The 57671-nt window shown below is 69.1% G+C and carries 45 protein-coding genes, 1 tRNA gene and 6 pseudogenes (2 of these 52 cut by a window edge); 28 read left to right on the top strand and 24 right to left on the bottom strand.

Annotated elements, in window-relative coordinates; genetic code table 11:
• A protein-coding gene (gene coaBC / locus E4A48_RS18950; RefSeq protein WP_142742969.1) for a bifunctional phosphopantothenoylcysteine decarboxylase/phosphopantothenate--cysteine ligase CoaBC crosses the window boundary here: on the bottom strand, positions 1-1221 show its 5' portion. The gene continues 45 nt to the left of window position 1, outside the view; 1221 of the gene's 1266 nt are visible here — the first part of the coding sequence; it begins with the start codon at positions 1219-1221; the stop codon falls past the left edge of the window.
• A gap of 97 nt (positions 1222-1318) precedes the next feature.
• Here coaBC and radC point away from each other — a divergent pair, with 97 nt between their 5' ends.
• The 3 genes from radC (at position 1319) to E4A48_RS18935 (ending at position 4697) form a co-directional block, all read left to right on the top strand.
• On the top strand, positions 1319-1993 hold the full coding sequence (gene radC / locus E4A48_RS18945; RefSeq protein WP_039006270.1) for a RadC family protein: 675 nt from the start codon (positions 1319-1321) through the stop codon (positions 1991-1993).
• Between the two features lie 175 nt (positions 1994-2168).
• Positions 2169-3857: an arginine--tRNA ligase gene (argS, locus tag E4A48_RS18940; protein ID WP_039006271.1), complete on the top strand. Its 1689-nt coding sequence runs from the start codon at positions 2169-2171 to the stop codon at positions 3855-3857.
• A gap of 15 nt (positions 3858-3872) precedes the next feature.
• Entirely contained in the window at positions 3873-4697 is an 825-nt protein-coding gene (locus tag E4A48_RS18935; RefSeq protein ID WP_039006272.1) for an SPOR domain-containing protein, read from the top strand.
• A gap of 192 nt (positions 4698-4889) precedes the next feature.
• Here E4A48_RS18935 and E4A48_RS18930 read toward each other — a convergent pair whose 3' ends face one another.
• The 3 genes and pseudogenes from E4A48_RS18930 to E4A48_RS21745 all read right to left on the bottom strand — a co-directional run bounded on the left by E4A48_RS18930 (position 4890) and on the right by E4A48_RS21745 (position 6443).
• A complete protein-coding gene (locus E4A48_RS18930; protein ID WP_058196979.1) occupies positions 4890-5645 on the bottom strand; it encodes an SDR family NAD(P)-dependent oxidoreductase in 756 nt (251 codons plus the stop codon).
• Between the two features lie 75 nt (positions 5646-5720).
• Positions 5721-6020: pseudogene (locus tag E4A48_RS20750) on the bottom strand (carboxymuconolactone decarboxylase family protein); the annotation flags it as partial.
• Between the two features lie 69 nt (positions 6021-6089).
• Positions 6090-6443 (bottom strand): hypothetical protein, encoded by a 354-nt coding sequence (locus E4A48_RS21745; RefSeq protein WP_458296314.1) that lies wholly within the window; start codon positions 6441-6443, stop codon positions 6090-6092.
• Here E4A48_RS21745 and E4A48_RS21350 point away from each other — a divergent pair, their 5' ends adjacent.
• Positions 6444-6851, top strand: a complete 408-nt coding sequence (locus E4A48_RS21350) for a LysR substrate-binding domain-containing protein (protein WP_237655475.1) — start codon at positions 6444-6446, stop codon at positions 6849-6851.
• A 12-nt stretch (positions 6852-6863) separates the two neighbouring features.
• The gene (locus tag E4A48_RS21345) at positions 6864-7019 is read left to right on the top strand and encodes a hypothetical protein (RefSeq protein WP_230812862.1); all 156 of its coding nucleotides are present in this window, start codon (positions 6864-6866) and stop codon (positions 7017-7019) included.
• 66 nt (positions 7020-7085) lie between these two features.
• Here E4A48_RS21345 and E4A48_RS18920 read toward each other — a convergent pair whose 3' ends face one another.
• From E4A48_RS18920 to speA, 4 genes are all read right to left on the bottom strand, one after another.
• Complete coding sequence (locus E4A48_RS18920) at positions 7086-8204, bottom strand: acyltransferase family protein (protein WP_142742967.1); 1119 nt, start codon at positions 8202-8204, stop codon at positions 7086-7088.
• A 137-nt stretch (positions 8205-8341) separates the two neighbouring features.
• On the bottom strand, positions 8342-9700 hold the full coding sequence (locus E4A48_RS18915; RefSeq protein ID WP_039006274.1) for a glycosyltransferase: 1359 nt from the start codon (positions 9698-9700) through the stop codon (positions 8342-8344).
• Positions 9693-13706: a non-ribosomal peptide synthetase gene (locus E4A48_RS18910; RefSeq protein WP_142742966.1), complete on the bottom strand. Its 4014-nt coding sequence runs from the start codon at positions 13704-13706 to the stop codon at positions 9693-9695. Before E4A48_RS18910 ends, E4A48_RS18915 begins: the two co-directional genes overlap by 8 nt.
• A gap of 738 nt (positions 13707-14444) precedes the next feature.
• The gene (speA, locus tag E4A48_RS18905; RefSeq protein WP_142742965.1) at positions 14445-16334 is read right to left on the bottom strand and encodes an arginine decarboxylase; all 1890 of its coding nucleotides are present in this window, start codon (positions 16332-16334) and stop codon (positions 14445-14447) included.
• Positions 16335-16645: 311 nt separating this feature from the next.
• Between speA and speE the strand changes: the two genes are divergently transcribed.
• Entirely contained in the window at positions 16646-17497 is an 852-nt protein-coding gene (gene speE, locus E4A48_RS18900) for a polyamine aminopropyltransferase (RefSeq protein ID WP_058196319.1), read from the top strand.
• Between the two features lie 23 nt (positions 17498-17520).
• A complete protein-coding gene (locus E4A48_RS18895) occupies positions 17521-17775 on the top strand; it encodes a hypothetical protein (RefSeq protein ID WP_142742964.1) in 255 nt (84 codons plus the stop codon).
• A 123-nt stretch (positions 17776-17898) separates the two neighbouring features.
• Here the strand turns inward: E4A48_RS18895 and E4A48_RS18890 are convergent.
• Both E4A48_RS18890 and E4A48_RS18885 read right to left on the bottom strand, forming a co-directional pair.
• A pseudogene (locus E4A48_RS18890) lies at positions 17899-19901 on the bottom strand (beta-N-acetylhexosaminidase family protein).
• A gap of 372 nt (positions 19902-20273) precedes the next feature.
• Entirely contained in the window at positions 20274-20612 is a 339-nt protein-coding gene (locus E4A48_RS18885; RefSeq protein ID WP_003480503.1) for a P-II family nitrogen regulator, read from the bottom strand.
• Positions 20613-20788: 176 nt separating this feature from the next.
• Here E4A48_RS18885 and ubiK point away from each other — a divergent pair, with 176 nt between their 5' ends.
• Complete coding sequence (ubiK, locus tag E4A48_RS18880; RefSeq protein WP_142742963.1) at positions 20789-21058, top strand: ubiquinone biosynthesis accessory factor UbiK; 270 nt, start codon at positions 20789-20791, stop codon at positions 21056-21058.
• 13 nt (positions 21059-21071) lie between these two features.
• Complete coding sequence (locus tag E4A48_RS18875) at positions 21072-22592, top strand: YifB family Mg chelatase-like AAA ATPase (RefSeq protein ID WP_142742962.1); 1521 nt, start codon at positions 21072-21074, stop codon at positions 22590-22592.
• 148 nt (positions 22593-22740) lie between these two features.
• Here the strand turns inward: E4A48_RS18875 and E4A48_RS18870 are convergent, their stop codons facing one another.
• The 4 genes from E4A48_RS18870 to E4A48_RS18855 form a co-directional block, all read right to left on the bottom strand.
• The gene (locus tag E4A48_RS18870; RefSeq protein WP_039006280.1) at positions 22741-23838 is read right to left on the bottom strand and encodes a lipocalin-like domain-containing protein; all 1098 of its coding nucleotides are present in this window, start codon (positions 23836-23838) and stop codon (positions 22741-22743) included.
• Positions 23839-23896: 58 nt separating this feature from the next.
• Entirely contained in the window at positions 23897-24985 is a 1089-nt protein-coding gene (locus E4A48_RS18865) for a lipocalin family protein (protein WP_230812591.1), read from the bottom strand.
• A 402-nt stretch (positions 24986-25387) separates the two neighbouring features.
• Complete coding sequence (locus E4A48_RS18860; protein ID WP_142742961.1) at positions 25388-26221, bottom strand: alpha/beta fold hydrolase; 834 nt, start codon at positions 26219-26221, stop codon at positions 25388-25390.
• Positions 26222-26735: 514 nt separating this feature from the next.
• Positions 26736-26812: transfer RNA gene (locus E4A48_RS18855), tRNA-Arg, on the bottom strand.
• A 289-nt stretch (positions 26813-27101) separates the two neighbouring features.
• Between E4A48_RS18855 and ubiA the strand changes: the two genes are divergently transcribed.
• On the top strand, positions 27102-28004 hold the full coding sequence (ubiA, locus tag E4A48_RS18850) for a 4-hydroxybenzoate octaprenyltransferase (protein ID WP_058196323.1): 903 nt from the start codon (positions 27102-27104) through the stop codon (positions 28002-28004).
• A gap of 248 nt (positions 28005-28252) precedes the next feature.
• Here ubiA and E4A48_RS18845 read toward each other — a convergent pair whose 3' ends face one another.
• Positions 28253-28750 (bottom strand): SecDF P1 head subdomain-containing protein, encoded by a 498-nt coding sequence (locus E4A48_RS18845; protein ID WP_230812592.1) that lies wholly within the window; start codon positions 28748-28750, stop codon positions 28253-28255.
• Positions 28751-29024: 274 nt separating this feature from the next.
• Positions 29025-29750 carry a ComF family protein gene (locus E4A48_RS18840; RefSeq protein WP_141696320.1) on the bottom strand — a complete coding sequence of 242 codons (726 nt, stop codon included), beginning with the start codon at positions 29748-29750 and terminating at the stop codon, positions 29025-29027.
• 49 nt (positions 29751-29799) lie between these two features.
• On the opposite strand from E4A48_RS18840, the gene bioB reads away from it, so the two are divergent.
• The 5 genes from bioB to bioC all read left to right on the top strand — a co-directional run bounded on the left by bioB (position 29800) and on the right by bioC (position 34974).
• Positions 29800-30855, top strand: coding sequence for a biotin synthase BioB (gene bioB, locus E4A48_RS18835; RefSeq protein ID WP_039006285.1), 1056 nt, complete (start codon positions 29800-29802; stop codon positions 30853-30855).
• 118 nt (positions 30856-30973) lie between these two features.
• The gene (gene bioF / locus E4A48_RS18830; protein ID WP_039006286.1) at positions 30974-32179 is read left to right on the top strand and encodes an 8-amino-7-oxononanoate synthase; all 1206 of its coding nucleotides are present in this window, start codon (positions 30974-30976) and stop codon (positions 32177-32179) included.
• 66 nt (positions 32180-32245) lie between these two features.
• Positions 32246-33007, top strand: coding sequence for a pimeloyl-ACP methyl ester esterase BioH (gene bioH, locus E4A48_RS18825; RefSeq protein ID WP_142742960.1), 762 nt, complete (start codon positions 32246-32248; stop codon positions 33005-33007).
• A gap of 135 nt (positions 33008-33142) precedes the next feature.
• Positions 33143-33925 carry an SDR family oxidoreductase gene (locus E4A48_RS18820; RefSeq protein WP_039006288.1) on the top strand — a complete coding sequence of 261 codons (783 nt, stop codon included), beginning with the start codon at positions 33143-33145 and terminating at the stop codon, positions 33923-33925.
• Between the two features lie 158 nt (positions 33926-34083).
• Complete coding sequence (gene bioC / locus E4A48_RS18815) at positions 34084-34974, top strand: malonyl-ACP O-methyltransferase BioC (protein ID WP_039009040.1); 891 nt, start codon at positions 34084-34086, stop codon at positions 34972-34974.
• A 235-nt stretch (positions 34975-35209) separates the two neighbouring features.
• On the opposite strand, the pseudogene E4A48_RS18810 reads toward bioC, so the two are convergent.
• From E4A48_RS18810 to E4A48_RS18800, 3 genes and pseudogenes are all read right to left on the bottom strand, one after another.
• Positions 35210-35568 (bottom strand): annotated as a pseudogene (locus tag E4A48_RS18810) (ketosteroid isomerase-related protein).
• A gap of 83 nt (positions 35569-35651) precedes the next feature.
• A complete protein-coding gene (locus tag E4A48_RS18805; RefSeq protein WP_409976353.1) occupies positions 35652-36269 on the bottom strand; it encodes a YdcF family protein in 618 nt (205 codons plus the stop codon).
• A gap of 62 nt (positions 36270-36331) precedes the next feature.
• Positions 36332-36625, bottom strand: a pseudogene (locus tag E4A48_RS18800) (threonine/serine dehydratase); the annotation flags it as partial.
• Positions 36626-36790: 165 nt separating this feature from the next.
• Here E4A48_RS18800 and E4A48_RS18795 point away from each other — a divergent pair.
• The 3 genes from E4A48_RS18795 to E4A48_RS21740 all read left to right on the top strand — a co-directional run bounded on the left by E4A48_RS18795 (position 36791) and on the right by E4A48_RS21740 (position 40761).
• Positions 36791-37342 carry a hypothetical protein gene (locus E4A48_RS18795; protein ID WP_142742959.1) on the top strand — a complete coding sequence of 184 codons (552 nt, stop codon included), beginning with the start codon at positions 36791-36793 and terminating at the stop codon, positions 37340-37342.
• 501 nt (positions 37343-37843) lie between these two features.
• Positions 37844-39733 carry a tRNA uridine-5-carboxymethylaminomethyl(34) synthesis enzyme MnmG gene (gene mnmG / locus E4A48_RS18790; RefSeq protein ID WP_142742958.1) on the top strand — a complete coding sequence of 630 codons (1890 nt, stop codon included), beginning with the start codon at positions 37844-37846 and terminating at the stop codon, positions 39731-39733.
• 275 nt (positions 39734-40008) lie between these two features.
• Positions 40009-40761 (top strand): EAL domain-containing protein, encoded by a 753-nt coding sequence (locus E4A48_RS21740; protein WP_425512426.1) that lies wholly within the window; start codon positions 40009-40011, stop codon positions 40759-40761.
• A 158-nt stretch (positions 40762-40919) separates the two neighbouring features.
• Here E4A48_RS21740 and E4A48_RS18780 read toward each other — a convergent pair whose 3' ends face one another.
• The 4 genes from E4A48_RS18780 to E4A48_RS18765 form a co-directional block, all read right to left on the bottom strand.
• A complete protein-coding gene (locus E4A48_RS18780; protein WP_142742957.1) occupies positions 40920-42362 on the bottom strand; it encodes an efflux transporter outer membrane subunit in 1443 nt (480 codons plus the stop codon).
• Complete coding sequence (locus tag E4A48_RS18775; protein ID WP_142742956.1) at positions 42359-45484, bottom strand: efflux RND transporter permease subunit; 3126 nt, start codon at positions 45482-45484, stop codon at positions 42359-42361. The genes E4A48_RS18780 and E4A48_RS18775 overlap by 4 nt, the downstream gene beginning before the upstream one ends.
• A gap of 9 nt (positions 45485-45493) precedes the next feature.
• On the bottom strand, positions 45494-46615 hold the full coding sequence (locus E4A48_RS18770; RefSeq protein WP_142743214.1) for an efflux RND transporter periplasmic adaptor subunit: 1122 nt from the start codon (positions 46613-46615) through the stop codon (positions 45494-45496).
• Positions 46616-47064: 449 nt separating this feature from the next.
• Positions 47065-47922: a PA4780 family RIO1-like protein kinase gene (locus tag E4A48_RS18765; protein ID WP_039006295.1), complete on the bottom strand. Its 858-nt coding sequence runs from the start codon at positions 47920-47922 to the stop codon at positions 47065-47067.
• A 54-nt stretch (positions 47923-47976) separates the two neighbouring features.
• Here E4A48_RS18765 and E4A48_RS20685 point away from each other — a divergent pair, with 54 nt between their 5' ends.
• The 3 genes and pseudogenes from E4A48_RS20685 to E4A48_RS21735 form a co-directional block, all read left to right on the top strand.
• Positions 47977-48186, top strand: coding sequence for a hypothetical protein (locus E4A48_RS20685; RefSeq protein WP_185910793.1), 210 nt, complete (start codon positions 47977-47979; stop codon positions 48184-48186).
• Positions 48187-48476: 290 nt separating this feature from the next.
• Positions 48477-49028: a gamma carbonic anhydrase family protein gene (locus E4A48_RS18755; protein WP_003480461.1), complete on the top strand. Its 552-nt coding sequence runs from the start codon at positions 48477-48479 to the stop codon at positions 49026-49028.
• Between the two features lie 163 nt (positions 49029-49191).
• A pseudogene (locus tag E4A48_RS21735) lies at positions 49192-49299 on the top strand (hypothetical protein); the annotation flags it as partial.
• Between the two features lie 39 nt (positions 49300-49338).
• On the opposite strand, the gene E4A48_RS18745 reads toward E4A48_RS21735, so the two are convergent.
• Positions 49339-50637, bottom strand: a complete 1299-nt coding sequence (locus E4A48_RS18745) for an MFS transporter (RefSeq protein ID WP_039006297.1) — start codon at positions 50635-50637, stop codon at positions 49339-49341.
• 260 nt (positions 50638-50897) lie between these two features.
• Between E4A48_RS18745 and E4A48_RS18740 the strand changes: the two are divergent.
• The 7 genes and pseudogenes from E4A48_RS18740 to E4A48_RS18710 form a co-directional block, all read left to right on the top strand.
• A pseudogene (locus E4A48_RS18740) lies at positions 50898-51168 on the top strand (gamma carbonic anhydrase family protein); the annotation flags it as partial.
• Positions 51138-51998 (top strand): DUF2167 domain-containing protein, encoded by an 861-nt coding sequence (locus E4A48_RS18735; RefSeq protein ID WP_409976352.1) that lies wholly within the window; start codon positions 51138-51140, stop codon positions 51996-51998. The pseudogene E4A48_RS18740 and the gene E4A48_RS18735, both read left to right, overlap by 31 nt.
• A gap of 225 nt (positions 51999-52223) precedes the next feature.
• Positions 52224-52910 (top strand): RDD family protein, encoded by a 687-nt coding sequence (locus E4A48_RS18730; protein WP_142742954.1) that lies wholly within the window; start codon positions 52224-52226, stop codon positions 52908-52910.
• Positions 52907-53935, top strand: a complete 1029-nt coding sequence (locus E4A48_RS18725; RefSeq protein WP_142742953.1) for a stage II sporulation protein M — start codon at positions 52907-52909, stop codon at positions 53933-53935. Before E4A48_RS18730 ends, E4A48_RS18725 begins: the two co-directional genes overlap by 4 nt.
• Entirely contained in the window at positions 53925-55598 is a 1674-nt protein-coding gene (locus E4A48_RS18720; RefSeq protein WP_142742952.1) for a DUF4129 domain-containing protein, read from the top strand. Before E4A48_RS18725 ends, E4A48_RS18720 begins: the two co-directional genes overlap by 11 nt.
• Positions 55595-56782, top strand: a complete 1188-nt coding sequence (locus E4A48_RS18715; protein WP_142742951.1) for a DUF4350 domain-containing protein — start codon at positions 55595-55597, stop codon at positions 56780-56782. The genes E4A48_RS18720 and E4A48_RS18715 overlap by 4 nt, the downstream gene beginning before the upstream one ends.
• A protein-coding gene (locus tag E4A48_RS18710; RefSeq protein WP_142742950.1) for an AAA family ATPase crosses the window boundary here: on the top strand, positions 56779-57671 show its 5' portion. It continues 100 nt past the right edge of the window; 893 of the gene's 993 nt are visible here — the first part of the coding sequence; its start codon is at positions 56779-56781; its stop codon lies off the right edge, out of view. Before E4A48_RS18715 ends, E4A48_RS18710 begins: the two co-directional genes overlap by 4 nt.

Below are 57671 nucleotides of genomic sequence, written 5' to 3'. Positions count from 1 at the left end.
CAGTTGCGCCTTGGACACGGCCGGGAAGCTCCGTGCGCCCTCCGGCCAATAAGCGGTGGCGGCATTTTGGTCGCTCTCGAAGCCGTTGCCGGCCACCCCCACCTGGTTGGCGATGATCAGGTCCAGGTGCTTGTCGGTGAGTTTGCCACGCGCGTAGCGCTCGATGTCGTGGGTCTCGGCGGCGAAGCCGACCACCAACTTCAGCGCCTGGGTCTGGGCGGCGACCTCGGACAGGATGTCCGGAGTGCGCACCAGCTCCAGGGTCAGCAGCGCGCCGCTCTTCTTGATCTTCTGCGCGGCGACCTGCCTTGGCGTGTAGTCAGCGACCGCAGCGGTGCCGATGTAGATGTCGGCCGGCAACGCGCTCAGCACCGCTTCGCGCATCTGCGCCGCCGAGCGCACGTCGATGCGCTGCACGCCGTCGGGCGTGGGCAGGTGCACCGGGCCACTGACCAGCACCACCGCCGCGCCTTGCCGCGCGGCCGCGGCGGCCAGCGCGTAGCCCATCTTGCCGCTGCTACGGTTGCCGAGATAACGCACCGGATCCAGGTCCTCGTAGGTCGGGCCGGCGCTGATCAGCAGGCGCAGGCCGCTGAGCGCGCCGGCCGCGGTGGCGGCGGCGAGCGGTGCCGGCGCCGCGGCCGCCGCGGACGTGGCCGCGGCGCGGCCGCCGGCCAGCGCGGCGACGATCTGCTCCGGCTCGGCCAGGCGCCCGGGACCGGACTCGCCTTCGGCCAGCGGGCCGTCGTTCGGCCCGACCACGCTGGCGCCGCGCTGGCGCAGCGTGGCGACATTGGCCTGGGTGGCGGGGTGCAGCCACATGCGGTGGTTCATCGCCGGGCACACGGTCAGCGGCGCGGTGGTGGCCAGGCACAGCGTGCTGACCAGGTCGTCGGCCAGGCCATGGGCGAGGCGCGCCAGCAGGTCGGCGGTGGCCGGCGCGACCACCACGCGGTCGGCCCAGCGCGCCAGCTCCAGATGCCCCATCGCCTGCTCGGCGGCGCTGTCCCACAGGCTGGTGCGGGTCGGGTGCGCGGACAGCGCCTGGAAGCTCAGCGGCGTGACGAACTGCTGCGCGCCGGCGGTCATCGCCACCTGCACCTCGGCGCCGGCCTCGCGTAGCCGCCGCACCAGCTCCAGCGCTTTGTAGGCGGCGATGCCGCCGCCCACGCACAACAGCACACGCCGCCCCTGCAGGGGCCCCTCGAAAGTACCGGTCACGTCGGGAATGTCCTACCCATGCAAGAACGATTAGCTTACCCGATGGCCCTTTGCGGCCCTGATACCGTTGCGCCATATCGCCCGCCAATCTGGCGATATGCACATATCCAAATGGCCCCGCGACGAACGCCCCCGGGAAAAGCTGCTGGCACGCGGCGCCCAGGCCCTCTCCGACGCCGAACTGCTGGCGATCTTCCTGGGTTCCGGTTTGCCCGGCAGCGACGCGGTACGCACCTCGCGCGACCTGCTGCAGCGGCACGGCCCGCTGCGCACGCTGCTCGACCGCCCACCCCGCGACCTGGTCCGCCTGCCCGGACTCGGCCTGGCACGGGCCTGCAGACTATCGGCCGCGCTGGAGCTGGGCCAGCGCCATCTGGCCGCCGAACTGGAACGCGGCACGACCCTGAACGACCCGAGCGCGGCCGGCCGCTACTTCGCGCAGCGATTGCGGGCGCGGCCGCACGAGGTGTTCGCGGTGCTGTTCCTGGACACGAAGCACCGCTCGCTGGCGTTCGAGGAGCTGTTCCAGGGCACCCTGGACGGCGCCGAGGTCTATCCGCGCGAAGTGCTGCGGCGCGCTCTGGCGCACAACGCGGCGGCGGTGATCATCGGCCACAACCACCCGTCCGGGAACCCGGAGCCCTCCTCCGCCGACCGCGCCGTCACCCATCGCCTGAAACAGGCATTGGGGCTGGTGGATATCCGCTTGCTCGACCATTTCATCGTCGGCGACGGCGTGCCGGTGTCGATGGCCGCACGCGGCTGGGCCTGAACCGCGGGTCGCGGGCCAGGCACCATGCAAGCGCCTGGCGTGTGCGCGGATCGCGAATGCCCGCTCCCGGATCCCGCCACCGTCGGACGGCCTGAGGTCGGGCTGAACCCGGCACGGGCCGGGAGGCGGCGGGTCGGGTAAAATCGCTGGTTCCGCGCTTCAAGCAGATGATCACGTGAAATCCCAACTCCGCGCCCTGATCGGTCAAGGCATCGAAGCCTTGCGCGCCAACGGCACCCTGCCGGCCGACACGTTGCCGCAGGACTTCGTGGTCGAGCGGCCCAAGACCCGCGAGCACGGCGACTTCGCCACCAACGCGGCGATGCTGCTGGCCAAGGCCACGCGCGGCAATCCGCGCGCGCTGGCGCAGCAACTGGTGGCCGCGCTGCCGGCCAGCGACGAGGTGACCCGGGTCGAGATCGCCGGCCCCGGCTTCATCAACTTCCACCTCAGCCCCAGCGCCTACCAGCGCGAAGTGCTGGCGGTGCTCAAGCAGGGCGAGGATTACGGCCGCAGCCTGGTCGGCAATGGCCGCACCGTGGGCGTGGAATACGTCTCGGCCAACCCGACCGGCCCGCTGCACGTGGGCCACGGACGCGCCGCGGCGATCGGCGACTGCCTGGCGCGGTTGCTCGAGGCCAATGGCTGGAACGCCAAGCGCGAGTTCTACTACAACGACGGCGGCGGCCAGATCGACAACCTGGCGCGCTCGGTGCAGGCGCGCGCGCTGGGCAAGACCCCCGACAGCCCCGACTGGCCGGAAGAAGGCTACCGCGGCGACTACATCCAGGATGTGGCCACCGCCTACCTGGCCGGCGACTCGGTGGACCTGGAAGGCAATCTGGTCACCGGCTGCAAGGATCCGAACGATTTGGAGGCGATCCGCCGCTTCGCCGTGGCCTACCTGCGCAACGAGCAGAACCACGACCTGGCCGCGTTCGGCGTGGACTTCGACATCTACTTCCTGGAAAGCTCGCTGTACCGCGACGGCAAGGTCGAGGAAGCGGTGCAGAAGCTGGTCGCGTCCGGCCACACCTACGAGGAAGGCGGCGCGCTGTGGTTGAAATCGACCGATTTCGGCGACGACAAGGACCGCGTGATGCGCAAGTCCGACGGCAGCTACACCTATTTCGTGCCGGACGTGGCCTATCACCTGAGCAAGTGGCAACGTGGCTACCTGCGCGCGATCACCGAACTGGGCGCCGACCACCACGGCTCGCTGGCGCGGGTGCGCGCCGGCCTGCAGGCGATGGACCTGGGCATCCCCAAGGGCTGGCCCGAGTACGTGCTGCATCAGATGGTCACGGTGATGCGCGGCGGCGAGGAAGTGAAGCTGTCCAAGCGCGCCGGCAGCTACCTGACCCTGCGCGATCTGATCGAGGAAGCCGGCCGCGACGCCACGCGCTGGTTCCTGATCGCGCGCAAGCCCGATTCGCAGCTGACCTTCGACATCGACCTGGCGCGCCAGCAGAGCAACGACAATCCGGTGTTCTACGTGCAATACGCGCATGCCCGCGTGTGCAGCCTGCTGCGCCAGGCGCAGGAGAAGAAGCGGGACTACGACCAGGCCGACGGGCTGAGCCAGCTGAACCGGCTGAACGATGCGACCTCGCTGGAACTGATGCTGGAACTCTCGCGCTACCCGGAAGTGGTGGAGAATGCGGGACACCTGCTGGAACCGCACCTGATCGCGCAATACCTGCGCGAACTGGCGACCGCGTTCCACACCTGGTACCACGGCACCCCGGTGCTGGTGGACGATGCGAGCGAGCGCAACGCCAAGTTGACCCTGGCCGTGGCGGCGCAGCAAGTGCTGGCGAACGGCTTGAACCTCCTGGGCGTTTCCGCCCCGGAAAAAATGTGAGTGGAGAAGCAGTAGATGGCAGCAAGACGCGGTAAGACCCAAGCGCGACGCAACAGCGGCAACGGCACACCCGGATGGGTGTGGCTGATCGCCGGCGTGGCGATCGCAGCGGTGGTGTTCCTGGCAGTACCCGGCCTGTTCAAGAAGGACGGCGACGGCTTCCTGCGCGTGGGCGGCCCGCGCGCCAACCCCGACGCGCAGCCGGCGCCGGTGGCCGATGCCGATGTGGACGCGGCGCCGGAACTGCCCAAGCCGGCGACGGCGGCGGCCGGCAGCACCAAGCCCGACGCCAAGGGTGCCAAGAAGGATGCACAGACCCAGTACGACTTCTACACCTTGCTGCCCGGCAAGGAAGTGCAGATGTCCGACGCCGAACTGGCCGCCAGCGCGCGCGCCGAGACCGCCCGCCAGGCGCGCGCGCCGCAGCCGACGGCAGCTACCCCGGCGGCCGCCACCGCTCCGGCAACGACGGCGGCGCTGTCCAATCCGACGCCCATAGCGGAAACGGCCGCAACCAGCGCGCCCGCCAACACAGCCGCCATCGCGACCAGGCCGGCGGCGGCGGCCACGCCTGCCGCAGCCACGGCCGCAGCGGTAGCGGCGGACAACGCCCGCTACATCCTGCAGGCCGGTTCGTTCGGCGCCTCCGGCGATGCCGAATCGACCAAGGCCAAGCTGGCGATGCTGGGCCTGTCGGCGCGCGTGGAATCGGCGCAGATCAGCGGCAAGACCGTGTACCGCGTGCGCATGGGCCCGTATGGCACCGCCAGCGAACTGGCCGCGGCCAAGCAGAAACTGACCGGCAGCGGCCTGCCGGCGATCGCGATCAAGGCGCAGTGAGGCTGGGAATCGGGAATGGGGAAAAGCGGCGTCTCCTGCATTCCCTGCGACCGGCCTCCTGCATAGGACAGTCGTTGAATTGCCTCGCCAGTCGCGCGAGTACGCTGATGGGAACCTAGCTGCAGTGACCTGTAGCAGGGGGAGCACGTCGACGCCTGCTTTCGCTGTTCCTAATTGCCGATTCCCCACTCCCTATTCCCGGCTTCTAGCCACCTGGAAGCCGGCGAAGGACTGCGTCACCGGCATGATTTCCAGCCGATTGATGTTCAGATGCGGCGGCAGCGTGGCGACCCAGAAAATCTGCTCGGCGATGTCCTCGGCGGTCATCGGCTGCGCGCCGTGGTATAGCGTGTCCGACGCGCCCTGGTCGCCGTGGGTGCGGACCAGGGTGAACTCGGTTTCGGCCATGCCCGGCTCGATCGCGGTCACGCGCACGCCGGTGCCGTGCAGGTCCGCGCGCAGGCCCAGCGAGAACTGGCTGACGAAGGCCTTGGTGCCGCCGTAGGCATTGCCGCCCGGATACGGGTACAGCGCGGCCACCGAACTGATGTTGACGATCGCGCCGCGGCGCTGGATCAGCGTAGGCAGCAGGCGATGGGTCAGGGTCACCAGCGCGGTGATGTTGGTGTCGATCATCGTGCGCCAGTCGTCCAGCGACGCAGCCTGCGCCGGGGCGGTGCCCTGCGCCAGGCCGGCGTTGTTGACCAGCAGGTCGATGCCGCGGAACGCGTCCGGCAGCGCGGCCAGCAGCGCATCGAGCGCGGCTTCGTCGCGGATGTCGAACGCCGCCACGTACACGCGCTCGGCGCCGAACTCGGCCAGCAGCGGCTGCAGCCGCTCGGCGCGGCGGCCGGTGGCGATCACGCGCCAGCCGGCATTGACGAAGCGGCGCACGGCGGCGGCACCGAAACCGGAGGTAGCGCCGGTGATCAGGGCGGTCTGGGTCATTGAGAGGCCGGGAATGGGGAGTGGGGAATCGGGAATGGTAAAAGCAAACAGGCGAAGCCTGGGTGCTGGTGCCTCAACCGCCGCTTGTCGGCATGGATACGTGGCCGACGAGCCGGCGTAGAACGCCAGATGGGTGATTGCTTCGGCTAGTTCATCGCGGCTCAGGCCGTTGTCCAGCGCGCAGCTCAGGTGGAACGGCAGCTGCTGCGGCCGGTACAGCGCCACCAGCGCCGCGACCGTGACCAGGCTGCGCTCACGCGGCGACAGCGCAGGACGCTGCCACAGGTCGGCGAACAGCACCTCGTCGGTCAGCTGCGCGAATTTTGGCGCGATATCGCCGAACAAGGCCGCATCAGACTGGGATAGGTCGGACATTCGCGTCTCGCGATGGAGATTGACTGCGCCCAGCCTAGCCACCGAAGATGTTCCTGAAAATCAGGAAATTCAGCACCCAATTTTCGATAAAACAGGATCGATAGCGTGCGTCGCGTCACCTTCGACCTCGATGCGCTGCGCAGCTTCGTCGCCGGCATCGAGCTGGGCAGCTTCGCCAAGGCGGCAGATCGGCAGGGGCGTTCCACGTCCGCGATCAGCGCGCAGCGGAAGAAGCTGGAAGACCAGGCCGGCCAGGCACTGCTGCGCCGCAGTGGCCGTTAGCTGGCGCTGACCGAGGCGGGCGAGGTACTGCTGGCCTACGCACGCGGCCTGCTCGACCTCAACGCCGCCGCCGCCGCGCTGCACGAACCCGCCCTGCAGGGCTGGGTACGGCTCGGGCTGCAGGAGGATTTCGGCGAGCACATGTTGCCTGACGTGCTCGGGCGCTTCGCCCGCGCGCATCCCAAGGTGCGCATCGAAGCGCGCATCGCGCGCCATCAGGCATTGTTGGCGCGGATCGAAACCGACCAGCTGGACCTGGCGCTGGTCTGGGAAGCGGGAACCGCGACGGCGCATCGCCAGCCCCAGGCCGCCTGGCCGATGCGCTGGATCGCCGCGGCCGATGCGCCGCCGCCGGAGCCGGCCGGCTGGAACGGTGAGACGCCCTTGCCGCTGGTGATGCTGGACGCGCCGTGCCTGCTGCGCACGGCGGCGACCACGGCGCTGGACCGGGCCGGTATTCCGTGGCGCATCGCCTTCACCAGCGCGGGTCTGGGCCGCGGTCCGCGCCGGCCTGGGGCTGACTTTGCGCACGCCGGCCGGCGTTCCTGAGCGCTTGCACTATTGCCGCCAGGAGCCGGCGGCCTGCCGACGCTGCCGGCGCTGGGCTTGAACCTGCATCGTGCCGACGCAGAGCCGGCACCGGCAGTGGCGCGGCTGGCGGAGATCCTGCAGCAGCGCCTGCACGAAGCGCGCGTGGCCTACACCGATCCGGAGTAAAGCCGTGGCGTGGAGAACCGCGCACATCCGGCAATCGCCGCGCCGATGCGCTCCGGCAGTGGCGGCCTAGGCAGTCACCGGCACATCGGCGGACGTGCGCCGCAAGCGCTCGCGCAGCTGCAGGAACGGCCGTTCCACCGCGTAGTGCAGCAGCGCGGCGGCCAGCAGCGCCATCGCCGCATAGACCGAGAAGGCGAGCAGCCCACGTCCTTCGAGCGCGGCGCCGAACCAGCTCTGGGTGAGATGGAACACGGCCTTGTGGGTGAGGTACAAGCTGTGCGAGATCGCCGCCAACCACCCAGCTCCAGGCAGCGCACGCCGGCCGATCCAGCTGCGCGTGGAGGCACCGGCAATCACCAGCAACGCCAGCCCCAGCGACAACAGCGGCCAGCCGACCGCGTTGCCGAGCAGGCCGGTGCGCTCACGGAACAGCCACAGCGCCAGCGCGCACACCGCCAACCCGGCCAGCAGCAGCGCATTCGCATGCGCCTGCAGCCACTGCCAGCGCTGCGGCCGGTACACTTTGAGCACAGCCAGCACCACGCCGGCGAGCAGGCCGTCGAGCCGGTTCCAGGTCGGGTAGTAGATATCCTCGATGAACCAGTTGCGTTGCAGCCCGTCGCCGATGCGCTCGAGCGCGCTGTCGTGCAGCCAGGTCGCCGTGCGCAACGCGATCCCGGCCAGTACCACCGTGCTGCACAGCGCGACGAAGCGCGGCGCCGACGGCCGCCGCAGCGACAGCGCCGCCAGCAGCGGGAACACCAGGTAGAAATGCTCCTCCACGCACAGCGACCAGGCATGCGAGAACGCCGGCTGGCTGGCGTAGTCGATGCCCAGGTTCAAGCTGAAGCTGGCGAACATCCACCACGGCGCGATGCCCGGCGCTTCGCGGAAACCGGGCCAGGCCAGGTACAGCGCCAACACCACGACGAAGGCCGGCAGAATGCGCAACGCACGGCGCAGGTAGAAATCGCCAAAACGCAGCGGCTCGCCACGCGCCAGCGGCGCCAGCACCTGGCTGCCGATCAGCAAACCGCTGAGCACGAAGAACAGATCCACGCCCATCCAGCCGTAGCGCGACAGCCAGGCCCAGTCCTGCCCCAGGCCGCCGACCACGAACGAATGGAACAGCATGACCAAGACAATCGCCAATGCACGCAACAGGTCCAGTCCAGGGTAGCGCATGCAGCCGGCATCCTTTCACGGCGAGGAACGTGGCCGCCATTCTAGGCAGCGCAGCTCGGCCGCTCAATGCGCGCTGGATCCGTTCACCTCTGCGTGCCGCATCGCGCGACGACCACGCTGCAAGGCGGCGATGCGGGCTAGCGTCCTCCCGCTCCCAGGGCCTGCGGCGACACCGAGGGATCGGGTTCACCACGCCCGAGCCGCGGCAACACGCCCCAGCGTTCCAGCCACGCCACGGCCGTCGCCACGCCCTCCTCGGCACGGATGCGCGCGCCCAGGTGCGCCGCGGCCTGCACCATCGCCGGTTGCGCCGCCTGGTCGAGCGCGGCGGCCAGGGTCTGCGCCTGCAGGCCGGCGCGGACCAGCGCCGGCGGCGCCACGCCCTGCCGCTCCAGGCAGTGCGCCCAGAACGGCTGGTCGCCGTAGAACGGCACCACCACCGATGGCACGCCCGCCGCGGCCGCAGCGCCGGTGGTGCCGGCGCCGCCGTGATGCACGATCGCGGCCATGCGCGGGAACAGCCAGGCGTGCGGCGCCTGGCGCAGATGGAAGATCTGCGCGTCGGCGTGCGCATGCGCGGCGTCAAGCGCGCCCCAGCCGCTGGCCAGCACCGCGCGCCGGCCGCTGCGCCGCACCGCCTCGACCAGCGTCGCGGCGAATGCCTGGGGGTCGGGGCTGACCATGCTGCCGAAGCCGATGTAGACCGGCGCCGGACCGGCGTCGAGAAACGCCTGCAACGCCGCGGGCGGCTGCCACTGCGGTTCCTTCAGCATCCAATAGCCGCAGATCTGCACCGACTCGGGCCAGTCGGACGGACGCGGCAGCACGTGGGGGCTGAACCCATACAGCACCCGCACCCGCGCCGAATCGCGATGAAAATAAGGCCCGTACCAAGGATAAGGACGCAACCCGAGCTGTGCGCGCACGCACTGATTGATCGCCGGCTGCATCACCCACCACGCCCCCAGGCGCAGCAGCTGATAGGCGGCCATGCTCAGCGGCCCCGGCACGCTGCGCCCGGCCAGCGGCATCGGCGGCAAGTGCCGCGATGCGGTCAAGGGCTGCAACTGCGCGAACACCACCGGAATCGCGCAGGCCTCGCCCAGTGCCGCTGCGAGCAGGCTGGCATTGCCAACGCCGATCAACAGGTCCGCCCCCGTGCACGCCAATTGCCCTTGCGCCACCCAGTCCCTGGCCCAGAACGCCATGTGCTCGCGAAAAATCCTTGCCATCGCCCGCAACTGCAATCCCAGTTCGGCGATACCGCGATCGTTTTCGAGCAACGCCTGGAAGTCGCCGCTGAGCGCGAAGAAGCTCAGCCCGGCAGCGCGGATCTGCTCGGCGAAGTTGGCGCTGGTGACGATGCGGACCGCATGGCCTCGCTGCTGCAGTTCGCATCCCAGCGCCAGCATCGGCTGGATGTCGCCACGCGTGCCAATCGTGAAGATCGCCACTGTCGCGCCGCGCGCCGACGCTGCATGCTGTTGCTCAGACATCGGCCAGCACCTCCGTGGCCGGCAGCGGCTGCGCCAATCGCGATGCGGCCGCGGACGCGCGCGGTGCGCACTGGTGCGGACGCAGACGCGCATCCACGATCCGCGCGATCTGCGCCGCTGGCGCCGACTGCAGCATCGACTGGTGGTCGCTGTCGATCGGGTGCACGTCCAGTCCGGCCACGAAATCGCGCCAGGCATCGGGGCGATGATCCAGCAGCGGCGACAGGTCCAGAGCCGGCTTGATCGCCGCATCGAAGAACAGCAAGTCAACGTCCACACGCTGCGGCTGGTAGTCGCTGGCCAGTGCCAGCTGGTGCTCGACCAAAGCGGCAATGCGCTCCAGCAACTGCGGATCGTCCTGCAGCAACTGTTGCACCAGCGGCAGCGACAGCAAGCCGTAGTGTTCGCACAGCAACATCGACAGATCGGCCATGCACGCGGGAGCCGGCTGGCCGGGCTGCAGCCGCAGGCCGAGGAACGCCAAGGCGGCGCGCACCCTGGCCGCATCGTCGCCCAGCGCGGCGATGCGCGCGGCATACGGATAGGCGTCGAGGATGGACAGCAATTCCACCTCGTGGCCACCGGCCCGCAGTTCGGCGGCCATCGCATGCACGATCAAACCGCCCAGCGACCAGCCCAGCAACCGGTATGGCCCCTGCGGCTGCACGCAGCGGATCCGCCGCAGGTAATCGGCCGCGATCGTCTCGATGCTGTCCGGCAACGCCGCGCCGCTGCGCAAGGCCGGCGACTGCAGGGCGTACACCGGGCAGTCTGGGTCGAGCTGGCCGAGCAGGCCGAGATACGACCAGCCCAGCCCAACCACCGGATGGATACAGAACAGCGGCCGGTTGCCGTGATCGCCCCGGCGAAGCCGCAGCAACGGCGCGAGCGGATCGTTCTGCGACTCCTCGGCGTTTTCCATCAACGTGGCCAGGCCGGCCACGGTCGATGCATCGAACAAGCTACCCAGCGGCAGTTCGATCCCGAAATGACTGGGAAACCGCGCCAGCAGTTCGGCAGCGGTCAACGAGTCGCCGCCCAGTTCGAAGAAGTTGTCGTGCACGCCGATCCGCTCCACCCCCAGCAAGCGCTGCCACAGCGCGACCAGGCGCTCCTCCAGCGCAGTGCGCGGAGCCACGTAGCGCGGAACCTCCGCTCTGCCCGGGACCGGCAGCGCCTTGCGGTCGAGCTTGCCGTTGGGGGTCAGCGGCAGCGCCGGCAACGCCATGCACACGGTCGGCAGCATGTACTCGGGCAAACGCGCCCGCAGTTGCTGGCGCAGCGTATCAAGCGTCGGCAGCGTCGCGTCGCCGGCCGCCACCAGATAGGCCACCAGTTGCATCGCGCCATCGCCGTCGCCAGCGCGGTGGCCGACCACCGCCGCCGCAGCGATTGCCGGATGCCGCAGCAGCGCGGCTTCCACTTCGCCCGGTTCGACCCGGTGCCCGCGGATCTTCAACTGTGCGTCGGCGCGGCCGAGGAATTCCAGCACGCCGTCCTCGCGCCAGCGCGCCAGATCGCCGGTGCGGTACATGCGCCCGCCATCAGCGACGAACGGATCTGGCAGGAAGGACGCATCGTTGAGCTGCTGCCGCTTCCTGTAGCCCTTGGCCACGCCGGCACCGCCGATGTAGAGCTCGCCGCTGGCGCCGGTAGGGACCGGCTGCTGCTGGCCGTCGAGCACATAGACGCGCGTATTGCGCAGCGGTCGGCCGATCGGAACCGATGCCGTCTCTGCCGGGGTCAGGCGCATCAGCGTGGACCACACCGTGGTTTCGGTAGGGCCGTACAGGTGGGTCAGCCGCGCGCTACGCTGCAGCAGCCGGGTCGCCAGCGCGCCGCTGAGCGTTTCGCCGCCGACCAGGGCGTGCACCTGCTGCAACGGCAGATCCTCGTTGGCCAGCAGGATGCGCCACAGCGAAGGCGTGGCCTGCATCAGGCTGATGCGCTCGCGCGCGATCAACCGCGACAGGCCGTGCGGATCGTGCAGCAAACCATCGCCGGCCACGACCACGCTGGCGCCGCAGATCAGCGGCAGATACAGCTCCAGCGCGGCGATATCGAAACTGATCGTGGTCAGCGCCAGCACCCGGTCGCTGGCCTGCAACTGCAGTTCCTCCTGCATGGCGAACAGGAAGCTGGCCAGATTGCGGTGGCTGACCTCCACCCCCTTGGGCGTTCCGGTGGAACCGGAGGTGTAGAGCAGATAGGCGATGCCATCGGCCGTGGCGCGCGGCGCGGACAACGGGTCCAGGTCGGTCCCTGCCTGCGGATCGAGCCACACGATGCCGCCCAACGCATGCTGCTCCCACTGCGCCGGTTCGCACACCAGCGCGATCGCGCCGGAGTCGTTCAGCATCGTCGCATTGCGCTCCGCCGGACCCCGCGGATCCAGCGGCAAATACGTGGCGCCGCTCCACATCACCGCCAGCAGCACCACCAGCAACTGCGCGCTGCGCGGCAACGCCACCGCGATCACGTCGCCCGGCGACACCCCCTCCCCGACCCACTGCGCCGCCAGCTGCGCACTGCGCTGCTGCAGGCTGCGGTAGTCCAGCACCTGGCTAGCGCAACGCACCGCGATCGCATCGGGCGTGGCGGCTGCCTGCTGCGCGAACCAGTGCGGCAGGCTGCTCGGCTCGGGCAGCGCGGCGTCGGTGCGGTTCCAGTCGTAGAGCAGGCGTGCGCGCTCCTGCGCACCCAGCATGTCCACCTGCCCCAACGCCTGGGTTGGATCGTCCAGAACGGAATCGACCAGTTGCAACAGGCGCCGGCGGTGTTCGTCCAGTTCCTCGCGGGTGTACAGCCCAGGATTGGCATCGAAATCGAAGCGCACGTCGGCACCGTCGCCGCGTTCGTAGAAGAAGATGGTCAGATCCTCGAACGAGCCGTTGGACAGATTGTGCGGAATCGCCTTGACTCCGCCGAAATCCAGCGCGTAGTCGAACGCCTCGATGTTCACCGCCAGCCATGCCAGCTGCTGGTCGTTGCGGACCAGGCCCAGGTCGCGACGCAGATCTTCGTAGCGATATTGCTGATGCCGCAGCGCCGACCTGACCACTGACGCCACCTGCGCGAACAGGCTGTGGAACGGCGCCTGCGGCGCCATTGCCAGGCGGATCGGCACCGCATTGGCGAGCATGCACGGCGTGCTGCGGTACTGGCGGTTGACCCGCCCGGTCACCGGCATGCCGAAGATCATATCCTCCGCGCCGGTATTGCGATGGTAGAACGCGGCGACCAACGCGATCAGCAACTGCGGCAGCGTGACGCCGTACAGTGCGCCGAGTTCGCGCAGACGCGCGATCTTCGCACTGGACAGGTGGCCCGTACTGCGCAGAAAGCCGCAGTGCGACGCGCCGGGACGGCGCGTCAGTCTCACCGCCGGCGGAGGGTTGGCCAACTGCTGCGCCCAGTAGTCGCGATCGCGAAGGAAACGTTCGGACTTGCGGTACGACGCTTCCAGCTCGACCAGCGCGGCCAGGGTACCCACCGTGCTCGCCGGAGGCTCGACGCCCGCGGCATAGGCGCTGTAGAGCTCGGCCAGTCGCTGCACGACCATCCCGCCGCTGTAGCCGTCCATCACCAGATGGTGCCCGTATTGCACCCATAGATAGTGGTCTTCGCCCAGCCGGAACAGCACGCACCTCCACAGCGGATCGCGCGCGATGTCCCACTGCCGCTCAATCACCTGCGCGATCCAGCACTCGGCCGCCTGCCGTGGCGCCGGGCCGCCACTCAAATCGAGATACGGAAAATCGCCGAGGTATTCGGCCTCCACCCGCTGTCGCGGTAAGCCGTTCTCTTCGACGATGCGCATCCGGATAGTCTCGAATTCGCACACCAGCTGCCTCGATGCGCGCAGGATCAGTTGCGGCTGGATCGGACCGAACAGTTCCAGCGCCTCGGACAAATTCAGCGAAGCCTTCGGATTGATTTTATGTATAACCCATAGTCCGCGCTGGGCGACGGTCAAAGGCAGGGAACCGCAGGAGAGCTGATTCATGGCATGCTCCTTATTGGACTCGCTCGCAAGGCGTTGCCATCGACGCCGGAATCGACGTCGAGAAAGCACCACATACAAGGAGCCGGATTGAGATCGAGTTAATATGATCCCCGGTCCGGAAACCGGAAAAATCCGGGGAAACGCCCAAATACCACCCCCACTTCAACCAGCGGCAGGATGACAACGGATCATTGCCCTGATCGAGAAAGTACAAGCACGCAACACCGACAGCCAAATAAAAAGGCAGTCAATATTTAGATTCCATGTAGAGAGTTTCCATTTACGCTTGCGCACTGTCCACCGACATCCTTTGGAGCAAATCACAGTCCCATGTCCGCTACCGTAGACACACCGATAAAACAGTGATTCGAACCACTCTCGCCTTCGATCTGTATCAGCCGTGGCGTCTATGCGCACGCAGACCGCGCAGATGTGGAATGCCATAAGCCGCTATGCGCGGCCAAGGCAGCACCGTCACCACGCTTCAACCTGCATGGTCATCGCGACGCATGGCCGGGCAAACACGCAGCGACATCCTTGTCAGGCGATGCCCCCAGCACAGAGGCATGCACGCAGCGCTGCTTGTTTAGAATGGCGACGCCGCCGGATAGCACCGACATGCAGCGTCGACGAGCGCAGGTGCGCTGCCGCAATCGCCAGCCGTAGCAGCCGCGGTGTACCGGCCGCCCACGGTGCGGGCCGGCGGCGCGCGCTGGCGGCTAGCGCATGTCGGGTCGATCAGCCCAGCGGCTCGTCCGACAGATAGGTGTAGCCGGTCAGCCCCGCTTCCAGCGCCGCCGACAAGGCCTGCGCCTGCGCCGCCGGCAACTGCGCGGCGGCCACGCGCTCGGCATAGGCCGCGCGCAGGTCGGCCAGTGCATAGCCCACGTAGTCCAGCATCACGTCGGTGGTGTCGCCGCGGCGCTGCTGGGCGATGCGGTAGCCGTCGCCATCGGTGCTGACCTCGATCGCATCGGTGTCGCCGAACAGGTTGTGGATGTCGCCGAGGATCTCCTGGTAGGCGCCGACCAGGAAAAAGCCGAGCCGGTAGCTCTCGCCCGGGTGCAGTTCGTGCAGCGGCAGCGAGCTGTCCAGGCTCTCGTTCTCGACGTAAGTCTTGACCATGCCGTCGGAGTCGCAGGTCATGTCGCAGATCACACCGCGCCGCGCCGGCGCCTCGTTCAGGCGCTCGATCGGCACGATCGGGAACACCTGGTCGATCGCCCATACGTCGGGAATCGATTCGAACACGCTGAAGTTGACGAAATACTTGTCCACCAACCGCTCGTTGAGTTCGTCCAGCACCGGGCGGTGGCTCTTTTCCTCGTGGCTCAGGCGCGCGCGCACGCCGTGCGCAATGGCGTAGAACAGGTCGTCGATGCGTGCGCGCTGCGGCAGGTCGATCTGGCCCAGTGCGTAGCTGGACAGGCCTTCGGCATGGAAATGCTGCGCTTCCTGGAACAGCTCCACCGCCGGGCGCACGTCCAGCTCGTCGTGGATCTCGCGCAGGTGGCGGATCGCCGTCGGCTCGTCGGCATGCGCGTCGGGGACGCGCCCTTCCGGTGCCTGCTCCACTTCCGAGACGTTAGCGATCAGCACCGCATGGTGCGCGGTCATCGCGCGGCCGCACTCGGTGAGGATCCGCGGCGGCGGCAGGCCGTGTTCCTCGCAGGCGTTGGCCAGCGGCTGCACGATGTTGCTGGCGTAGGAATGCAGGCCGTAGTTGATGGAGCAATAGCTGCGCGAACGGGTGCCTTCGTAATCGATGCCCAGGCCGCCGCCGACGTCGACGTGGCTAATCCTGGAGCCCAGCTTGGACAGCTCCACGAAATAGCGCGTGGCCTCGCGCATGCCGTTGGCGATGTCGCGCACGTTGGAGATCTGCGAGCCCATGTGGAAGTGCAGCAGGTTCAGCGCGTCGGCGTACTCGGTGTCGCGCAGCGCCTTCCACAGGTCCAGTACCTGCCGCGGCGACAGCCCGAACTTGGCCTTGTCGCCGCCGCTGTTCTGCCACTTGCCCGCGCCCAGCGAGGCCAGGCGCATGCGCACGCCCAGGCCCGGCTTGACGTCCAGCGCGCGCGCTTCCTCCAGCACCAGCTTCAGCTCCGACGGCTTCTCGATGACGATGAAGGTCTGCAAGCCCAGTTTGCGCCCGATCAGCGCCAGGCGGATGTATTCGCGGTCCTTGTAGCCGTTGCAGACGATCAGCCCGCCCGGCCGCGACAGCGCCAGCACCGCCATCAATTCCGGCTTGCTGCCCGCTTCCAGGCCGAAACCCTCGCCGTGGTGGCTGGCCAGGGTGCCGGCCACGCCGCGGTGCTGGTTGACCTTGATCGGGTACACCGCGGTGTAGCCGCCGGCGTAGTCCCAGTCGGCCTGGGCCTGGGCGAAGGCCGACTGCAGCTTGCCCAGGCGCTCGCCCAGGATGTCCGGAAAGCGCACCAGCATCGGCAGCTTGGCGCCGGCCGCGCGCGCGGCATCCACCACCTCGGGCAACGCGATCGCCACGCCGTCGGCGCCTTGCGGGCGCACCACCATCCGGCCGGCCGCATCCACGTCGAAATACCCATCGGCCCAATGCGGGATCGAATAGGTCTTGCGGGCCTGGTCGAGGGACCAATCGCTCATCGTGGCGGCTCGGCGGAGAAAAGGGGCGTGGATTGTAACGCCTGCTACGCGTGGGCTCCGTTACAATTCGCGCCGACCTGACGCGCCTGCCTTAGTGGGAGCTGGGTGGGTCTGGGTTCGGGTGCCGTGTCGTGTGGTCTGACTGCACGAGGCGGCGCTACACACTCATCCGGCGATGGATTCGGGTCGGGCGTCGCGTGATCTGGCTGCGCGAGGCTGCGCCCGACCCTCATCCGGCGCTGCGCGCCACCTTCTCCCGGTGGGAGAAGGATGAGTCCATCTTCTTTCTTGCTTTCCTAGGAATCCCCTGCATGAGCGCCAACGACAACTGGTACATCGAACACTTCCAGCCCACCGGCTCGGCCATCGGCTATCGCATCACCGGCAAGCTGGACGAGGTGCAGTCGCCGTTCCAGAAGATCGAGATCTACGACACCACCGATTGGGGCAAGCTGATGGTGATCGACGGCGCGGTGATGCTGACCACGCGCGACAACTTTTTCTACCACGAGATGATCAGCCACCCGGCACTGTTCACCCACGCCGCGCCCAAGCGCGTGGTGATCATCGGCGGCGGCGACTGCGGCACCCTGCGCGAAGTGCTCAAGCACCCATGCGTCGAAAGCGCCACCCAGTGCGACATCGACGAGCAGGTCACGCGCATGGCCGAGAAGTACTTCCCTGAGCTGTGCGAGTCCAACGCCGATCCGCGCGCCGAGTTGCTGTTCGACGACGGCATCGCCTATATGGCCAACTGCCCGGCAAACAGCGTGGACATCGTCATCGTCGATTCCACCGACCCGGTCGGCCCGGCCGAAGGCCTGTTCAACAAGGCGTTCTACGCCAGCTGCTTCAAGGCGCTGAAGGACGACGGCATCCTGGTGCAGCAATCCGAATCGCCGCTGGCGCTGCTGGACCTGATCAAGGAAATGCGTGCTGAAATGGGCAAGGCCGGCTTCGCCAGCTTCCACACCGTGCCGTTCCCGCAGCCGTGCTACCCGACCGGCTGGTGGAGCGTGACCCTGGCGCGCAAGTCCGGCGGCTTCGACTTCCGCGAAGCCGATGCGGCGGCCAAGCCGTTCGTCACCCGCTACTACAGTGCGCACCTGCACACCGGCACCCAGGTGCTGCCGCCGTTCGTGGCCGAGGCGCTGGGCGGTTAAGCGCTGGGCCGGCGCCGACGAGGTTGGCACCGGCCACGCCGCGCGGACTCGCGGCGTTGTGGCCGCTCTGCAACGGCAGCGCAGGCGAGGCGTTGCCCATTCTCGAGGAAGCGGCGCAGGAAAGCCTGCTCGCGCCGTTAGGCCTGCTCTTGGTCGCGCTCTCCCGGCACCCGTCCCGGGTCCGGCCACCGCCATCCAGCCTGACCGTCGTGCTCGCCGGCGCGATCGTCGTACTCACCTTCTGGCTGACCCTTGGACGCGGCTATACCGCGGCTTGAGAACGCCTGGTCGAGGTCGCGCATGCCGACGACAATGCGTGGCCTGACTGGCATGGCCGGCGTGATTGCGTCGGCACCTGCAGGGCGCCGATCCTGCAGCCGAAGGTCTGTTCGACAAGACGTTTACGCCACGCTGAAAGCGGCCGCATCGCCCGCGCAGGGCTGCGCGCGCCATGCAGGCGCGCGCCGAGCCGTCGGAGCGGAGTTGGCGGGTACGTCCAGCGCGATCAGCGTCGGGGCGTCCGCCACGAAACGATCGAGCACGCCATCGGCAATCTTGACTGGCCCGCCGAAGCGCGTCGCGCCAAGGATCGACTGGCTCGCCGCGGCCTCGGCGGCGAGCCGGGTGGCATCGGCGAACACGCCCGACGCCGCGGTGTCGCCTCGGTTGGCGGCCTGCAGACCGGCTGCCGTCGCCTGCAGCGCGCGCCCCCAGACCTGCATCGCATCCAGCCAGGGGCGCGACTGTTCTGCGAAGCCGGGATCGGCCACCCCTGCGCGGATGACGGCGGGCACGATCGCGTCCGCGCTGCGCGCAAGCTCGGCAAGCGCCTGGCCGCGCGCGTCGGCGTCGTCACCGGCCAGCGCTTCGGGGACCCGGTCGAGCACGGCCTTCAGCCGCGGCGCCTGTTCCTGTCACGGCTGGCTGCCGAAGGTCGGCGCCAGCTGCTGGGTATCGAAGAAGGTGAGCAGTGCCGCGGTCGCTCGCGCGCCGCCGCATGCCAGGTGCGCTCGGCGTCGTCGCCCTGGTCGTTCCATGCGAACGCGGTCAGCCCCATCACCGCCACACGGCTCGGCACTTTCTGGTTCATCGGGTTCGCGACGATGCCGGCCAACTCGGCGGACAGGCCGGCCTCGCGCCGCGCGTAGGGCGCCAGCGGCAAGCGACCGGCCGAGGTTTCGTCATCGTTGACCGGGTAGTTGTCCCACAGCAGGGTCTTGCGTCCGAATGCCTTGGTCGCCGCACGCGCATCGGGGATGGAAATGGCTGGCGGCACGACATCGGTGCCGGTCCATTGCACCACGATCTTCGGATCCAGATGCTGGCGCAACGCGGCCTTGTACGGGCTTTCCTTGGCGTCGTCATACTCGGTCGGCACCATGATCAGGTGCGACGCCGCATCGTGCCGGGCGACCAGGTCCGCCTGCGCCAGGTTGAGCAGGTGCGCCTGCGCGACACCGGCCGCTTCCGCACGCGACGCGCCGAAAGCGGTCTTGTCGCGCGCGCAATTCCACTTGTTGTATTCAATATCGTCGAGCGCGACATAGAAGCTGCGCACGCCCAGCGCACGGAACGCGTCGAACTTGCGCAGCAGCGCCTTGGCATCGGCCGGATCGGAGAAGCAGACCGACGGCCCAGGCGAGATCGCGTAGACGAAATCGACATGGTTGCGCTGGGCGGTCGCCACCAACTTGCCTAGCGCCTTCAGCGTGGCCGCGGGATAGGCCTCGCGCCAGCGGTCGCACGCATGCGGATCGTCCTTCGGACTGTAGATGGAGGTGTTCGCCTTGGTGCGGGCGAGAAACTCGATGTGCTTGGCGCGATCGGCAATCGACCATGACGCCCCGTAGAACCCCTCGATCGTGCCGCGGATGGCCATCGCCGGATAGTCCTGGATGACCAGGGTCGGAATGGCCGAGCGTTCGGCAAGCTGGCGCAAGGTCTGCGCGGCATGGAACAGGCCGTCGGCGTCGTGGCCGGCGAGCGTGATCAGGCTGCCCTTGCCGGCCGCGACGCTGGCAAGGGTATAGCCCTCCTTGCGCGTCTCCTGCACGGCCTTGCTGCCCGCCAGCGCGCCGCGGACGACCGCCGACTAGCCGGTGCCGACGACGATGTACGTTTGCTTGAGCGTGGCCGGCAGGCGCGATGCGCTCGCGATGCGCTCGACGCCTGCCGACAGCAGGATGCGGCGGACCAGCGCGACCGAGGTGGGGTCCGCGCCCGGCGCGGCGACCAGCACCACCTTCCCACCGAGCGCGACGGTGCCGGCCTCCAGCCGGATCGATACCGGGCTGGGAAACAGCGCGGGCCGCGTGACCGGCTGCGCCATGGCCGGGACTGCCAGGGCCAGGCCCAGTGCCAGCATCATCGAACGCAAGCCCGCCGCCGCGGCGTGTCGCGTCATTTCCGCCCTCCGGTATTGGAATGGTATTACGACAAAGAGTAGGCTAGCGACTACCTCGATGCGGTAGCCATTTTGCTCGCGCAGATGCGCTTTGAAGCGGGTCCAGGGCTTGGGTCGCGCCAGGCCACCGATCCCATCTCCGGTATTTAAATGGTATGAGCAGCGGAGGGGGCGCGCATCGCCCCGGCGACGCGTTATGCCAGTAAAGCCTTCGTCCGGTCGCTGTCTCTGCACCTGTCGCAGGCGCAACACCGACGAGGCATGCGCGCGCTGCGTCGCCGCAGCAGCGCCTGGGCATTGCAATCGCCTGCAACGCGCCAGGCGATGCCGAAATCGAAATGGCCGCGGCGCAGGCCGCCGCGCGCGCAGACCTTACAGCGCGTCGGCATCCAGTTCGCCGGTGCGGATCCGCACCACCGTGCCCAGGTCGTACACGAACACCTTGCCGTCGCCGATCTTGCCGGTGCCGGCCGCTTTGACGATCGCCTCAAGCACGCGCTCGACCTGGTCTTCGGTGACCGCCACTTCCAACTTCACCTTGGGCAGGAAATCGACCACGTACTCGGCGCCGCGGTACAGCTCGGTGTGACCCTTCTGCCGGCCGAAACCCTTGACCTCGGTGACGGTGATGCCGGCCACGCCTTGCGCCGCGAGCGCTTCGCGCACGTCGTCGAGCTTGAACGGCTTGATCACGGCCATGATCATCTTCATGCGGCTTTCTCCAATCACAATGGCATCAGGATAGCGCGGTTGCGCGATGCCCGGCCGCCGGGTTCAAATGGCAGCGCGCGCCATCGCCGGAATTTTCCGACAGCGCACCGCGCCCGATACCGATGGCCCCGAACCGCAGGGTGCCGCAGTCTGAAGCCACCTGCCGGAGCATCGCCATGATCGACCTCAATCACCTCGACGACCTCGCCCGCCGCCTCAGCGACCTGGTGCCGCCAGGCCTGCGCGAATCCCGCGACGAACTGCAGAGCACCTTCAAGAGCGCGCTGCAGGCCGGGCTGGGCAAGCTCGACCTGGTCACCCGAGAGGAATTCGACGTGCAGCGCGCGGTGCTGCTGCGCACCCGCGAGAAGCTGGAAGCGCTGGAACGCAGCGTCGCCGCGCTGGAAGCCGTGCGCAGCGGCAACGCGCCGTCCGCGCAAGCCTGATCCACCCGCCATCATGAGCCTGGCGCTGGTGCACAGCCGTGCCCGCGCGGGGGTGCTTGCGCCTCCGGTTCGGGTCGAAGTCCATCTGTCCGGCGGACTGCCGGCCACGCAGATCGTCGGCCTGCCCGAGGCCGCGGTACGCGAATCGCGCGACCGGGTGCGCGCCGCCATCCTGTGCGCGCAATACGAATTCCCGGCGCGGCGCATCACCGTCAACCTGGCCCCGGCCGACCTGCCCAAGGACGGCGGCCGCTTCGACCTGCCGATCGCGCTGGGCATCCTCGCCGCCGCCGGGCAACTCGCCCCACAGGCGCTGGGCAACTACGAATTCCTCGGCGAACTGGCCTTGACCGGCGAGCTGCGCGCCGTGGACGGGGTGCTGCCGGCGGCACTGGCCGCCGCGCAAGCCGGACGCACGCTGATCGTGCCCGCCGGCAACGGCCCCGAAGCGGCGCTGGCGCAACACGTGCAGGCATTCACCGCGCGCACCCTGCTCGAAGTCTGCGCACTGTTGAACGGCACCAAGACTCTGCCGGCCGCCGAAGCCCTGCCGGCCGCGGTCACGCCGTTTCCCGACCTGAGCGACGTGCGCGGACAAGCGCAGGCGCGACGCGCCTTGGAAATCGCCGCTGCCGGCCACCACCACCTGCTGCTGATCGGCAGCCCGGGCTGCGGCAAGACCCTGCTGGCTTCGCGCCTGCCCGGCATCCTGCCCGAAGCCAGCGAGGCCGAGGCGCTGGAAGCGGCGGCGATCGCCTCGGTCAGCGGTCGCGGCCTGGACCCGGCGCGCTGGCGGCAACGCCCCTACCGATCCCCGCACCACACCGCCAGCGCGGTGTCGCTGGTCGGCGGCGGCACCCATCCGCGCCCCGGCGAAATCTCGCTGGCGCATCGCGGCGTGTTGTTCCTCGACGAGTTGCCCGAGTGGAACCGGCACGCGCTGGAAGTGCTGCGTGAGCCACTGGAATCGGGCACGGTCACCGTCTCGCGGGCCGCACGCAGCGCCGAGTTCCCGGCGCGCTTCCAGCTGGTCGCGGCGATGAACCCCTGCCCCTGCGGCTGGGCCGGCGATGCCAGCGGCCGCTGCCGCTGCAGCGACGACAGCATCCGCCGCTACCGCGCACGCATCTCCGGCCCCTTGCTGGACCGCATCGACCTGCATGTGGACGTGCCCCGGCTGCCGCCGCAGGCGTTGCGGGCCAATGCCGCTCCCGGCGAAAGCAGCGCCAACGTGCGCGCCCGGGTGGAACAGGCGCGGCAACGCCAGCTGGCGCGCGCCGGCTGCCCCAACGGCCAGCTCGGCCACAGCGAGACCCTGCGCGACTGCCGCCTGCAGCCGCGCGACGAAGCGCTGCTGGAACACGCCATCGACCGCCTACGCCTGTCGGCACGCTCCCTGCACCGCATCCTGCGCGTGGCCCGCACCATCGCCGACCTGGCCAGCAGCGACGCGATCGCGACAGCGCACCTGACCGAAGCGATCGGTTACCGGCACCTGGACCGCGGTGAGGCGCCATTGGCGCGCAGCGCCTGACCACGCAACCGCCAGGAGCCGGAAGGCGAGCATCCCGCCAACGCCGGCCAGACGGGTCCGGCACCGCACCGCATATTGCCAGTGCTACAAACGCGACTGGTCCAGGCGAACGTCTCCGCCTGAACCAGAGGCCGCAATGCTGCGTTGTTCAGGGCAGCGAGGTGTACGGCTGCCTCCACGGGTTGACTTCGACGTAGCTGCGACCGGTCACGTCATTGCCGTTGAGCGTGCCGACCACCTGCGACGATCCTTCCCAGTAGGTGCGGTGTCCGCTCCACAGCATCTCCTGATCCTCGACCAACGGGGTGATGGTCAGCGATCCTTCCGGCAGGATCACGTTCCACTTCGACGCGTAGGTGTAGCCGGAATTCGGGCTGGTCCAGGTCGAAAGCGCCTTCAGATCCATCTGGCTGCCGGCCACTGCCGTCGCCACGCCCTTGGACACGCGCGTGCCGAACTTGTTGGTGACGGCACCGGTGTTCGGATCCTGCAGGTAGTACAGCATGTACTGCGTATCGTCATCGAGCTGGATGGCGAACCAGTTCCAGCCGCCGCCGAAGAAGGAGCCGTTTTCATCGAATGCGGCGCCCTTCACGAACCACTGGCGGTCCTGCCAGGAGGTGCCGACGATCTTGACCGGCACGCCGTTGTCGTAGACCGTCCCTTCCGTATCCAGCGCCGTGGAAGAGTAATAGGCCGACGTTTGGGCGATGGGCCGATAATCCACCACGCCGTTGCCGTTGTGCAGGACGAAGGGCATATCGCTGCTGGTCTTGAGGTCGATTGCGAAGCGTCCATCGCTGAGCGCGGCCTTGATCGCGTAATTCTGCTGCGACCCGCTGATCGACCAGTCCTTGTTGGTGAAGCTGAAACTGCCCTTCTGATCCGGAATCTGGTCAGAGACGACGCGCTCCTCCACCTTGTGCAGCGTGTTGTTCACGTCCGTGACCGCGAAATGCCAGGAGTAGATGGCAGGCCCGGATCCGACCGGCCACAACTGGAACACGGTGACCTCGTACCCGTATTCGCGCTTGACGCCACTGGGATCGACGCCATACAGATGGCCGACGAAATACCACCATTCCAACTGACTGTGGTGCGGACCTTCGTCGCGCGGCAATTGTACCGATGCGGGCTGTTCGAAAACTTGCGCAGCCGCGGGTACGGACGAAAACCCGCACGCGATGACCATGGCAGCGGCGAGCCAGCCGCGGAAGCGCCCAAACGTTCTTGTTGAGATACTCATTGTGATCCCCTGCAAGGTGATGATGGATGTCGTGCTGGCTGGATGCGATTCGGTGACTTCAAGGCAGGACGCGCGCACCCCATTCGACGCCCCACGGATTCATTTCTGCGAACGCCTTGCCGGTAATGGATTTTCCCGCCAATGTGCCCACCACCTTGGCGGGACCCTCGAAATAGAACTTTTGCGTGGCCGGTGCATACAGTTCGGCGTTCTGCAGCATCGGGGTGATAGTGATTGCGCCGTCCGGCAAGGTGACCTTCCATTGCGCCGGATAGGTGTAGTCGGTATTGGGACTCTTCCAGCTGCCGATACGTTCGAGCTTGATGGCGTCGGGATCGATCGGCGTGTAGTGACCGTCGGCGGTCTTGACGGCGAGTGCTTGATCTACCGTGCCGTCGCCCTTCATGAAGAAACTGATGTTGTATTGGCTGTTGTCGTCCAGCGACACGCCGAACCAAGTCCATCCGCTGTTGGCGTCCCCGGGAATGCCGTTGGCCCATTCGTGGTCGTACCAGGAGGTTCCGGCAACCTTGACCGGCACGCCGTGGTCCCACACCGTCCCGCTGGTTGCGTTGACGTTGAAGGAATAATACGGCGAGATGAATCCGCCATAGGTTTCCACACCGTTGGTCCCGTTCAACGTCGGCTTTTGCAATGCCTGCGTGGCGAGGTCGATGGCATAGTCCAGATCTGGTGGCGAGGCTTTGGCGTAGTACGTGCCCATCGACCCGCCCATCTGGAAACCGGCGACATCCAGATCGAAACGGTCGGTCGAATTGGTCAACGGCCCGATGATCACCTGCTTTTTGAAGCGGAAGTCGCCGCGATCCAGGTCCGAGATCGCGAAGTGCGCATCGTAGACCGGCTGCGTATTGGCAATGCCGACGATCTGGAAGACGACCATTTCGTAGGCGTAGGAGTGCTTTCCACCTGACGGATCGGTCCCGTCCAGAAAGCCGGTCATGTACCACCATTCGGCGGGTTGACGATGCGCTGCTTCATCGTGCGGAAGCGTAATACTGGTTTCGATTGGCGCAAACGTCCCTACTGCCTGCGCCATCGCATCGGATGCAAGCATCACGACAGAAAGCGTAAGGGCAGAGACCGCTAGCGCATGCACGAGCTTGTGCATCCGGATGATTTTCACGGAAGAATCCCCTGACTGTTTTTTGACGGAGTGAAACTGCGGCTGCGGTTGCGTGGAACGCGGTGACGGCCGGTACAACAGAGGCGATATCGCGTTCGATTCAAACCTCATCCAACCGGCTACGGCTGTCAATGCTTCAATTTCAAATAATTCACATCTGTAACGGCCGTCTCATAAGGACAGTGCGTGATGCTGCACTCGGAGAGGTGCGAGGCGCGATATATAACCGTTATCTGACAGCCACCACAGAACTCTGCGCAAAACGCGCTGCATATCAACAGCGGAGCCGTGCCTGCGCATCGGCGCACGCGGCAAGATAATGATTCGCCAGCGCACAGTTCTTGTATAGATAATCGTCCGCCACGACTGTTCCGCGCCGCGGCGGCGCCCTGCGCAGCGCTTTCAACCCAGCCTGCCGGCGATGGCGACTGCTTCGGCGATCAGCGCGTTGCAACGCCGCGCATGGGTGAAGGTCATGCCGTGCGAGGCGCCGGCGAGGACGTGGTGGTGCGCGTCGGGCAACCACTCGGCCAGCGCAAAAGCGTTGTCGCGGTACTGCGCCGGGCTCAGCTCGCCGCTGACCAGCAGCACAGGCAGCGCCAGCGTCGCGGCCTGTTCGCGGTCGTAGGCCGGCAGCGCATCGCCGATCTGCGGCGCCAGGGTCTGCGCGTTGTCGCGCACCATCTGCCGGAACGACGCGCTGCTGCGCGCCCAGGCGCCCGGCTGGCTGACCGAATCGACGAAACATTCCAGGCCGGCCTCGACCTGGCCCTCGCCCAGCAATGCGATCGCCTGCGCGCGGATCGCCAGCACGTCCTCGGGCAGGCCCTGCGGCGGCGGCCCGCCCGGATCGAACAGGCTCAGGCTGGCGATCGCGGCCGGCCGCTGCAGCGCGGCCTGCCAGGCCACGGCGGCGCCACGCGAATGACCGACCAGATGCACCGGTTGTCCGTAGCTGGCGAGGAACCCTGCGACCTGCTGCGCATGCCAACGCCAGCCGAAGGAATGCCGCAGCGACGATGGCAACTGCGGGAAATACTGGCCCAGGCTCAGCGCGGCGACCGCGAAGCGCTCGCACAGGCCGCGCAGTTGCGGCGCCCAATAGCGGTAGTCGCACAGCGCGCCGTGCACCAGCACCACCGGGGCGCCGTCGCCGAGCCGCAGGTAGGCCAGCGCATCGTCGTCGCCCAGCAAGTGGACCGCAGGCTTGCCGAGCGGGGTACGCGGACCGATCACCGGTGGCCTCCGGCAAGGCGCCGCGGTAACGAAGCCCGCGCCACACCATTCATAGCGATCTCGATGAGACGGCGCCACAGAGGATGCGAAGGAGTTGCCCCGCACTGGAGCGCAGCAACCGCGGCCACGCGCGTCCAAGCGGCGGCGCCGGCACGACCCAGGGCGCCGTGTTGTACGGGCCGCACGCGCTGGCGATGCAGCCCGGCGCAATCCAGCGCGGCATCGCGGGGAGCGGCGGCGGCGTCACGCATCCCATACCGCCGGTCGCCGAAACGCCGAAGGCGATGCGGGCCAGCGGCGGAAGGAATTCCATGCACGATGCACGATGATGCGGCGCGCACGAAGAGACACGCGGGACGCGCCGGCCTTTCAACGCAGAAGGTCGCAGCGCGGCATCCCGAGCCTTACGGGCAGCGGCGGCAACGCCACAGGGCGTCGCTCGCCGCAGCGCCGAAGGCCGTGTCCACCAGCGGCAGGTTCGCGCTCGAAGAGGCCATACAGGCTGGGGAGGATGTGGTGCGCCCGGAGGGATTCGAACCCCCGACCAATGGCTTCGGAAGCCACTACTCTATCCGGCTGAGCTACGGGCGCAACGGACGCGCATTCTAACGGCAAACTGCGCGCCGCGTCTGCCCCATGCCGATCGCATGCCGCAGCGACCGGCCCCGGCATTCGCCAGGGCGCGCGGCGGCCGCTGGTGGCGACCCGCCGACGGGGGCGGCTTGCGCGAGGCCGGCCGGGGTTCAGCCGCCACGCACCCGATGCGTTTCACGGTTCGCGCGCCTGGTTCGCCGCGACGGCGCACAGACGCAAGCTGCTTGCGGCAGTCGCGGGCGGCACCCTGCTGCCGCCGGGCAGGCCCGGCTGCTACCCTTGCGCGATGGGTTACGAACGCTACGAAACGCCCGCCGCGCTGCCGCCGCGCGCGCGCCTGGGCCAGTACTGGAAACTGCTGCGCGGCGACCGTCCGATCGGCGCGCTGCTGCTGCTGTGGCCGACTTGGTGGGCGCTGTGGCTGGCCGCCGACGGGGTGCCGCCGCTGTGGACGCTGTTCGTGTTCAGCGCCGGGGTCTGGCTGACCCGCTCGGCTGGCTGCGTGATCAACGACTACGCCGACCGCTGGCTGGACCCGCAGGTCGAGCGTACCCGCAGCCGGCCGCTGGCCACCGGTGCGGTCGGCGGCCGCGAGGCGCTGGCGGTGTTCGCGCTGCTGATGATCGTCGCCTTCGCGCTGGTGCTGACGATGAACCCGCTGACCATCGGCCTGAGCGTGGTTGGGCTGTTCCTGGCCGCCAGCTATCCTTATCTGAAGCGCTACACCTACCTGCCGCAGGTCTATCTGGGCATGGCCTTCGGCTGGGGCATCCCGATGGCGTTCGCTGCGATCGGCGGCAAGGTGCCGGCACTGGGCTGGCTGCTGTACGCGGCCAACATCCTATGGGCCACCGCCTACGACACCTGGTACGCGATGGTCGACCGCGAGGACGACCTGCGCGCCGGCTCCAAGTCCACCGCGATCCTGTTCGGCGACCTGGACCTGGTCGCGCAGGGCATCCTGTATGCGCTGATGTTCGTCGCGCTGGGCTTGGTCGGCACCCGCAGCGCGCTGGGGCTCTGGTACTGGGTGGGCCTGGGCGTGGCCGCGCTGCTGGTCGCCTACGAATTCCGCATCGCGCGAACCCGCGAACGCGCGCCCTGCTTCCGCGCCTTCCTGCACAACAACTGGGTCGGCCTGGCGATCTTCGCCGGCATCGCCGCGACGTTGGCGTTGCGCGCGAGGTAGGTCCGAACCAGGAGGTAGGTCCGAACCAGGAAGCCACGCACTGGCAACGTCGCCCGAGCACATTGCCAAGCCAATCGGCGTCCTCGGCCGCTGGCGGCAATGCCGCAGGGCGCACTTGGTCCGGGCGTTGCCGGTAAAGCGTCGGGACTGAAGTCCCTCATACAAAACCGTCGATCGAATCCTGTAGAGCTGCTTCAGCCGCAACGCCACCGTGAAAACGTCACCCCTCCCGATCGCGCCAGCCAGCGCTAACGCGTCCCGTCCGTCGTCGGCGCATGCGTCAGCAGCGCAAACACCCGCTGCTGTTCCTGCACATCCTGCAGACCGCTGACCCGCAGGCTGTCGCCGGGGAGCGGGGACATGACCGTCGCCACGGTGAGCACCTGACCGTCGGCCAGCAGCGCGATCGGCTTGCCGATGTTCTGCTCGGTCGCCCGGGTCAGGCGATCGTCGTGCCCAGCGAAACGCAGATCGAGTGCCGGCCGGCCATCGTCGCCGTCCACGCGCGTCACCGTGGCGGCGCCATCGACGGCCAACAGCTGCTGCGGCGCCAGATATACCGGCCGTCCCTGGTACGCGGCCTCGGCATAGCCGGCGCGCGGCGCGTTGCTGGCCAGACGCCATTCCATCCTGGCCTTGACCGCGCTCGCTCCGGCGCTGTCCGGCGCCTTGCCGATCCCGCAGCCGTTCGCACCGAACATGCACAACGCCATCGTCATTGTCCAAGCCATCCAGCGCATCGCCATCTCCTGTCTTCCGTTGACCGGCATCATAGAAGAACGCCGCTGGCGTCTGCTTACGCACACGCAGCATGCGCTGGCAGGGCGGTGCATGCATGGCCCGCCAGCGCATGCGCGCGGCCCATGCGCCTCGCCGCACGTCTGCGTCTGCTCCCGCATGCGCCCGATGCCAAACGCATTTGGCTCGCAATCCCGAATATCCAGACGCCGGCGACGCCTCTGCAGCGGCGTACGCAACACGCACCGCCATGGCGTGCGCGCGCCGTGCCATGCGGCGCGCTCACGGCACCCGCGCCACCACCCACGCATCGACTCGCGCCACGCCGGCACGGCGCAGCGCCCGTGCCGCAGCATGCAGGGTCGCGCCGGTGGTCATCACGTCGTCGATCAACGCCACGTGCGCCGGCAGCGGCGCCTGCACCGCGAACGCATGGCGCAGGTTGCGGCGTCGCGCCTGCGCATCGAGTTCGGACTGCGGTGCCGTCGCGCGCACACGCTGCAGGCCTGCGCACAGCGGCAGGCCCAGCGCGCGCGCCAGCGGCCGCGCCAGTTCCAGCGCCTGGTCGTAGCCGCGCTGGCGCAGCCGCGCGCGGTGCAGTGGCACCGGCAACAGCGCCTGTGGCCGCGGCAGGCCGGCGCAACGCGCCTGCAGCACGGCCGCCAGCACGCGCCCGGCGGCCAGGTCCTGGTGGAACTTGAAACGACGCAGCAGCCCATCCACCGGCGCGGCGTAGACGCAGGCGCTGGCGACCAGCGCCAGCGGCGGCGGTGTGCGTTGGCAGCTGCCGCACAGCTGGTTCGCCTCCAATGTCGGCAACGGCAGCGCGCACGTCTGGCAGGCGCAGGCATTCCAGGGCAGCGCGTCGCGGCAGGCCGGGCATAGGTCCAGGTCGGCGGCACCGGGTTCGCTACAGACCAGGCAGCGCTCCGGCAGCAGCCAGCGCTGCAGCTGCCGCCAGTAGCCGTCAACCCGATGCCCGCCGATGAAGTTGACAGGGATATCCATGCTCACCAGACTGGCTGCTTTCCCAGCCGCTGACCGTCAGGAAACTCCCATGTCCGCTGTCGTCCGACACGACTGGCAACCCCAGGAATTGCTCGCCCTGTTCGATCTGCCGTTCCCGGAGCTGCTGCACCGCGCCGCCGCAGTGCATCGCGAACACTTCGATCCGTCGCAGGTGCAGGTCTCCACGCTGCTGTCGGTGAAGACCGGCGGTTGCCCGGAGGATTGCGCGTACTGCCCGCAGGCGCAGCGCTACGACACCGGCGTGGACGCGCAGAAACTGATGAGCACCGAGACGGTGCTGGCCAAGGCGCGCCAGGCCAAGGCCGCCGGCGCGTCGCGGTTCTGCATGGGCGCGGCGTGGCGCTCGCCGAAGGACCGCGACATCCCCAAGGTCGCGGCGATGATCCGCGAGGTGAAGGCGCTGGGCCTGGAGACCTGCGCCACCCTGGGCATGCTCGACGGGCGCCAGGCGCAGGCGCTGAAGGCGGCCGGGCTGGACTACTACAACCACAATCTGGACACCGCGCCGGACTTCTACGACACCATCATTCACACCCGCCAGTACCAGGACCGCCTGGACACGCTCGCCCACGTGCGCGATGCCGGCATGAAGACCTGCTGCGGCGGCATCGTCGGCATGGGCGAATCGCGCGAACAGCGCGCCGGCCTGCTGCAGGCGCTGGCCAACCTGCCGGTGCACCCGGACTCGGTGCCGATCAACCGCCTGGTGCAGGTCGCCGGCACCCCGCTGCACGGCACCGTCGAGCTGGATCCGTTCGAGTTCGTACGCACCATCGCCGTGGCCCGTATCGCGATGCCGCAGGCGATGGTGCGGCTGTCGGCCGGCCGCGAGAGCATGAGCGACGAACTGCAGGCGCTGTGCTTCTGCGCCGGCGCCAATTCGATCTTCTACGGCGAAAAACTGCTGACAACCGGCAACCCGGACACCGCGCGCGACCAGGCGCTGTTTTCGCGCCTGGGGCTGAAGCCGATGCAGGTGACGGTGGACGCCGATGCGCACGACCATCCCGGCACCGTGCATGCGGACATCACCGCACCGGCGCCGACCGCGGACAGGCCGGCGATCGCAGCCGCGCTGGTCTGAGCCCAGCGCGCCGCGCCGGCGCGCGCGTCCATCCGCCGATCCAGCCGTCCATCGCTGGCGGCGCCCGGCCCGGCCGGGGACGCGCTACGCTAGCCAACCGACCCATGCCCCGCCGCCCATGGCACGTCCCGATCTGCACGACCGCATCCAGTCCTTGCGCATGCTGCGCGAGGCGCAGGGCCGCATCCGCGTGCGCCGCAACGTGGGCCGCCGCGACGGCGTACGCCTGGAACTGGACGGGCGCTGGCTGACCGGCTTCTGCAGCAACGACTACCTGGGCCTGGCGCAACAGTTCGAAGTGCTCGCCGCGCTGCAGGACGCGGCCGCACGCGAGGGCGTCGGCGCTACCGCCTCGCACCTGGTGTGCGGCCACCATGCGCTGCACGAGAGCCTGGAACGCGAGGTCGCCGACTGGCTCGGCTATCCACGCGCGCTGCTGTTTGGCAGCGGCTTCCTCGCCAACCTGGCGGTGCAGCAGGCGCTGCTGAGCGAAGAAGACGACGTGTGCGTGCAGGACCGGCTCAACCACGCCAGCCTGCTCGACGCCACCCGCCTGGCCGGCTGCCGCCTGCGCCGCTACCCGCACCTGGATACCGAAGGCGCGATGCGCCAACTCAGGCACGCCGCCGACGGCGCGGCGATGCTGGCCACCGATGGCGTGTTCAGCATGGATGGCGACATCGCCCCGCTGCGCTCACTGACCCTGGTGGCGCGCATGCAGCAGGCGCTGATGTACGTGGACGATGCGCACGGCGTCGGCGTGCTCGGTCCGCATGGCCGCGGCTGCGTGGCCGAGGCCGGGCTGGGCGTGGATGACGTGCCGCTACAACTGGTGACCCTGGGCAAGGCGCTGGGCGGCTACGGCGCACTGGTGGTCGGCGACGAGGCCTTGATCCGGCACCTGGCCGAAACCGCCCGCCCCTACCTGTACACCACCGCGCTGCCGCCGGCGCAGGCCGCCGCCTCGCTGGCCGCGGTGAAACTGGCGCGGCGCGACCAGTGGCGGCGCGAGCGCCTGGCCGAGGCGATCGCCGCGTTCCGCGGCGGCGCGCGCCGCCACGGCCTGGAACTGATGGCCTCGGACACCCCGATCCAGCCGCTGCTGTGCGGCGACGAGGCCAGCGCGCTGGCGCTGTCGGCGGCGCTGGAGCAGGCCGGCTTCCTGGTTTCGGCGATCCGCCCGCCGACCGTGCCGGAAGGCAAGTCGCGGCTGCGGGTGACGCTGTCGGCGCTGCACACGCCGGCGCAGGTGCAGGCGCTGCTGGACGCCCTTGCCCTGGCGCGTGACCGCCTGGTTGCGCACCCGGTCGGTCTGCCGGCCTGAGCGGGCCGATGTGAGCGGAGCGCGGCGTTGCCCGGTTCTCTTTTCCCATTCGGCACACGAGCGACGATGCACATCGACACTGTGGGGCACGGCCCCGATCTGGTCCTGATCCACGGCTGGGCGCTGCACGGCGGCATCTTCGCGCCGCTGGTGGAGCGTCTGTCGGCACAGTTCCGCATGCACCTGGTGGACCTGCCCGGACATGGTCACAGCCGCGGCGACGACACACCGCTGGCGCTGCCGCACGTGGTCAATGCGATCGCCGCGGCGACGCCGCCGGCGGCGTGGCTGGGCTGGTCGCTGGGCGGGCTGTTCGCGCTGCATGCCGCGGCGACCCAGCCGCAGGTGCGCGGCCTGGCGATGCTCGCGGCAACGCCGCGGTTCGTGCGCGGCAGCGACTGGCCGCATGCGGTGGAACCGCAGGTGTTCGCGCAGTTCGGCCGCGACCTGGCCGAGGACTACCGCGGCACGCTGGACCGCTTCCTCGCGCTGGACACGCTGGGCTCGGCGCATGCGCGCGCCGAGCTGCGCACGCTGCGCGAGACCCTGATCGCGCGCGGCGAACCCGATGCGCAGGCGCTGCAGGACGGACTGGCGCTGCTCGAGCGCAGCGACCTGCGCCGCGCATTACCGGGCCTTCGCGTGCCCAGCCTGTGGATCGGCGGCCAACGCGACCGGCTGGTCTCGGCCGCCGGCATGCAGGATGCCGCGGCGCTGGCGCCGCAGGCGCAGACGCTGTGCATCGCCGGTGGCGGCCATGCGCCGTTCCTCGGCCAGGCCGATGCGGTGGCGCAGGCGTTGCGCGGATTTCTCGCCGGACTGGCGTAGCGCGCTCGCTGCGGATGCGCGCTTGCGCTTTCTGTGGGAGGGAGCGGGATTGCCTCCCGCATCAACACGCCACCCTGGCCGCCGCCATGCCGATGTCCGATCATCGCGGTTCCTTCAATCGATCGGAACGCAGACATGGATCTGGGAATCGCCGGCAAATGGGCGCTGGTCTGCGCCGCGAGCAAGGGCCTGGGCCTGGGGTGCGCGCGGGCGCTGGCCGGCGAAGGCGTCAACGTGGTGATCGTGGCGCGCGGCCAGGCCGCGCTGGATGTGGCGGCGGCCGGCCTGCGCGCGCTACCCGGCGCCGGCGCGGTGATCGCGGTCGCCGCCGACATCGCCACCGAGGCCGGACGCGCCGCCGCACTGGCGGCATGCCCGCAGGTCGATATCCTGGTCAACAACGCCGGCGGCCCGCCGCCGGGCGACTTCCGCGATTGGGAACGCGCCGACTGGCTGCGCGCGCTGGACGCCAACATGCTGGCGCCGATCGCGCTGATCCGCGCCACCGTCGATGCGATGCAGGCGCGCGGTTTCGGCCGCATCGTCAACATCACCTCGGCGGCGGTGAAGGCGCCGATCGACAGCCTGGGCCTGTCCAACGGCGCGCGCGCCGGCCTGACCGGCTTCGTCGCCGGGCTGGCGCGGCGCACCGTCGCGCACAACGTCACCATCAACAACCTGCTGCCCGGCCAGTTCGACACCGACCGGCTGCGCAGCAATTTCGCCCATGTCGCGCAGGGCAACGGCACCGACGTGGACGCCGTGGCGGCGCACAAGCGCGAGCAGATTCCGGCCGGGCGTTTCGGCACGGCCGCGGAATTCGGCGCGGCCTGCGCGTTTTTGTGCAGCGCGCAGGCCGGCTATCTCAGCGGGCAGAACCTGTTGCTCGATGGCGGGGTGTATCCGGGGACGTTCTGAGGGCCGGGACTCGGGACTCGGGACTCGGGACTCGGGACTCGGGACTCGATCGTTCGCGATCGGCGAATTGGTCGCAATGCCCGGCATGGCGCCGTTGACCGCACACGTTGCGACCACACGGCTGGCCGCTGCGCGCCGCGGCCGGCGATAATGCGCCGATGGATTCCTCTTCGTTCGACGCCCACCACATCCGCCGCGCGTTCTCGCGCGCCGCCGCCAGCTACGATGCCGCCGCCGCCCTGCAGCACGAGGTCGAGAAGCGCCTGCTGGAATCGCTGGACTATCTCGGCGACCGCGTGCCGCAGGTGCTGCTGGACGTGGGCAGCGGCCCGGCGCACGCCGCCGCGACGATGAAGAAGCGCTGGCCGCGCGCGCAGGTGATTGCGCTCGACCAGGCGCTGCCGATGCTGCAGCAGGCCAAGCGCCAGGCCGGCTGGTGGAAGCCGTTCGGCCGCGTCTGCGCCAACGCGCGCGCACTGCCGCTGGCCGAGCACAGCGTCGATGTGATCTTCAGCAACCTGTGCCTGCAGTGGGTCGAAGACCTGCCGGCGGTGTTCGCCGGCTTCCGCCGCGTGCTCAAGCCCGGCGGCCTGCTGCTGTGCTCCAGCTTCGGCCCGGACACGCTGGTGGAACTGCGCGAGGCGTTCGCCCAGGCCGATCGGGAAACGCCGCACGTGAGCCGCTTCGCGCCGATCGCGCAGTTCGGCGATGCCTTGATGCTGTCCGGTTTCCGCGACCCGGTGCTGGACCGCGACCTGTTCACCCTCACTTATTCCGACCTGACCGCGCTGATGCGCGAACTGCGCGCGATCGGCGCGACCAACGCGCTGCACGCGCGCCGCCACACGCTGACCGGACGCGGCCGCTTCGCCGCCGCCAGCGCCGCCTACGAGCCGCTGCGCAACGCCGACGGCAAGCTGCCGAGCAGTTGGGAGGTGATCTATGCCCACGCCTGGGCGCCGCCGCCGGGCGCGCCGATCCGTGAGGGCGGCAGCGAGATCGCCGCGGTGCCGGTGTCGGCGATCCCGATCCGTCGTCGTGGCGATTGAGGCGGCGCTTTGCTTCGGGACTCGGGACCGGGGACCCGGGACCCGGGACTCGTAAGAGCACAGAACCGATGCAGATGCCCCCCCCCTGTAGATGCACTCCCTGTAGAAGCGGTTTCAGCCGCGACCGAGTCTACGGGTAGGGCCTGTCGCGGCTGAAGTTGCTCCTACATAACCGCCGGGCGGCCGGGCGTGCCACCGCTCAGGCCGACACCTGGTCGATCCAGTCCTGCAGGTTCTAGTAGTTGCTGACCCGGGCGATCTTGCCGTCGCGGATGTCGAAGAACGCCCCGCCCGGCAGCACGTAGGTCTGCCCGAGCGCCGGCGGCAGGCCTTCGTCGGTGTGGCGGCATTGGCCGTGCACCACGTATTCGGCGGCGGCACGGCGGCCATCCTGCCCCCGCCCAGGACCACGATGTCGCGCAACTGTTCGCGGTAGCTGGCGTTCATCCGCTGAAGGAACGCGGCGAAGCGGTCCTTGCCGGTCTCGCGCGCGGCCTGGTTGAGATCGTGCGCGACATCGTCGGTCAGCTTGTCGAGCATCGCCGCCCGGTCGCCGCGGTTGAACGCGTCGTAGTAGGACAGCACCAGTTCGATGGCGCGGTCTTACTCGCGGGTTCCGTCGATCTTCATCCCCCCTCATGCCGTGCCGGCGCCCACGATACGGCGGCCAGACCCGCTCAGGCGCCCGGCAGCAGCAGGTCGCGGTGGAAGAAGTACACCTCCTGCAGCAGGAAGCGCCAGCGGGTCTGGAAGCTGCGGAAGCGGGTGCTCGGGGTCGAGGACGCCAGCGCCTCGATCTGCAGCTCGCGGCAAAGGCGCAGCGCTCGCGCCATGTGCAGCGGATCGCTGACGATAATCGCCCGGTGCAGGCCGTGGCTGCGCATCAACCCGCGCGCCTCCAGCAGGTTCTGGCGGGTGGTACGCGAGACGGTCTCGATCAGGATCGCGTCGGCCGGCACGTCGTGGCGTAGCGCGTAGCGGCGCGCCACCTGCGACTCGGCGAAGCGCGCGCCGTTGCCGCCGAAGCCGCCGGTGAAGATCAGGGTCGGCGCATAGCCCCGCTGGTACAGGTCCAGGCCGTGGCGGATGCGCTCTTCGAACACCGGCGAGGGCTTGGCGTCGTAGGCTGCCGCACCGAGCACGATGATCGCGTCGGCCGGTGCCGCCTGGTCGCGGTCGCCGACCCAGACGATGTAGATCGCCACGCCCAGCAGCCACAGGCCCAGCAGCGCGCCCAGCCGGCCGAGCCAGCCCAGCCAGCCGGGTCGTGGTCGCGGCTTCACGCCATGCCCCACGGCAGGGCGTCGAGATCGACGTTGCCGCCGGACAGAATCAGCCCGACCCGACGCCCGGCGAAGCGCTCCGGCTGTACCAGCACCGCCGCCAGCGCGCCCTCCGGCACCACCACGTGGCAGCAGATGCCGCGGCTACGCGCAGCCTGCGTCTGGCTCAGCGCCCATACCGCATTGCAGGCGCCGCGGAACTTGAACGCACCGTCGTGCTGCAGGTGTTCGGCCTTGAAGTGCAGGCTGGCGCCGGCCAATGCGTTCAGCGCCTGCGGGCGCAGGACCGGGGTCACCTGGGCATGCGGCGCGATCCGCGCGGCCGCGGCCGTCACATCCGCGAAAACGGGCAGTGAAGATGAGAACATGCGTGAAAGGTTAGCGTATCGTCGCAAGTTCGCGTTGTCGCCGGCTGCCGGGACAACACAGCCGTTGTACGCGACTTAAGCGTTCAATCACCGACGAAGCGGGTTAAGGGGGCATTCAATGCAATACGTCGAACCTGTCGGTCAGCCTCAGGGAGAGGATTCGCTATGAATATGCGCCTGATCTGGGCCGCTGGATTGCTGGCCACGCTGAGCGGCTGCGCCACTTACGACTACGCCGACAACGGCGGCGGCTACTACCGCGGCGCCCCAACGGTCGAATACCGCTATCCGGCAGGCTACTCCGATGGCTACTACGCGCCCTACAGCGCCGAGCCCTACGGCTATGGCTCCGGCTATTACGGCTACGGCTACTACGGCTACGACGGCCCGTATTACTCCCGCGACTACTATGGTCCGCCGCGCTACCGTCAGCCGCGCCCGCGACCAGACGACAACGGCCGTCCGCCGGACCGTCCGCCGCCGGTCATCGGCGGTGGCGGTGGCCGGGTCAAGTCGCCGTGGCGCGACCTGGACCGGTTGCGCCGCCCCGATGCCGCCAACGCCGGCCCAAGCCCCCAGTCGATGCAGCCGCGTCCGCAGTCGATGCAGTCACGTCCGGCAAGCGCGCCCAGGCCGGCCGCCCAGCCGCGGCCGTCCGCGCCCCGGCCTGGCAATCTGGGGCGTAGCAATGGGACAAAGCGCACACTAGAGCCTTAAGAAAAAGCTTGATTTCACGCAGGCACAAGACGCACTCTAGGGCGTACCGGGTGACCTCCTGCGTCGCTTTATGACCTGAAGGGATCGCCCTACCGTCTATGTCGATGTCCGACAGGGAAATCTGGATCCCCCCTGTTCCGGCCCTGTCGGGCGTCGGCGCCTAAAACGAAAAGCCCCGGCTCGCCGGGGCTTTTCGCGTTCGGGCATTGCGGTTGCTGGGGCGGGGCCTGAATCGCGCGCATAAAAAAAGGGCCGGCAGTCCCCCGACTACCGGCCCCCAGCTCCCCCAACGTGCGCGTGACTGGCCCCTGTTCCAATTCCAGTCGTACGCCCCTGACGCAATGCCACGTTGGGTGCAGTAGGGTTATCTGCAGAGCGCATGCCAACTTTAGTTCCAAATTCTGAAATTGTGATGAAACACACAAAAATACCCTCTCCCAGTGCGCATCGCCTCGCCAACGCGCCCATTCCGGTCCGCGTGACTCGTCCGACGAGTCCCCGATGAGCGATTCCTTCTACCGCTACGACGTCATCGTGATCGGTGGCGGCCATGCCGGCACCGAGGCGGCGCTGGCCTCCGCGCGCGCCGGCGCGCGTACCCTGCTGCTGACCCACAATATGGAGACGGTCGGCGCGATGAGCTGCAACCCGGCCATCGGCGGCATCGGCAAGGGCCACCTGGTCAAGGAGATCGATGCGTTGGGCGGGGCGATGGCGCATGCCGCCGACCTGGCCGGGATCCAGTGGCGCACGCTCAACGCCTCCAAGGGTCCGGCGGTACGCGCCACCCGCTGCCAGGCCGACCGTAGCCTGTACCGCAGCGCGATCCGGCGCCTGGTCGAGGCGCAGCCCAGCCTGACCCTGTTCCAGGCGGCGGTGGACGCGCTGATCGTGCAAGGCGAGCGCGTGCGCGGCGCCATCACCCAGACCGGCCTGCGCTTCGAAGCGGCAGCGGTAGTGCTGACCGCCGGCACCTTCCTGGCCGGCAAAATCCACATCGGCCAGACCCAGTACGCCGGCGGCCGCGCCGGCGACCCGCCGGCCACCGCGCTGGCGCAGACGCTGCGCGACGGCCGTTTCGGCGTGGACCGGCTCAAGACCGGCACTCCGCCACGCATCGACGGGCGCAGCCTGGACTACGCGGCGATGGAAGAGCAGCCCGGCGACGATCCGCTGCCGGTGATGTCGTTCATGGGCGAACGCGCCCAGCATCCGCGCCAGGTCCCGTGCTGGATCACCCATACCACCGAGCGCACCCACGCCATCATCCGCGGCGCGCTGGACCGCTCGCCGCTGTACACCGGCCAGATCGAGGGCATCGGCCCGCGCTACTGCCCGTCGATCGAGGACAAGGTGGTGCGCTTCGCCGAGAAGGCCAGCCACCAGATCTTCGTCGAGCCCGAAGGCCTGGACGTGGCCGAGATCTATCCCAACGGCATCTCCACCTCGCTGCCGTTCGACGTGCAGCTGGAGCTGGTGCGCTCGATCCGCGGTTTCGAGCGCGCCCACATCACCCGCCCCGGCTACGCGATCGAATACGACTTCTTCGACCCGCGCGGGCTGAAGGCCTCGCTGGAGACCAAGGCCATGCCGGGGCTGTTCTTCGCCGGCCAGATCAACGGCACCACCGGCTATGAGGAAGCCGCCGCGCAGGGACTGATCGCCGGGCTCAACGCCGCGCGCCAGGCGCGCGGGCTGGAGCCGTGGTCGCCGCGCCGCGACCAGGCCTACATCGGCGTGCTGATCGACGACCTGATCACCCACGGCACCACCGAGCCGTACCGCATGTTCACCAGCCGCGCCGAATACCGGCTGCAGCTGCGCGAGGACAACGCCGACGCGCGCCTGACCGGCATCGGCCACGACTTGCGCCTGGTCGGCGAGGCGCGCTGGGCGCGCTTCCAGGCCAAGCAGGAGGCGGTGGCGCAGGAGAACGAACGGCTGCGCGCGCTGTGGGCCACGCCGGGCAATGCGCTGGGCCGCGAGGTCGCCGCGACGCTGCGGGTGACGGTGAGCCGCGAGACCACCGTGCTCGACCTGATCAAGCGCCCGGAGCTGGACTACGCCGCGCTGATGCGGGTGCCGTCGCTGGGCCCGGGCGTGGACGACGCGCAGGTCGCCGAGCAGGTCGAGATCGGCATCAAGTACGCCGGCTACCTGGACCGCCAGCGCGACGAGATCGCGCGCCAGCAGCGCCACGAGGACACGCCGATTCCCGAGGCGTTCGACTACGCGCAGGTGCGCGGGCTGTCGGCCGAGGTGCAGCAGAAGCTGCTGCGCGTGCGCCCGCAAACCGTGGGCCAGGCGCAGCGCATCCCCGGTATGACCCCCGCGGCGATCTCGCTGCTGCTGGTGCACCTGGAGCGCGCGCGGCGCAGCAGGGTGGCGTGAGCGGCGCCGCTGGCGGGCGGCAGCGGCGCTCCGCGGGCGCTGGATGCGCTGTTGCGCCAGCGGATCCACGCCGATGCCTGAACACCGGCACGGTGCGCCGCATGCCGACAGGTGCCACCTGCGCCAGCGCGGCGGCGATAGCGCCGGAGGCGCTGGATGGCTATTTGGTCCTGCACCGCGGGGGGACGCGTCGCTGCCGCGCGCTCCTCTTGCCACTGGCCGGCGTCTGGGTCACCTTGCCCACTCGGGATCCCGCTATGCAAGCGCCTCAACTGATGCCGGACAATATCCACCGCATCGGCCACGCGTTGAACACCGTGACCGCCTTGGCGTTGACCGCCGGGGTACTGGCCATCTTCAGCGAGGACATCAAGCTGCGGCTGGACGAGCATGCGGCGCTGGTCCGCGCGCTCGCGCAGAACGCGCTGCGCGTGCACCTGCAGCCGCAGGTGTCGGCGCGCGGACCGCTGATCGGCGCGGAAGTGCTGCTGCGCTGGAATCAACCGGGCCATGGGCTGCAACCACCGGCCGAACTGGTTCGCCTGGCCGAAGACACCGGCCTGATCCAGCAGATCAGCCTGTGGGTGCTGGAACAGGCATGCCTGCAGCTGCACGCGTGGGGGCGGCATCCCGGCGCTGCGCAGTTGCTGCTGTCGGTCAACGTCAGTCCGCTGCAGCTGGTGTCGGCCAGCTTCGTCGAAGATATGCGCGCCGTGGTGCACCGGGCGCGAGGACGGCATCTCCTGGTCGCTGGACGATTTCGGAACCTGCTTCTCTTCGCTGTCGCTACTGCAGGCGCTGCCGCTGGACGAGCTGAAAATCGACCGGTCGTTCGTGCGCAGGATGGATGCCGACGCCAGCCAACGCGCGCTGGTACGCAAGATCATCGAAATCGTGGGCGTCCTTGGCATTTCCACCGTGGCCGAAGGTGTGGAGACGGCGCAGCAGCATGCCTGGCTGGGCGAGATGGGATGCACCGCGTGATCGGACGTTTCCCACGGGGATGCCGATCGCGGCCCAGCCGGTGAGTAGCAAGCTGCGCGAGCGTGCGATACCGTCAGCGCGCTACGCGTCTGCGGAGCGACTTCAGTCGCGACGCGCGTTACCGAGAAGGCCCGTCGCGACTGAAGTCGCTCCCACATGTTGCATCCGCGTGGGCTGACGCGCACCTGCGCCGGCCCCGCGCTCACCGACTTGCCGCGGCAGGCGCTGTCGCGCGCGCATCCGCGCCGCCGCCCAGCACGGTGTACAGCGCGACCCGATTGCTGTCGTCCTGCAGGCGCAAGGCGATCAGGTCCTGCTGCGCGGCATACAGCGAACGCTGCGCGTCCAGCACCTGCAGGTAGCCGTCCACGCCGGCGCGGTAGCGCGCTTCGGCCAGCGTCTGACTGCGCCGCACCGCCTCCACCAGCGCCCGTTGCGCGCTCAGCTGCGCGTCGAGGTGGTCGCGCTGCGCCAGCGCATCGGCGACGTCGCTGAAGGCGCTCTGGATGGCTTTCTCGTATTGCGCCACGGCGATGTTCTTGCCGATCCTGGAGACGTCCAGCGACGCCTTCAGCGCACCGGCGTGGAAGATCGGCAGCGCGATACTGGGCACGAACGCCCAGGTGCGCGAACCCGCCGCGAACAGCGTGGACAGCGCGTCGCTGCTGCGCCCGCTGGAGGCGGTCAACGACACGGTCGGGAAGAATGCCGCGCGGGCGGCGCCGATGTCGGCGTTGGCCGCCTTCAGCGCGTGCTCGGCGGCGAGCACGTCGGGACGCTGCAGCAGCACTGCGGCATCCAAGCTTGCCGGCACCGGCGCCAGCGCCACGCTGCCGTCGAACGCATCGGTGCCGGCCAGCAACGCTGCGTCCACCGGCGCGCCGACCACCAGTTGCAGCGCATCGCGCGCCTGCGCGAGCTGGGTGGCAGCGCGCGCGACCGCGACCCGCGCCGCTTCCACGCTGCTCTGGATCTGCGCCAAGTCCAGGCCCGAGCCGATACCGTTGGCGTGCTGGTCGCGGCTGCGCCGCAGCGTCTGCTCCTGGCTGTCCAGGGTCTGCTGCGCCAGGGCCAGCAACTGCTGGTCGGCACCGACCGCGAGCCAGGCGTCGGCGATCTGGCCGATCAGGCTCACGCGCACGCTGCGCTGGGTCTCGGCGCTGGCCAGCCAGGTTTCCAGGGCTTCGTCCTTGAGGCTGCGCACGCGCCCGAACAGGTCCAGCTCCCAACTGCTGATGCCGACCTGCACGGTGTCGCTGCTGTCGATCTGCGCCTGCCCGCTTTCGCTGGCGCTGGCGCTGGTGCGCTGGCGGCCGCTGCTGGCAGTGGCATCCAGCGCCGGCGCCAGCGCGGCGCGCTGGATCCGGTACTGCGCGCGCGCCTTGTCGATCGCGAGCATGGCCACGCGCAGGTCGCGGTTGTTGTCCAGGCCCAGCGCGATGACCTGGCGCAGGCGCGGATCCAGGAACACCTCGCGCCAGTCCGGCAGCGCCAGCGCTGCGCCGGCCGCGGACGGGGCGCTGCCCGCGGTGTCGAACTGCAGCGGCACCGGCGCGGCCGGGCGCGTGTAGTGCGGGGCCATGCTGCACGCGGCCAGCGCCGTACAGCAGGCCAGCGCCAGCAGGCGCGACGACCGTGCGCTCATGGCGTGGCCTCCAGCGGCGGCTTGCTGCCGGGGAACACGCTGCGCACGATCACGTAGAACAAGGGCACGAAGAACAGCCCCAGGGTGATCGACGCCAGCGTGCCTCCAGTGACGCCGGTACCCAGCGAATGACGCGCCGCCGAGCCGGCACCGTGACTGAACACCAGCGGCAGCACGCCGAGCAGGAACGCCAGCGAGGTCATCAGGATCGGCCGCAGGCGCATCTGCACCGCGTGCAGGGTGGCAGCCAGCAGGGGTTCGCCGCGCAGCTCCAGCTCGCGCGCGAACTCCACGATCAGGATGCCGTTCTTGGCCGCCAGGCCGACCGTGGTCAGCAGGCCGACCTGGAAATACACGTCGTTCTGCAGGCCGCGCACGGTCATCAGCAGCGCCGCGCCGAACACGCCCACCGGCACCGCCAGCATCACCGCGAACGGGATCGTCCAGCTTTCGTACAGCGCCACCAGGCACAGGAACACGAACAGCAGCGAGATCGCGTACAGCGCCGGCGCCTGGTTGGCCGACAGCTTCTCCTGGTAAGCCATGTCCGACCACGCATAGCCGAAGCCATGCGGTAGCTGCTTGCTCAGTTCGGCCATGGCGTCCATCGCCGCACCGGAGCTGACGCCGGCCACCGCCTGGCCGGTGAGTTCCATCGCCGACACGCCGTTGTAGCGCTCCAGCGCGGCCGGCGCGCTGGTCCAGTGCGAGGTGGTGAAGGCCGACATCGGCACCATGTCGCCGCTGGCGTTGCGCACCGTCCAGCGCTGCAGATCCTGCGGCGCCATGCGCGCCTCGGCGTCGCCCTGCACGAACACCTTCTTGATGCGGCCCTTGTAGATGAAGTTGTTGACGAAGTCGCCGCCGAGCGCGCTGTTGAGCGTGGCGTTGATGTCGCCCGGGTCCACGCCCTGCGCCTGGGCCTTATCGTCGTCGATCTTGACCGCGTAGACCGGCGCGTCCTCCAGGCTGGCGTAGCGCACGTCGCGCAGCTTGGGATCGCGCCCGGCCAGGCGCAGCAGCTTGTCGCGTGCGTTCACCAGGGCGGCGTGGCCGGCGCCTTCGTAATCCATCAGCTCGAAGGTGAAACCGGAGGCGTCGCCGAGGCCGCTGATGGCCGGCGGCGAGGTCACGAACAGCTCCGCGTCGGGCATGTCGGCCAGGGCCTGGTTGAGATGCGCGGCGATGGTGTCGGCGTCGTCCTCGCGGTCGTCCCAGTCCTTGAGGCGGACGAAGGCCATGCCGACGTTCTGCCCGGCGCCGGTCACGCTGAAGCCGGCCGAGGACAGCACCGAGCGCACGCCCGGCTCGTGCAGCGCGGCCTTGGTCAGGCGGTCGGTCACCCCCATGGTCTGCTCCAGGGTGGAGCCGGCCGGCAGCTTGACCAGTACGTTGAGCATGCCCTCGTCCTCGTCGGGCAGGAACGCGCCGGGCAGGCGCCACAGCAGCACGCCGGTGACGCCCAGCAGCAGCGCGTAGGCGAGCAGGCCCAGCGCGCGCCGGCCCAGCACCCGCTCGACCAGCGCACGGTAGCGCTCGGTCAGGTGGCGGAAGCGGGTGTTGAACCAGACGAAGAACCGGCCGAGGCGGCCGTGCGAGCCGATCGGCGCCTCGCCATGGTGCAGCGGCTTGAGGATGGTCACGCACAGCGCCGGGGTCAGGCTCATCGCCACCAGCACCGACAGGATCATCGAGGCGGCGATGGTGATCGAGAACTGCCGGTAGATCACCCCGGTGACACCGTTGAAGAAGGCCATCGGCACGAACACCGCGGTCAGCACCAGCACGATGCCGACCAGCGCGCCGCCGATCTGCTGCATCGAGCGCAGCGTCGCCTCCTTCGGCGGCAGCCCTTCCTGGCTCATGACCCGCTCCACGTTTTCCACCACCACGATGGCGTCGTCCACCAGCAGGCCGATCGCCAGCACCATCGCGAACATGGTCAGGGTGTTGATCGAGTAGCCGAACGCGGCCAGCACGCCGAAGGTGCCCATCAGCACCACCGGCACCGCGATGGTCGGGACCAGCGTGGCGCGCCAGTTCTGCAGGAACAGGTACATCACCGCCACCACCAGCAGCACCGCTTCGATCAGGGTGATGACCACTTCCTTGATCGAGGTGGTCACGAACGGCGTGGTGCTGAAGGCGATGTGGTAGCTGTAGCCGTGCGGCCAGTACTGCTTGAGTTCCTGCAGGCGCGCGTCGATCGCCTTTGACGTTTCCACCGCGTTGGCGTCGGCGTTCAACTCGATGCCCAGCGACGCCGAGGGCTTGCCGTTGAAACGGGTGATGCTGTCGTAGGTTTCCGGACCCAGGCCGATCCTGGCCACGTCGGACAGGTGCACCGCGGCGCCGCCGGGGCCGCTCTTGAGCACGATCGCGCCGAACTGCGCCGGCGTGTGCAGGCGGCTGCGCGTGGTCACGGTCGCATCCAGGCGCTGCCCGCGCAGCGCCGGCTGGCCGCCGATCTCGCCGGCCGACACGTCGGTGTTCTGCGCCTGCAGCGCGTTCTCCACGTCCGAGGGCATCAGCGCGTACTTGCGCAGCTTCTCCGGATCCAGCCAGATGCGCATGGCGTACTCCGAGCCCATCGGCTGGATGTTGCCCACGCCGCTGACCCGGCTGATCTGGTCGTCGATGTTCGATTCCATGTAGTTGGCGACATCGAAGTTGTCCATGCTGCCGTCGTCGGAGGTGAACGCCACCACCTCGAACAGCGAGCCGCTGGACTTGGTGATGACCAGGCCGTTCTGCTGCACCGCCTGCGGCAGCACCGACATCACCGACTGCAGCTGGTTCTGCACCTGCACCTGCGCGGTGTCGGCATTGGTGCCGGTCTCGAACACCAGGTTGACCTGCGCGGTGCCGTCCGAGGCGCTGGTCGAGGTCATGTACAGCAGGTGGTCCAGGCTCTGCTGCGACTGCTCGATCAGCTGGGTGACGGTGTTCTCCACGGTCTGCGCCGAGGCGCCGGTGTAGGCGGCGCGCACGGTGATGGTCGGCGGCGCCATCTGCGGATAGCGCTCGATCGGCAGCGCGTGGATGGCCAGCATGCCGACCAGGACGACGACGATGGCCATGACCCAGGCCACCACCGGGTGGTTGACGAAGAAACGCGACATGGCAGCTCCTCAGTCGGCCTGGGCGTCGCCCGGCAGCGCGGGCGCGGCCTCGAGCTGCGCGGCGCTGACCGCATACGGCACGACCGGCTTGCCGATCTCGGCGCGGCTGCCGTTGACCACGATCAGCCGCTCGCCCGGCTTGAGTCCGGACTGCACCACCCAATCGTGGCCCACCGTGTCGCCGGTGCGGATGCGCCGCTCCAGCACCCGGTCGTGCGCGTCGAGCAGCTTCACCAGCGGTTCGCCCTTGGCATCGCGGGTCACCGCCTGTTGCGGCACCAGGATCGCGCCCGGGTCGCTGGCCAACGGCAGCAGCACACGCAGGTACATGCCGGGCAGCAGCAGGTGCTGCGGATTGGGCACGACCACGCGCAGGGTCACTCCGCCGGTGCCGGGATCGACCGAGGTGCCGACGAATTCCAGCGTGCCGGGATGCGGATAGAAGCGGCCGTCCTCCAGCCGCACCCGCACCGCGACCTTGCCGTCGCTGGCCTTGATGCGGCCGGCGTCGAGTTGCTCGCGCAGCGCCAGCAGCTGCGTGCTGGACTGGCTCACGTCCAGGTAGATCGGGTCCAGGCGCTGGATCCTGGTCAGCGCCGCGTCCTGTTGCGCGGTCACCAGCGCGCCGGCGCTGTAGGCCGAGCTGCCGATGGTGCCGGAGATCGGCGCCAGCACGCGGGTGTAGTCGAGATTGATGCGCGCCGCCCGCAACGCTGCCTGCGTCGCCACCACGTTGGCTTCGGCTTCCTTCAAGGCGGCCTGCGCATCGTCGGCATCCTGTTTGCTGGCCGCGTCCTGCTCGACCAGGGTGCGGTAGCGCTCGGCCTTGGGCCGCGCCGCGAGCGCCGCGGCCTGGGCCTGCGCGAGTTGCCCGCGGGCGCTGTCGTAGGCGGCCTGGTACGGCGCAGGATCGATCTGGTAGAGCACCTGTCCGGCCACCACGTCCTGGCCTTCGGTGAACAGCCGCTTGCGCACCAGGCCATTGACCTGCGGGCGCACGTCGGAGACCTCGAAGGCGACGGTGCGGCCGGGCAAGGCCTGCTCCACCGGCATGGTCTGCGCGGTCACCGTCAGGGTGCCGACCTTGATCGGCGGCGGCGGTTGCGCAGTGGACGAACACCCCGCCGCCATCGCCAGCGCAACAACGGATCCACAGAAAATGAAACAACGAGGCGCGGCGAAGGCGTCGAACATAAGCGAGAAATCGTGGGGGTGGGGAGATCGAAGCGCGCAACGCTACACGAAATGTATTCCAGCAATACAGCGCGACGAAAACGGCAGTCAGCTGCCACTTCAACTTGCGTGTGCGCGCAGAAAGATTGGCGAAAGATTGGTATTGCGGGCGATACCTTGGTATCGCATCGGGATACGCATATTGCCGTTTGCGCTGCGCGATCGCGCGCGTTTGCCGAGCGCGTGACGGCGCCACGTCACGCCACAGCCGCGCTCACTGCGTGGCCGCGGCAAGCGGTGACGACGATGGCCAGAGCTGCAGGCCGCGGCAGTGGCGCCGCCGATGCGATCGGCGGCGCGGCGCTGGGTGCGTGTTCGGCAGGCCGCAGGAGGCACTGCCGCCGCGCTCAATCCTCGTCGGCGGCGGCCTCGCGGCCCTGCTGGCGAATGATCGCTTCCTGCCGCGCATCCTCGATCGAATCGCGCACGGCGCGTACGTCGGCGCGGTGGGTGTCGAACACGAAGCGGCCGCTGAGCGCACTGTCCGGGCGCAGCTCACCCTGCTCGTATAGCGCCCACATCTCCTCGCCATAGTGGGTGTCGTTGAGTTCGGGCGCGGCGCGGCCCAGGCAGTCGCGCAGGTTGTGCACGTCGCGCAGCAGCATGTCGCGCGCGGCATTGTTGCCGGCGGCGCTGACCACCTGCGGGAAATCGATCACCACCGGACCGGCGGTGGCGACCAGCACGTTGTATTCGGACAGGTCGCCATGCACCAGGCCCAGGCACAGCATCTTCACCACGTCGCCGATCAGCTGCGTATGGAACGCGCGCGCCTGCTCCGGCTCCAGCTCCACTTCGCCCAGCCGCGGCGCGCTCTGCCCGTCGGCATCGGTGACCAGGTCCATCAGCAGCACGCCGTGGAAGTAGCCGCGCGGCTGCGGCACGTGCACGCCGGCATCCACCAGCTGGTACAGGGTGTTGGCCTCGGTGTCCTTCCACGCGGCCTCCTGCTCGCGGCGGCCGAACTTGGTCGCCTTGCCCATCGCCCGCGCCTGGCGGCTGCCGCGCACCTTGCGGCCCTCCTGGTACTGCACGCGGGCCTGGAAGCTGCGCTGCGCCATGTCCTTGTAGACCTTGGCGCACAATACGTCATCGCCGGCCTGGACCACGTACACGGCGGCCTCCTTGCCACTCTTGAGCGGACGCAGCACGCTGTCGATGACGCCGTCCTCGATCAGCGGCTGCAGGCCCTGGGGGGTTTTCATCGGACGCGGGGGACCTTGAAGGGGAAAACCGGATTATGACCCAACCGTGGGTGCATGCCGGGCGACAACGGCGGCAGGGCCGGCCGCAAGCGGAGTAAAGTAGTCGCCGCGATCGCCGCCCCGGCGGCCGCAGCCGGCAATCCATCGTGCAATCGTCCAGAGGGTGTCATGAGCAAGGGCTTGGATCAGAAGAAGAGCGACAAGAAGCAGCCGACCAAGACGCTGAAGGAAAAGCGCGCGGCCAAGAAAGAAAAGAAGAAGTAGCAAACGCCTACGGCGAGCTCGCGCGACGGGCTCGCCGGTCCGCGACCGCCGATGCGGCGCGCGGTATCCTGGCCCGGCCCGACGGCGATGCCCTGGCCTGCATCGCGCTTGCCCCTGGCCTGTGGGCAAGCGTGCCGCGCCTGCGCGCACGACGCCCCCGCCTTATCAACCGCGCCAGTGCGGGCACCTCCCCGGCCCCCGCCATGCGCCCGAAGCGCTTCGCAGCCAGGCGCTATCATCGACAGCCGCGCCGCAGTCCGCTGCCCCCCGCCACTCCCTCGGAGAATGCCGTGAACCCGATCCGTCCGTTCCTGGACAAGGCGCCGCAGCTGGGCGCACGCGTCTACGTGGATCCGGCCTGCACCCTCATCGGCGACGTGGTACTGGGCGAGGACGTGTCGGTGTGGCCGGGCGCGGTGATCCGCGGCGACGTCAACCACGTGCGCATCGGCGCGCGCAGCAACATCCAGGACGGCACCATCATCCACGTCAGCCACCACAGCCCGTTCAACGCGGCCGGCTACCCGACCCTGATCGGCGCGGACGTGACCGTCGGCCACGGCACCATCATCCACGCCTGCACCATCGAGGACCTGTGCCTGATCGGCATGGGCGCGTGCATCCTGGACGGGGCCACGGTGAAGAAGTACGGCTTCGTCGGCGCCGGCGCGGTGGTCGGCCCCGGCAAGACCGTCGGCGAAGGCGAGCTTTGGCTGGGCAATCCCGCCCGCAAGGCACGCATGCTCAGCGACAGGGAGATCGAGAGCCTGCACTACTCGGCGCAGCACTACGTGCGCCTGAAGGATCGCTACCTGGCCGCGGCCGCTGCGTCGCCGCCGTAGGCGGCGCGGCACGCCGGCACCGCTACTGCGCCGCCAACGCCAGCACCGCGCGGCCGATCGGGCGCGGCGCCTCGCCGAAGCGATCGACACCGGCGTCGAGGCGGTACCGCTGACGGGCGCGCGGTACGGTGAAGAAGAACCGCGTCTTGTCGGCGCTGGTCAGGTGCCGCCATTGGCCACCCTCAGCGCGATCGACCTGAAGTCCCGGCACATCGCCTGGCAGCTGACGGTGGGGACGATGCAGGACACCGGTCCGCTCGGGTTCAAGATGCATCTGCCGATCCCCCATGCGCGGCGCGCAGCGCGCGGCTCAACGCGTGCGCAGGGCCAGCAGCGCTACCGCCGCCAGGAGCAACGGCACCGTGCACAGCAGATACAGGTGCTGGGGCGACCAGCCGCCGTCCAGCAGCCACCCCACTGTCGGTGGCGACAGGATCGCGCCGATGCGGCCGATGCCGATCGCCCAGCCCAGGCCGGTGCTGCGGATCGACGCATCGAATACCACCGGTGCGGTCGCGTAAAGCCCGGACATCGCCGCGAACACCGCAGCACCGATGACCAGGGCAATCGCGAAGGCCGACGCAAGGTGCGTGCTGTAAGCGCTGAAAGCCAGCATCGCCAACGCCCCCAGCAGGAACATCGCCAGCGTCGACCAACGCAAGGACCAGCGCACCGCCAGCCAACTGAACACACCGCCACCGACGATACCGCCCAGGTTGAGCAAGGTCCCGCCGGTGATCCCCTGCTGCGCCGACATACCGGCCGCGATCAGTAACTTGGGTGTCCAACTCAGGACAAAAAAGAATGCGAACATGTGCAAGAAGAACGCCAGTGCGAGCAACAGCGAACGTCGGCGCATCGCACCGACGAACAGCACGGCATAACCCTGGCGTGGAACGGCATCGCGCGGCGGCAACTCCGGTAAGGGCGCATGCCGCATGCGCAGCAACGTCGCGTTGAGCTGGGCCAGCGCGTTGCTCGGGCGCTGGCTGACCAGGAAATCCAGCGACTCGGGCAAACACGCCAGCACCAGCGGCATGCACAGCAGCGAACACCCCGCACCGAACAGAAATACCGCGTGCCAGTGCAGGTGCCAGCGCTCGAGTAGCAAGCCGGCGATCACGCCGCCGAGCGCGGCGCCGATCGGATAGCCGGTGGTCTGCAGCACCACCGCCGCGCTGCGCCACCTGGCGCTGGCGTATTCGGCGGTGATCGCCCCGATGCTGGGAAACATCGCGCCGATGCCGAGGCCGGTGAACGCCCGCGAGATCCAAAGCTGCTGCACATTCTGCGCCATCGCCGAGGCTCCCATGGCCACGGTGAGAATCGCCAGGCAACCCAGGATCAGGCGCCGCCGCCCCCAACGATCGGCCAGGGGCGCCACACACAACGAGCCCACCGCCATGCCGATCAAACCGGCACTGAGCAACCCGCCCAGGAGCTTGCCGGACAACTGCCACTCGTCGGACACGTGCGATGCAGTGAATGCCATCACCATCACGTCGAAGCCGTCGAGCATGGTCAACACCACGCAAATCCCGACGGCCATCCATTGGAAGCCACCCATGCGGTCCTGCATGAGGGAGCCTGGTACAGCAGCATGCGGCATGACGAAATTCCTGCATGAAAGGGGAAAGACAGTGGCCGGACGCTACCGCGCCTGCCTGACCCGATGCAATGCACTGCTTTGCATTTACCGTAGACGTATCGCGTGACCCACCCCGATGCGCGAGAAAAACGCGCATGCCCACGCTCCGCATCGGTACGCTGGCATCTGCCTGCGCGTGCCTGCTCGGCAGCGGCCGGATCGGCACGCAGGCTAGCATCGCCTGCCGCGACGGCCCTTGACCGCCATCGTCGCGGACCGCCATAGCCCCGATCCGCCCATTCCTCGACAAGTCACCCCAACTCGGCGCACGCGCCTACGTGGATCCGGCCTGCACGATTAATCGGCGACGTGGTACTGGACGAGGACGTGTCGGTGTGGCCGGGCGCGGTGATCCGCGGCGACGTCAACCACGTGCGCATCGGCGCGCGCAGCAACATCCAGGACGGCACCATTCTCCACGCCTGCACCATCGAGGACCTGTGCCTGATCGGCATGGGCGCATGCCTCGTGGGCGAGCGCGAGGAGAAGCGCACGGCAAGGACGGCATGAGCGCCGAGCAGTTCGTCGCCTCGCTGCATTTCCAGGACGGGCACATCGAAGTGCCGCAGGCCAAGGTGCATTTCGACCTGAACCACGACTTCCGCTATCTGGGCAAGGACGACGCGCGCCAGGTCCTGGAATCTTACTGGGGCAACCCGCCCGACGACAGCGTGCTGGGCATGATCGTGCCGCGCCAGCCTGCGCTGGACGAAAAGGGCAGCTGGGCGGTGGTGGTCACCTATGCCGATGACGGCTACGTGTCCGACGAGGACGCCAGCAACATCGATTACAAGGACATGCTCGCGGACAAGCAGAAGGAGACCCGCGAGGAGAACACGCCGCGCAAGGAAGCCGGCTACGAAAGCGTGGAGCTGGTCGGCTGGGCGGTGCCGCCGCGCTACGACGCCGCGACCAAGAAGCTGTACTGGGCACGCGAGCTGGCGTTTCAGGGCAACCCAGGCCACACCCTCAACTACGACATCCGCGTGCTCGGCCGCCACGGCTACCTGAGCCTCAACGCCATCACCGGCATGGACGCACTGCCGCGAGTGCGCGCAGGCATGCAGCAGCTGCTGCCGATGGCCGAATTCGACAGCGGCGCGCGCTATGCCGACCACAACCCGTCCACCGACAAGATCGCCAGCTATGGCCTGGCGACCTTGATCGGCGGCGGCCTGGCGGCCAAGGCCGGCCTGTTCGCCAAGCTCGGCCTGGTGCTGGCCAAGGCCTGGAAGCTGCTGGCGCTAGGGGTGATGGCGCTGGCCAGCGGGATCGGCAAGCTGTTCTCCGGGCGCAAGCGCGACGGCGGCACGGTGCGTTGAGCGGCCCACGCGGCGCGCGTGTCGTGCCATCGTCGTCGTCATCGCGTGAAGCCCCTGCGGCGCCAACCACGGCACCGGCTGGGCAATTGGCGCCGCGCCGGCTACAGTCGCGGTTCGGAGCAGGACGCAGTCGAGATCACGCATGCCGCCACAGGCCGCCGGCCGGACGCAAGGACGGTTTCCCTACATCGCAGGCGCGCAGGCGCGCCGCGCCGCAACCCGGCGATGAGCGGCATGCTCGACACCTACCGTGAAGTGATCACGCCCGAAGGCGTGCCGTTGCAGTTGCCGGCCGCCGGCGCGGTGCCGCGCGCGCTGGCCTGGCTGATCGACCTGGCGGTGCGCTTCGCCGTGCTGACCGCGATGGGCATGCTGCTCGGCGCGCTCGGCGGCTTCGGCCAGGGCCTGTATCTGGTGGCGATGTTCCTGGTGTTCTGGGCCTACCCGATCGTGCTCGAAGGTTGGTTCGGGCAGACCCTGGGCAAGAAGGCGCTGGGCCTGCGCGTGGTCGCGCGCGACGGCGCCCCGGCCGGGTGGATGGCGGCGATCACCCGCAACCTGCTGCGCACCGTGGACATGCTGCCGTTCGGCTACGCCATTGGCCTGATCGCCTGCCTGTTCGACGCGCATGCGCGGCGCCTGGGCGACATGGTCGCCGGCACCCTGGTGATCCACCAGGCGCCGCGCCACGCGGCGGCGGCGCCGCCGATCGCCAGCGCCGTGGCGCCGCCGTGCCGCCTGTTGCCGGCCGAGCAGGCGGCGTTGATCGCCTTCGCCGAACGCGCGCCGCGGCTGGCCCCGGCGCGGCAGCTGGAACTGGCCACGCTGGCGCTGCCATTGACGCAGACACCCGGCCAGGCCGGCGTGCTGCGGCTGTATGCGATGGCCAACTGGCTGTTGGGGCGGCGATGAGGCAGGAGCAGTTCATCGCCCGCCACCAGCACGAGTGGGAGGCCTTCGAGACCTGGCTGCACACGCACGGCCGCAAGCGCCCTGCGAGCGCGGACGCGAGCGCGCCCGACAGCGCCGCGCACGCATGGCGCCTGGCCGACGAAGACATGCCGGCCCGCTACCGGCGCCTGTGCCAGCAGCTGGCGCTGGCCCGCAAGCGCGGCTACAGCCCGCTGGTCACCGCGCGCCTGCAGCAACTGATGCAACAGGGCCACACCGAACTATACCGGCCGCCGCGGCCGCGCTGGCGGCGCGCGGCCGAGTTCCTGTTCGCCGATTTCCCACAGCTGGTACGCAGCCAGGCCGGCTGCATGGCCGCGGCCGCCGCGCTGTTCATGGCGCCGCTGGTCACCCTCTTCGTGCTGCTGCAATACCGGCCGGAACTGATCCACGGCTTGATGGATCCCATGCAGATCGCGCAGATGGAGGCGATGTACGACCCGGCCACGGCCGCACACAAGCTCGGCCGCAGCAGCAGCGGCGACGACTGGCACATGTTCGGCGTGTACATCATGAACAACATCAGCATCTGCCTGCGCACCTTCGCCAGCGGCCTGCTGGCCGGGCTCGGCACGGTGCTGGTGCTGCTGTTCAACGGCGTCACCATCGGCGCGGTGGCCGGGCACCTGCATCAGATCGGTTACGGGGTGACGTTCTGGCGCTTCGTCGCCGGGCATGCGCCGTTCGAACTGACCGCGATCGTGATCGCCGGCGGCGCCGGCCTGCAACTGGGCTTGAAGCTGCTGGCGCCGGGCCGGCGCCGGCGCATCGATGCGCTGGTCGAAGGCGGCACCATCGGCGCCAAACTGTGCCTGGGCGTGGCATTCATGCTGCTGGTCGCCGCCTTCATCGAGGCGTTCTGGTCCTCGATCGGCACGCTGCCGGCGGCAGTGAAGTACACCGTGTCCGGGCTGCTATGGACGCTGGTGCTGGTCTGGCTGTGGCGCGGCGGACGCGGCATGGCGGAGGCCGGCGATGCGGATTGAGCGCCTGGACGTGGTGCTGCGCGCACGCTCGGCCTGGGAGGCGATGGAGCTGGGCAGCGCGCTGGTGCGCCGTCATGCCGGCGCGATCTGGAAACCGTGGCTGCTGATCAGCGTGCCGCTGTTCGCGCTGCTGAATCTCGGCGCCTGGGCGATCGACCGGATCTGGCTGGCCGGGCTGCTGTTGTGGTGGCTGAAACCGGTGCTGGACCGGATCCCGCTGTTCGTGATCTCGCGCGGCGTGTTCGGCGACGTGCCACGCGTGCGCGACACCCTGCGCGCGCAATGGAGCTGGGGCTGGAGCACGCTGTTCGGCTACCTGACCTGGCGCCGGCTGAGTCCGGCGCGCACGGTGTTCATGCCGCTGGAATTGCTGGAAGGGGCCAGCGCCGAGCAGCAGCGGCAGCGCCGCCGCAGCCTGGGCGGCGCGGTGTACGGACATGCGCTGCTGCTGGCCAGCGTGTGCTGGCACTTCGAGGCGATGCTGTGCCTGGCCTGCATCGCGGCGATTTTGATGTTCGTGCCGGTGGAGCTGCTGCCGGAGACGGTGCGCGCGGCGTGGGCGCTGGTCGGCGAGGAGAACCCGGCCTGGGCCGACATCGGCCTGAATGTCTTCGGCTGGCTGGCGATGACGCTGATCGAACCGTTCTTCGTCGGTGCCGGCTTCGGCCTGTACCTCAACCGGCGCACCGAGATCGAAGCCTGGGACGTGGAAATGGCGCTGCGCCGGCTGCGCGAGCGGCTGGGCGACGCCGCGCCGCTGCTGCTGGCGCTGGCCCTGCTCGGCGCGCCCGGCGCGGCGCTGCGCGCACAAACCGCAGCGCCGGGCGCCGGCGACCCCGCCGTCGCGGCCGAGCCGCAGGCGCGCCCCGCCCCGGCGCCGCAACCGGCGCAGGAAACCGCCGGCGACGACGGCGACATCAAGGACCCGGCGAAAGCACAGGAAAAAAGCGCGGACGACGCGCCCGAGCCGGTCGCGCTCGACGACGTCTTCGACACCGTGCCCGCTGCCGACACGCGCTTCGACCGCGCCGCCGACCGCGCCTACCAAGATCCGCTGCTGTCGGGCAAGCGCAGCATCGGTTACTGGAAGAAGCGCGACCGCAGCGAAAACGAGGAAAAGAAACCCGATCAGAGCAAGATCGATCCACGCTTCGGCAGGGGCTTGCTGGCGAGCGTGGCGGCCGTGTTCGCGTTCGTCGGCGAATGGGGCATGTGGTTGCTGGCCGGCATGCTGGTGCTGGTCCTGCTGCTGACCGCCAAGCACTGGCTACCATGGATGCGCGGCAGCGGGCGCAAGCGTGCCGCGGTCGAGACGCCGCTGGCGCATGCGCCGGTGCTGAGCGCCGAGCCGATGCCGGACGACGTCGCCACCAGCGCACGCCGGCTATGGCGCGAGGGCAAGCAGCGCGACGCGCTGGCGCTGCTGTACCGCGCCAGCGTGGCGACCGTGTGCGAACGGGCCAACCTGGCGCTGCCGCCGGGCGCCACCGAAGCGCAATGCCTGCGCGCCTCCAGGCGCCTGCCGGACGACACCGACCGCGACCTGTTCGCGCGCATGGTGCGCACCTGGCAATACGCTGCCTACGCCGCACGCCTGCCCGACGCCGCCGCCTTCGACGCTCTGCTCGAAGAGCTGCAGCAGCAGTACCGGTGGCGCGCATGAACAGCGGCACCCGCAATGCGCTGATCTTCCTGCTCGGGCTGTTGCTGACCAGCGTGCTGGTGGCCTGGTTCCTGGGCCGCTACGAACGCGCCGAGCGCGAGCTGGCGCTGCCGCCGCGCGGCGAGGCCGCTTACAACCCGCTGTATGCATTGCGCCAGACCCTGCGCGCCGACGGCGTGCGCGCCGAATCGCGGCAGCGCCTGGACCTGGCGGCGATGCGCCTGCAGCCGCACGACAGCGTGCTGCTGTTCGGCGACCCGCGCGCGCTGAGCAAGCCCGACAGCGAGGCGCTGCTGGCCTGGGTCGAGCGCGGCGGCCACCTGATCCTGCGCACACCGGCGGCCGACGAGGACGGCGCCACGGCCAAGCTGCCGATCTTCGATGCGCTCGATGTCACGCTGGAGGACGGCAAGCCGGAGCACTGCCTGACACTGGCCATTCCCGGACAGCCCAAGCACAGCGAGTTCTGCAATGGCCGGCGTTTCCAGATCGACGAGGATGCGGCCAGCAACCTGTGGGGCAGCGACGCGGACTACGCCTACGCGCGCCTTCCATACGGCGACGGCACCGTGGACCTGCTGGCGCAAATGGACTTCCTGCAGAACGGCAGCAACGGCGGCACTCCCTTGCGCGACGACACACCGGAGGCCGCGCCCGCCGCGCCGAGCGGCGGCCTGCGCGACGTGCCGCACCGCCTGCTGGCGCGGCAGATCCTGGCGCCCAACTACGGCCACGGCACCGTGTACCTGATCTACTCCGCCGAGCTGCCGTCGCTGTGGTACACGCTGTTCACCCGCGGCTGGCCGGCCTGGCTGCCGGCACTGCTGATGCTGCTGGCCTGGCTGTGGTCGCGCATGCAGCGCTTCGGCCCGCTGCAGGCCGCGCCGGCCGGCGACCGCCGCTCGCTGCTGGAACACGTGCGCGCCAGCGGCGAGCACCTGTTCCGCTACGGCAAGGCCGCGCTGCTGTACGCGGCGATGCGCCAGGCATTCCTGACCCGGCTGCGGCGCCGCGCACCGCTCGCCGCGGCGCTGCAGGGTCCGGCCCAGGCCGCGGCCATCGCCGAACGCCTGAACCTGCCGGCGGCGCAGGTCGAACAGGCGCTGCAGGCGCCAGCGCCCAAGCAACATCTCGCCTTCCGCGATCGCATTCGCCTCCTCGTGCAGATGAGAAACCAGTTATGACCACCACCCCCGCCGACTCCATTGCCCCCCTCACCGGCCCCGCCTTGATCGAACGCGTCGAGGCGATCCGCGCTGCGGTCGGGCAGGCCTTCATCGGCCAGCCGCAAGTGCTCGAGCAGATCCTGATCGCACTGCTGGCCGGCGGCCATGTGTTGATCGAAGGCGTGCCCGGGCTGGGCAAGACCCTGCTGGTGCGCGCGCTGGCGCAGGCGCTGGAGCTGAACTACGCACGCGTGCAGTTCACCCCCGACCTGATGCCCAGCGACGTCAGCGGCCACGCCGTGTACGACCCCAAGACCGAGAGCTTCAAGATCCGCCGCGGCCCGGTGTTCACCCACCTGCTGCTGGCCGACGAGATCAACCGCGCCCCGGCCAAGACCCAGTCGGCGCTGCTGGAAGTGATGCAGGAAGGCCAGGTCACCATCGAGGGCAAAGCCTTCCCGCTGGCGCCGCCATTCCTGGCCCTGGCCACGCAGAACCCGGTCGAGCAGGAAGGCACCTATCCGCTGCCGGAAGCGCAGCTGGACCGTTTCCTGCTGAAGATCCTGATCGACTACCCGCAGCTGGAAGACGAGAAGCGGATGGTGGAAGCGGTCACCACCGGGCGCAGTGCCGGCGACTTCGACCTGTCGCAGGTGCCGCGCGTGCTCAGCGCCGCCGATGTGGTGGCGATGCAGCTGGGCACCGCGGCGATCGCGGTGGACCCGCAGGTGATCGACTACGCGGTACGCATCGTCGCCGCCACCCGCAGCTGGCCGGGCATCGCGCTCGGCGCCGGCCCGCGCGGCAGCATCGCCCTGATCCGCGCCGCGCGCGCGCAGGCGGTGCTGTGCGGCCGCGACTTCGTCACCCCCGACGACATCCGCGACATCGCCAAGCCGGCGCTGCG

The organism is Xanthomonas translucens pv. cerealis (assembly GCF_006838285.1).
Taxonomy (GTDB): domain Bacteria; phylum Pseudomonadota; class Gammaproteobacteria; order Xanthomonadales; family Xanthomonadaceae; genus Xanthomonas_A; species Xanthomonas_A cerealis.
Note: the sequence above shows the minus strand (reverse complement) of the source record. Positions and strands in the feature narration are given on the sequence as shown.

Coding starts and splice junctions, on each gene's coding strand:
- radC (WP_039006270.1), top strand. CDS start 1,319: ATGCACATATCCAAATGGCCCCGCGACGAACGCCCCCGGGAAAAGCTG.
- E4A48_RS18935 (WP_039006272.1), top strand. CDS start 3,873: ATGGCAGCAAGACGCGGTAAGACCCAAGCGCGACGCAACAGCGGCAAC.
- E4A48_RS18930 (WP_058196979.1), bottom strand. CDS start 5,645: ATGACCCAGACCGCCCTGATCACCGGCGCTACCTCCGGTTTCGGTGCC.
- E4A48_RS21350 (WP_237655475.1), top strand. CDS start 6,444: ATGTTGCCTGACGTGCTCGGGCGCTTCGCCCGCGCGCATCCCAAGGTG.
- E4A48_RS18920 (WP_142742967.1), bottom strand. CDS start 8,204: ATGCGCTACCCTGGACTGGACCTGTTGCGTGCATTGGCGATTGTCTTG.
- E4A48_RS18915 (WP_039006274.1), bottom strand. CDS start 9,700: ATGTCTGAGCAACAGCATGCAGCGTCGGCGCGCGGCGCGACAGTGGCG.
- E4A48_RS18910 (WP_142742966.1), bottom strand. CDS start 13,706: ATGAATCAGCTCTCCTGCGGTTCCCTGCCTTTGACCGTCGCCCAGCGC.
- speA (WP_142742965.1), bottom strand. CDS start 16,334: ATGAGCGATTGGTCCCTCGACCAGGCCCGCAAGACCTATTCGATCCCG.
- speE (WP_058196319.1), top strand. CDS start 16,646: ATGAGCGCCAACGACAACTGGTACATCGAACACTTCCAGCCCACCGGC.
- E4A48_RS18885 (WP_003480503.1), bottom strand. CDS start 20,612: ATGAAGATGATCATGGCCGTGATCAAGCCGTTCAAGCTCGACGACGTG.
- ubiK (WP_142742963.1), top strand. CDS start 20,789: ATGATCGACCTCAATCACCTCGACGACCTCGCCCGCCGCCTCAGCGAC.
- E4A48_RS18875 (WP_142742962.1), top strand. CDS start 21,072: ATGAGCCTGGCGCTGGTGCACAGCCGTGCCCGCGCGGGGGTGCTTGCG.
- E4A48_RS18870 (WP_039006280.1), bottom strand. CDS start 23,838: ATGAGTATCTCAACAAGAACGTTTGGGCGCTTCCGCGGCTGGCTCGCC.
- ubiA (WP_058196323.1), top strand. CDS start 27,102: ATGGGTTACGAACGCTACGAAACGCCCGCCGCGCTGCCGCCGCGCGCG.
- E4A48_RS18845 (WP_230812592.1), bottom strand. CDS start 28,750: ATGGCGATGCGCTGGATGGCTTGGACAATGACGATGGCGTTGTGCATG.
- E4A48_RS18840 (WP_141696320.1), bottom strand. CDS start 29,750: ATGGATATCCCTGTCAACTTCATCGGCGGGCATCGGGTTGACGGCTAC.
- bioB (WP_039006285.1), top strand. CDS start 29,800: ATGTCCGCTGTCGTCCGACACGACTGGCAACCCCAGGAATTGCTCGCC.
- bioF (WP_039006286.1), top strand. CDS start 30,974: ATGGCACGTCCCGATCTGCACGACCGCATCCAGTCCTTGCGCATGCTG.
- bioH (WP_142742960.1), top strand. CDS start 32,246: ATGCACATCGACACTGTGGGGCACGGCCCCGATCTGGTCCTGATCCAC.
- E4A48_RS18820 (WP_039006288.1), top strand. CDS start 33,143: ATGGATCTGGGAATCGCCGGCAAATGGGCGCTGGTCTGCGCCGCGAGC.
- bioC (WP_039009040.1), top strand. CDS start 34,084: ATGGATTCCTCTTCGTTCGACGCCCACCACATCCGCCGCGCGTTCTCG.
- E4A48_RS18795 (WP_142742959.1), top strand. CDS start 36,791: ATGAATATGCGCCTGATCTGGGCCGCTGGATTGCTGGCCACGCTGAGC.
- mnmG (WP_142742958.1), top strand. CDS start 37,844: ATGAGCGATTCCTTCTACCGCTACGACGTCATCGTGATCGGTGGCGGC.
- E4A48_RS21740 (WP_425512426.1), top strand. CDS start 40,009: ATGCCGGACAATATCCACCGCATCGGCCACGCGTTGAACACCGTGACC.
- E4A48_RS18780 (WP_142742957.1), bottom strand. CDS start 42,362: ATGAGCGCACGGTCGTCGCGCCTGCTGGCGCTGGCCTGCTGTACGGCG.
- E4A48_RS18775 (WP_142742956.1), bottom strand. CDS start 45,484: ATGTCGCGTTTCTTCGTCAACCACCCGGTGGTGGCCTGGGTCATGGCC.
- E4A48_RS18770 (WP_142743214.1), bottom strand. CDS start 46,615: ATGGCGGCGGGGTGTTCGTCCACTGCGCAACCGCCGCCGCCGATCAAG.
- E4A48_RS18765 (WP_039006295.1), bottom strand. CDS start 47,922: ATGAAAACCCCCCAGGGCCTGCAGCCGCTGATCGAGGACGGCGTCATC.
- E4A48_RS20685 (WP_185910793.1), top strand. CDS start 47,977: ATGCCGGGCGACAACGGCGGCAGGGCCGGCCGCAAGCGGAGTAAAGTA.
- E4A48_RS18745 (WP_039006297.1), bottom strand. CDS start 50,637: ATGCCGCATGCTGCTGTACCAGGCTCCCTCATGCAGGACCGCATGGGT.
- E4A48_RS18735 (WP_409976352.1), top strand. CDS start 51,138: ATGCCTCGTGGGCGAGCGCGAGGAGAAGCGCACGGCAAGGACGGCATG.
- E4A48_RS18730 (WP_142742954.1), top strand. CDS start 52,224: ATGAGCGGCATGCTCGACACCTACCGTGAAGTGATCACGCCCGAAGGC.
- E4A48_RS18725 (WP_142742953.1), top strand. CDS start 52,907: ATGAGGCAGGAGCAGTTCATCGCCCGCCACCAGCACGAGTGGGAGGCC.
- E4A48_RS18720 (WP_142742952.1), top strand. CDS start 53,925: ATGCGGATTGAGCGCCTGGACGTGGTGCTGCGCGCACGCTCGGCCTGG.
- E4A48_RS18715 (WP_142742951.1), top strand. CDS start 55,595: ATGAACAGCGGCACCCGCAATGCGCTGATCTTCCTGCTCGGGCTGTTG.